The following is a 55726-nucleotide window of genomic DNA, read 5'->3' on the forward strand; positions in this document are numbered from 1 at the left end:
GCCCCGCGCGGGGGGCCCCCCCCCCCCCCCCCCCCCCCCCCCCCCCCCCCCCCCCCCCCCCGGGGGGGGGGGCCCCCCGCCCCCGCTTCCGGGGGAGACGAGGGCCGCGTCAGCACGCCCGGGAGCGGTGGCAGATGTAGGCCAGCGTCCCGAGGAGCAGCCGGGCCTCCGGAGGGGCGGTCGCGGTGTCGGGCTCCGGGGCGCGCAGCCAGCTGACCGGACCGCGCCCGCCCCGGTCCGAGGGCGGCGCGGTGATGTGGTCGCCCGGCCCCAGGCAGTGCAGGTCCAGGTCGGCGTCGTCCCAGCCCATCCGGTACAGCAGTCCGGGCAGCGAGACCGCGGCGCCCGGCGCCACGAGGAACTGGCAGCGCCCCTCCGGGGTCAGGGCCACGGGGCCGAGGGGCAGCCCCATCCGCTCCATCCGCACCAGGGCCCGCCGGCCGACCGCCGCCGCCACCTCCAGGACGTCGAAGGCGCGGCCCACCGGCAGCATCAGCGCGGCGCCGGGCACCTGTGCCCACGCCCCGCCCGCCTCGGCCAGGGTCGCCCCGGGGGGCACCTCCCGGGCGAAGTCCAGCGGATGCGCGCCCGGCCGCTCGCAGCCGGGGGAGCCGCAGGAGCAGCGCCCGGCCACCGCCCGTGCCCCGGGGACCACGGCCCAGCCCCACAGTCCCGTGTACTCGGCCACCGCGGTGGCCTCCGTCGTGCGCCCGCGGCGTCTGGTGCCGGGCCGGATCAGTCCGATCCCCCGGGTGCCGCCGATCGTGAAGCCCATGCCCCCTCCAACGGGTCGAGCGCGCCGGTGGTTACGACCTGGAGCGCCATGGTGACGCTGTGTGTCCGATCGACCCGTACGGGTGGCGCGCGATGGTGTCCGGGGGAGTGCGTCGGGCGACACGCGCCCGCGGCTGCAACCGTGCAACAACCCTGGATCGTGCTGTGTCAAGTCAATCGCGCCTGGCTCGGGATGGGTTCACTCGGAGGGGTGGCGAATGGTGGCGTTTCTGCAATCCCACTCGCTGCGCACGTGATCGTAGGATTACTTTCGGTATGCGAGCCTGCAATTGCAGTTCGGTTCCGGGTATGCCGCAGGCAACCCGGCGGGCTGTTCCGCACGGTGCAAGCGGGAGACCGGGTGCCGCAGCGCGCGGCATTCTGGTAGGGGTTCGGGTGGCGAAGTCGGACGGATGGGGGCATTCCTGTGAGCGGCAGCGGGGCAGACGGTACGAGCGGCACCGGCAAGCGCCCCAACGAGAAGCTGAACTCGTGGTTCCTGCGCAGCGGCTGGTCGAAGGGCGAGCTGGCGCGCCAGGTGAACCGCAGGGCGCGCCAGTTGGGCGCGCACCACATCAGCACGGACACCTCCCGGGTCCGGCGCTGGCTCGACGGCGAGCAGCCCCGCGAGCCGATCCCCCGCATCCTCTCGGAGCTGTTCTCCGAGCGCTTCGGCAGTGTCGTCGCCATCGAGGACCTCGGCCTGCGCGCCGCGCACCAGGCGCCGTCCGTCTCCGGCGTCGACCTGCCGTGGGCCGGACCCCAGACGGTCACCCTGCTCAGCGAGTTCTCCCGCAGCGACCTGATGCTCGCCCGCCGCGGCTTCCTCGGCACCTCCCTCACCCTCGCCGCCGGCCCCGCGCTGGTCGAGCCGATGCAGCGCTGGCTGGTACCCACCCCCGGCGGTGACCAGCCGCGCACCCCGGAGAGCGCCTCCGCGCGGCGCCCCCGGCTGTCCGGCCCCGAGCTGGACCTGCTGGAGTCCACCACCGCCATGTTCCGCCAGTGGGACGCCCAGTGCGGAGGGGGCCTGCGCCGCAAGGCCGTCGTCGGCCAGCTCCACGAGGTCACCGACCTGCTCCAGGAGCCGCAGCCCGCCGCGACCGAGCGCCGCCTGTTCCGCTGCGCCGCCGAACTGGCCGAGCTCGCCGGGTGGATGAGCTACGACGTCGGGCTCCAGCCCACCGCGCAGAAGTACTTCGTGCTCGCCCTGCACGCGGCCAAGGAGGCCGGGGACAAGCCGCTCGGCTCCTACATCCTGTCCTCGATGAGCCGCCAGATGATCCACCTCGGCAGGCCCGACGACGCCCTGGAGCTCATCCACCTCGCCCAGTACGGCAGCCGCGACTGTGCCACCTCCCGCACCCAGGCCATGCTGTATGCGATGGAGGCCCGGGCCTACGCCAACATGGGCCAGCCCAGCAAGTGCAAGCGGGCCGTCCGCATGGCCGAGGACACCTTCGCGGACGCAGGGCTCGACGGCGAGCCCGAGCCGGACTGGATCCGCTTCTTCTCCGAGGCCGAGCTCAACGGCGAGAACGCCCACTCCTACCGCGACCTCGCCTATGTCGCCGGTCGCAGCCCCACCTACGCCTCCCTCGCGGAGCCGATCATGGAGCGCGCGGTGGAGCTTTTCAGCCGCGACGCCGAGCACCAGCGGTCGTACGCACTCAACCTCGTCGGCATGGCCACCGTGCACCTGCTCAAGCGGGAGCCGGAGCAGGCCACCTCGCTGGCCGACCGGGCCCTCGGCGTCGCCCGGAAGGTCCGCTCCGAGCGGGTGAACACCCGGCTGCGCAAGACCGTGGACACCGCGGCCCGGGACTACGCCGACGTGGCCGACGTCGTCCGGTTCACCGAGCGGCTGACCGCCCAGCTCCCCGAGACGGCGGAGGCCGTCTGACACCCCCCCGACAGCCCCGCACCGGCCCACCGGCGGCCGGGACCGCGGGGCAGCACACCCCGGCCGCGGTATCCGCCCCGAACCATCCGACTCGGCTCCCCCCGTGCCAAGTCATCCGGGCGGGTGCCGCGGCCGGACCGTGACGTGGGCAGATGGTACGTCCGCCGCCCCCGGACGATCAGCCTGTTCATGGCGGTGTAACACGCCGGACCTCTTCGTCACTGCGGTGAAACATCGGGTGGCCCTTGCGGAAACCGCGCTGCGCCAACCTCATGGCGCAAAGGGGGCAGCCGGCCCGCCCCCGCAAGGCACCGCCCGCAGTCCGCCGAGGCTCCGCCCCGCACGCGGCCGCACGACGACGAGGAGACGCCGATGCCCCCAGGCATCTCGACCCTTGCCGCAGACGCCCCCGAGCTGTCTGCCGCCAACACAGGGTTCATGCTCATCTGTTCCGCCCTGGTGATGCTCATGACGCCGGGTCTCGCCTTCTTCTACGGAGGCATGGTCCGCGTCAAGTCCACCCTGAACATGCTGATGATGAGCTTCATCAGCCTCGGGATCGTCACCATCCTGTGGGTGCTCTACGGCTTCAGCATGGCCTTCGGCACCGACATCGGCTCCGTCGTCGGCTGGAGCGCCGACTACGTCGGGCTGAGCGGCATCGGCGTCAACGAGCTGTGGGACCCGACCACCATCCCGGTGTTCGTCTTCGCCGTCTTCCAGCTGATGTTCGCGATCATCACCCCCGCGCTGATCAGCGGCGCCCTCGCCGACCGGGTCAAGTTCACCGCCTGGGCCCTGTTCATCGCCCTGTGGGTCACCGTCGTCTACTTCCCCGTCGCCCACTGGGTCTGGGGCTCCGGCGGCTGGCTCTTCGAGATGGGCGTCATCGACTTCGCCGGCGGTACCGCGGTGCACATCAACGCCGGTGCGGCCGCCCTGGGCGTCATCCTCGTCATCGGCAAGCGCATCGGCTTCAAGAAGGACCCGATGCGCCCCCACAGCCTGCCCCTGGTCATGCTCGGCGCGGCCCTGCTGTGGTTCGGCTGGTTCGGCTTCAACGCGGGCTCCTGGCTCGGCAACGACGACGGCGTCGGCGCCGTGATGTTCGTGAACACCCAGGTCGCCACGGGCGCCGCAGTCCTCGCCTGGCTGATCTACGAGAAGATCCGCCACGGGGCCTTCACCACCCTCGGCGCCGCCTCCGGCGCCGTCGCCGGCCTGGTCGCCATCACCCCTGCAGGCGGCTCGGTCTCCCCGCTCGGCGCCATCGCCGTCGGCGCGATCGCGGGCCTGGTCTGCGCCATGGCCGTCGGGCTGAAGTACAGGTTCGGCTACGACGACTCCCTCGACGTCGTCGGCGTCCACCTCGTCGGCGGTGTCATCGGCTCCCTGCTCGTCGGGTTCTTCGCCACCGGCGGCGTGCAGTCCGACGCCAAGGGCCTCTTCTACGGCGGCGGCATCGACCAGCTCACGAAGCAGGCCGTCGGCGTGGTCGCGGTCCTGGCCTACTCCCTGGTCGTCTCCGGCCTCCTCGCCCTCGTGATCCACAAGACGATGGGGATGCGGGTCGACGAGGACGACGAGATCTCCGGCATCGACCAGGTCGAGCACGCCGAGACGGCCTACGACTTCAGCGGTGCGGGCGGCGGCGCCTCCTCCCGCAAGGCCGTGCCCGCTCCCGCGGAGACCGCCGTCGCCGCAGCAGAATCGAAGAAGGTGGACGCATGAAGCTCATCACCGCAGTCGTCAAGCCCCACCGGCTCGACGAGATCAAGGAAGCCCTCCAGGCCTTCGGAGTCCACGGCCTGACCGTCACGGAGGCCAGCGGCTACGGCCGCCAGCGCGGCCACACCGAGGTCTACCGCGGCGCCGAGTACACCGTCGACCTCGTCCCCAAGATCCGCATCGAGGTCCTGGTCGAGGACGAGGACGCCGAGCAGCTCGTCGAGGTGATCGTCAAGGCGGCCCGGACCGGCAAGATCGGTGACGGCAAGGTCTGGAGCGTCCCCGTCGACACCGCGGTGCGCGTCCGCACCGGCGAGCGGGGCCCGGACGCCCTGTAGGACGGCCCGCACGGGGCGGCGCGGTCACACCGGTGACCGCGCCGCCCCGGACCCGTCCGGGGACCCGCCCCCCGGCGGGCCGCGGGGCGCCCGAGCCGCCCGCACGACACCAGACGAAGGAGCGCAGCCGTGACGAGCCCCCACCCGACCGACGCCGCCGAGGACGCACCCGGCGGCTACGCGGCGGCCCGCCTGCGCCTCCTCAACGGCACGGCGCCCTCCGGGGCCGCTCGCCGCTCCGCGCTCGCCGCCCTCACCGACGACTGGCTCGCCGCCCTCTTCACCGCCGCCGCGGCCGGGACCGGGGTCCGCGGCGCGGCCCTCGTCGCCGTCGGCGGCTACGGGCGCGCCGAACTCTCCCCCCGCAGCGACCTCGACCTGCTCCTCCTCCACGACGGCAGGGCGGACGCCGCAGCCGTCGCCGCGCTCGCCGACCGGATCTGGTACCCGGTGTGGGACCTCGGGCTCGCCCTCGACCACTCCGTGCGCACCCCGGCCGAGGCCCGCGCCACCGCCGCCGAGGACCTCAAGGTCCAGCTGGGGCTGCTCGACGCCCGGCCGGTCGCCGGAGACCCGGCCCCCGTCTCCGCGCTGCGCACCGCCGTGCTCGCCGACTGGCGCAACCAGGCCCCCCGCCGCCTGCCCGAACTGGACGCCCTGTGCCGCGAGCGCGCCGAGCGGCAGGGCGAGCTCCAGTACCTCCTCGAAGGCGACCTCAAGGAGGCCCGCGGCGGTCTGAGGGACCTCACCGCCCTCCGCGCCGTCGCCTCCTCCTGGGTGGCCGACGCCCCCCGCGAGGGGCTCGCCGAGGCACGCGGCGTCCTCCTCGACGTCCGCGACGCCCTGCACCGGACGACCGGACGCGCCACCGACCGGCTCAGCCTCCAGGACCAGGACCAGGTCGCCGAAGAACTCGGCCTCCTCGACGCCGACGCGCTGCTGCGCACCGTCTACGAGGCCGCCCGCACCGTCTCCTACGCCCAGGACGTCACCTGGCGCGAGGTCCACCGGGTCCTGCGCTCCCGAGCGGCCCGCCCCCGGCTGCGCGCCATGCTCTCCGGCGCCCGCGCCCGGCGCCCCGAGCGCACCCCGCTCGCCGAAGGCGTCGTCGAACAGGACGGCGAGGTCGTGCTCGCCCTGGCCGCGCGCCCCGACCGCGACGCCGTGCTGCCGCTGCGCGCCGCCGCGGCGGCCGCCCAGTCCGGGCTCCCGCTGTCCCGGCACGCCGTCCGCCGCCTCGCCGCCTCCGCCGCCCGCCTGCCCACCCCCTGGCCCGCCGAGGCCCGCGAGGAACTGGTCACCCTGCTCGGCGCGGGCGAGAGCACCGTGCCGGTGTGGGAGGCGCTGGAGGCCGAGGACCTGATCACCCGCTTCGTGCCCGACTGGGAGCGGGTGCGCTGCCGCCCCCAGCGCAACGCGGTGCACACCTGGACCGTGGACCGCCACCTGGTGGAGACGGCCGTCAGGGCCGCCGCGCTCACCCGCCACGTCGGCCGCCCCGACCTGCTCCTGGTCGCGGCGCTGCTCCACGACATCGGCAAGGGCTGGCCCGGGGACCACTCCCGGGTCGGGGAGACGATCGCCCGGGACATCGCCGCGCGGATCGGCTTCGACCGCGAGGACGCCGAGGTCCTCGCCGTACTCGTCCGCCACCACCTGCTGCTGGTGGAGACCGCGACCCGCCGGGACCTGGACGACCCGGCCACCGTGGAGGCCGTCGCCAAGGCCGTCGGCTCCGTGGGCACCCTGGAACTGCTGCACGCCCTCACCGAGGCGGACGCCCTGGCCACCGGACCCGCCGCCTGGTCCTCCTGGCGCGGCTCCCTCGTCGCCGACCTGGCCCGGCGCGCCGCCGCCGTGCTCGCCGGGGCCTCGGCCGGGGAACCCGAGGAGGCCGAGCCCAGCGCCGAGCAGGAGCGGCTGGCCGTCGAGGCGCTGCGCACCGGCGAGCCCGTACTGGCCCTGCGCACCCAGCCCGCGGAGGCGCCGGAGGGGGCCGAGCCCGAGCCGGTCGGCGTGGAACTGCTCATCGCCCTGCCCGACCGGCCCGGGGTCCTCCCCGCCGTGGCGGGCGTGCTCGCCCTCCACCGGCTGACCGTGCGCGCCGCCGAACTCCGCTCCGTCCGCCTGCCGGGCGTCACCGGCGGCGAGGGTGCGGCCCTGGTGCTCGACTGGCGCGTGGCCGCCGAGTACGGCTCCCTGCCGCAGGCCGCCCGGCTCAGGACGGACCTCGTCCGCGTCCTCGACGGCAGCCTGGACATCCGCGCGCGGCTCGCCGAACGGGAGGCCGCCTATCCGCGGCGGCGCGGGATCACCGCCCCGCCGCCGCGGGTGAGGGTGGCCCCGGCCGGGTCGCTCCGCGCCACCGTCATCGAGGTCCGCGCCCAGGACGCCCCGGGGCTGCTCCACCGCATCGGGTGCGCGCTGGAGGGCGCGGGTGTACGGGTGCGCAGCGCCCATGTCTCGACCCTCGGCGCCAACGCCGTGGACGCCTTCTACGTCACCGGCACCGACGGCGCCCCGCTGGAGCCCGGCCGGGCCAGGGACCTGGCGGACGCACTGGGGAGCGCGCTGCGCTAGCGTCGGCGGCGCGTGCCCGGGGCACCCGGGAGGCCGGGAGCGGACGGCGGCCCTGCGGGGGCGCCGGCCCCGCTCCCGGGCGCCCCGTGCCCACCGCACCCGCGGGGCTGCTCCCCATCCGCGGTGTCCGGATACCCTGGGGGGCGATTGTCCGCCCGCCGCCTACACCCGAGGACCCGCGACCGCCGTGTTCGACACCCTCTCCGACCGCCTTGCAGCGACCTTCAAGAACCTCCGGGGCAAGGGCCGCCTCAGCGAGGCCGACATCGACGCCACGGCACGGGAGATCCGTATCGCGCTGCTGGAGGCGGACGTGGCGCTCCCGGTGGTCCGGGAGTTCATCAAGCAGGTCAAGACCCGGGCCCAGGGCGCGGAGGTCTCCAAGGCGCTGAACCCCGCCCAGCAGGTCGTCAAGATCGTCAACGAGGAGCTCGTCGGCATCCTCGGCGGCGAGACCAGGCGGCTGCGGTTCGCGAAGACCGCGCCGACCGTGATCATGCTCGCGGGCCTCCAGGGCGCGGGCAAGACGACCCTCGCGGGCAAGCTCGGCCTCTGGCTCAAGGCGCAGGGCCACTCGCCCCTGCTGGTGGCCTGCGACCTGCAGCGCCCCAACGCCGTCAACCAGCTCTCGGTGGTCGCCGAGCGGGCGGGCGTCGGGGTCTACGCCCCCCAGCCGGGCAACGGCGTCGGCGACCCGGTCCAGGTGGCCAAGGACTCCGTCGAGTACGCGCGGACCAAGCAGTACGACGTGGTCGTCGTCGACACGGCCGGCCGCCTCGGCATCGACCAGGAGCTGATGGAGCAGGCCGCGGACATCCGCGACGCGGTCAACCCCGACGAGGTCCTCTTCGTCGTCGACGCGATGATCGGCCAGGACGCGGTGAACACCGCGGAGGCCTTCCGCGACGGCGTCGGCTTCGACGGCGTGGTGCTCTCCAAGCTCGACGGAGACGCCCGCGGCGGTGCCGCGCTGTCGATCGCGCACGTCACCGGCAAGCAGATCATGTTCGCCTCCAACGGCGAGAAGCTGGACGAGTTCGACGCGTTCCACCCGGACCGCATGGCCTCCCGCATCCTCGGCATGGGCGACATGCTCTCGCTGATCGAGAAGGCCGAGCAGACCTTCAGCCAGGAAGAGGCCGCCAAGATGGCCTCCAAGCTGGCGAGCAGCAAGGGCAAGGAGTTCACGCTCGACGACTTCCTGGCCCAGATGGAGCAGGTCCGCAAGATGGGCTCCATCAGCAAGCTCCTCGGCATGCTGCCCGGCATGGCGCAGATGAAGGACCAGATCAACAACATCGACGAGCGCGACGTGGACCGCACCGCCGCGATCATCAAGTCGATGACCCCGGGCGAGCGCCAGGACCCGACGGTCATCAACGGCTCGCGGCGCGCCCGCATCGCCCGCGGTTCCGGTGTCGACGTCAGCGCCGTGAAGAACCTGGTGGAGCGGTTCTTCGAGGCGCGCAAGATGATGTCCCGGATGGCGCAGGGCGGCGGCATGCCCGGCATGCCAGGGATGCCCGGCATGGGCGGTGGACCGGGGCGTCAGAAGAAGCAGCAGAAGCAGGCCAAGGGCAAGCGCAAGAGCGGCAACCCCATGAAGCGCAAGGCCGACGAGGCGGCCGCCGCGGCCCGCCGCGAGCAGGCGCAGCAGGGGGGCGCCTTCGGGCTGCCCGCCGGTGAGCCGGGCAAGGACTTCGAACTGCCGGACGAGTTCAAGAAGTTCATGGGCTGAAAGGCCGCCGCCCGGGGCGGGCGCGCGGTGGTCCGGGGAGGGTGCACCCCCGCACCGCGCGCCCCGGCCTCGCCCCGCCCGGGCGGGGCGGTCCGCTCAGGGCGTCCTGGCGATCAGGTACCGGAACACGTTCGGCATCCAGACCGTGCCGTCGGGCCGCCGGTAGGGGTGGAGCGCCTCCGCGAGCTCCTTCGCCACCCGGTCCCGGTCGCTCGCGCGCAGCGCCGCGTCGCACGCCCCCGTCGACAGCAGGCCGCGCACCGCACTGTCGGTGTCCGCGTAGCCGAAGGGGCAGGCCACCCGGCCCGACCCGTCCGGCCGCAGCCCTGCCCGGGCCGCCACGTCCTCCAGGGAGTCCCGCGCGGGCCCGGGCCCCGGGAGGGCCGCCCCCTGCGGCCGCACCGCGGCCCCCGCGGTGCGCAGCACCCCGGAGGTGGCGCACCGCTCCGGCGGCCCCCACCCGGTGAGCACCACCGAGGCGCCGCGCTCGCAGAGCGGCACGGCACCGTGCACCGCGGCGGCCAGCGCGTCGGCGTCCCCGGGTGCACCGCCCATCGGCTGGAAGGCCGTGACCAGGGTGTACGGGGCCTGCCAGCCCTCGCGGGCCTCCTGCGGGCCGCCCGTGACCAGCCGGGCGCCGCCGGGCCCCGGGCCCCCGGCCTCCAGCCGTTCGCGCGCCAGCGCCAGCCGCGCCCCGTCGGTGTCGGCGCCGGTGACGCGGGCGCCCCGCCCGGCGGCGATCAACAGGGCCAGACCGGAGCCGCAGCCGAGCCCCAGCAGCCGGGTGCCCGCTCCGACGTCGAGCCGGTCGTACACCGCCTCGTACAGCGGCACCAGCATCCGTTCCTGGATCTCGGCCCAGTCCCGGGCCCGTTCGCACGCCGGTGCCGCGGCAGCAGCCTGTGATGAGGACGCCGACGCCGTGCGGGGCCGGTGCCGGACGAGCGTGGATGCCATCGATACGCCCCAATCCGCCGAGAGATTCGCGTGTGTTCCGAAGGGCCGCCCCCGTGTGCGTCCGCGCCCGGTCCCCTCACGCCAGGGAACTGCGCGTGCGCCCCGGCGTCCAGAGGTCGTACGGCACTGCTTGTGCGCCCGGGGTGTGCGCCCCGGGTGGATGGCCGGATCCCATAGGGCCCCGCACCACCCGCGACCGGGCCTCCGGCGCCGGGGCGGCTGCGGTGACGCCCCCGCGGAAGGACCACGGCCTCCGTCGCGGTGCTTGGCCGGCAACGGCCGGGCCGGTCGGTGCCCGACCGGCCCGCGGTGCGGCGCTCCGCCCGGAGAGCCGCACCGCGGGCGGTGACCGGAGTGCCCCGCACGGGTCGGCGCGCCGGAACGGACGGGGGCGCACCTGTGGGGCACCGCCCTTCCGCTCCTCGCCCAGTCTGACCCGGCCCGCGGCTCCGGGCACCTCGGGCGCGCGCTGCGGGGGCCCGCGGATGCCGGGGCGGGCCCCTCCGGTCTCCGCCCCGGGCCCTTCCGGTCTCCGCCCTGGGCCCGTCGCCCCGGGCCCGCCGTCCCGCCGGCGGCCCGCCCCGAGCGGGCTCGCACGGTGTGCCGGGAGGCGGTGCGCGCCCCGCCGCGCACGCCGGTGCTTACGCACCGCCTTGCTGCGAGCTGTGAGGCTTCCGTGCAGTTCGGCGCCGCCCGCCCCGGTCGGGCCGCATCGAGTGCGACTGACGGGTACGTGCAAATTATTTGGGATGCCCCGGAATGGAACCCGAGTGGCCCCCGGCTCGTTGTCACGACGTGAGCACGACACCACCTGTCCTCGCCGCAGAGCTGGCACAGGCGTGGGCCGACATTCAGCGGCACCACCCCGAACTGCCCGATCTTGCCGCGCCCGAGTCCCTGATCGGGGAGTCGTCGTCCGCCTGCGGCGCCGAACTCTCCTTCGAACGGCTGCTCCACGAGGCAGTCCACGGCATCGCCGCCGCGAGAGGGGTCCGCGACACCTCCCGCGCCGGCCGCTACCACAACCGCCGCTTCCTCGCGATCGCCGAGGAGATGGGCCTCGACCACGCCGACGAGCCGCACCCGAGCAGCGGCTTCTCCCTGGTCACGCTCAACCCCGAGGCGAAACGCCGGTACCGTGCGACCATCGAGCGCCTCCAGCGCGCACTGAAGGCGCACACGGCCGCCACCGCCTCCGACACCAAGCGCACGTTCCGGGGCCCCGCGGCACGCCACGGCTCCTCCGGTGGCGGCGTCCGGGTGAAGGCCGTGTGCGACTGCGGACGCAACGTCCGGGTCGTCCCGTCCGTCCTCGCCCAGGCGCCGATCGTGTGCGGCGGGTGCGGCAAACCCTTCCGCATCCCCGAGGCGCTCGGCGCCACCGGCTGACCGGCTCCGCGGGCATCCCGCCGCCGGGGCCGTCCACCGCGCGGCCCCGGGGCCGCCCCCGCCGGTGACCGGGCCCGCGGGCCTGCGCCGGGCGGGCCGTCGGGCTGCCGCGGCACCGCCGGTGCGGCGGAGCGAACCGGCTCCCGCGCGGCATCTGCGGCGGCCCGCCGCGGGCCGGTCCGCGATGCCCCGGGGAGGGTGAGGGGCGGTGCCGTGCGTGTGGCACAATGGCTAGCTGTACTCGACAGCCGCACAGGAACCCTCTCGCCTCCGGCTGACGCGTCCATCGGGCACCCGAGTACCGCAACCCCACGTGGCATCCCGTTGTGCCCAACCACGTCAACACCAGGAGACACCACTCCCGTGGCAGTCAAGATCAAGCTGAAGCGTCTCGGCAAGATTCGCCAGCCCCACTACCGCATCGTCGTCGCCGACTCCCGTACCCGCCGTGACGGCCGGGCCATCGAGGAGATCGGTCTGTACCACCCGACGTACAACCCCTCGCGCATCGAGGTCGACTCGGAGCGTGCGCAGTACTGGCTGTCCGTCGGCGCCCAGCCGACCGAGCCGGTCCTCGCCATCCTGAAGCTCACCGGCGACTGGCAGAAGGCCAAGGGCCTCCCCGCCCCGGAGAAGCCGCTGCTGGCCCCGGCCGCCAAGGAGGACAAGCGCGCCTCCTTCGAGGCCTTCGCCAAGACCCTCGAGGGTGACGACGCCAAGGGCGAGGCCATCACGCCGAAGGCCAAGAAGGCCGAGAAGAAGGCGGACGAGGCCGAGGCCGCCGAGTCCACCGAGGCCTGAGCATGCTCGAGGAGGCTCTCGAGCACCTCGTGAAGGGCATCGTCGACAACCCGGACGACGTCCAGGTGGCCGGGCGCAACCTGCGCCGCGGCCGCGTGCTGGAGGTCCGGGTGCACCCCGACGACCTCGGTAAGGTGATCGGCCGCAACGGCCGCACCGCCCGCGCCCTGCGCACCGTCGTGGGCGCCATCGGCGGACGGGGCGTCCGCGTCGACCTCGTCGACGTGGACCAGGTCCGCTGATCCGCAGTTGAACACCGGCTCGGGCCGGGGGAGGGCCTTCCGCCCTGCCCCGGCCCTTGCCGTTCCAGGGGCCGGGGCAGGGCTTTCGACCCCGCCCGCGGCCACCCGCAACCGGGCAGACCGCCGCGAAGACGAAGAGGGGCAAGCGTGCAGCTGGTAGTGGCGCGGATCGGCCGCGCCCATGGCATCAAGGGCGAGGTCACCGTCGAGGTGCGTACCGACGAGCCGGAGCTCAGGCTCGGCCCCGGCGCCGTCCTGGCCACCGACCCGCCGGCGGCCGGGCCGCTGACGATCGCGACGGGCCGCGTCCACAGCGGGCGCCTGCTGCTGCGCTTCGAGGGCGTCGGCGACCGCACCGCCGCCGAGGCGCTGCGCAACACGCTGCTCATCGCCGAGGTGGACCCGGAGGAGCTCCCCGAGGATCCCGACGAGTACTACGACCACCAGCTGATGGACCTCGACGTCGTCCTCACCGACGGGACACCCGTCGGGCGTGTCACGGAGATCAGCCATCTTCCCTCGCAGGACCTCTTCATCGTCGAGCGCCCGGACGGCAGCGAGGTGATGATCCCCTTCGTCGAGGAGATCGTCACCGAGATCGACCTGGAGGAGCAGCGGGCCGTCGTGGACCCGCCGCCGGGCCTCCTCGACGAGCGTGACGCCCTCGTCGCCTCGGCCCGCGAGGCCGCCGCCGGAGAGGGCGCCCGGGCGGACGGCGACGCGGAGGGCGCCCGGGAGGGCGGCGACGCGGACGGTGCCCAGGCGGGCGGCGACGCGGACGGTGCCGCCCGATGAGGCTCGACGTCGTCACGATCTTCCCCGAGTACCTCGACCCGCTGAACGTCTCGCTCGTCGGCAAGGCCCGCGCCCGCGGGCAGCTCGACGTGCGGGTGCACGACCTGCGCCGCTGGGCCTACGACCGGCACAGCACCGTGGACGACACGCCCTACGGCGGCGGCCCCGGCATGGTCATGAAGACCGGGCCCTGGGGCGACGCCCTGGACACGGTCCTCGCCGAGGGCTACGAGGAGGGCGCCCGCACCCCCGCACTGGTCGTCCCCACCCCCAGCGGCCGGCCCTTCACGCAGAAGCTCGCCGTCGAGCTCGCGCAGCGCCCCTGGCTGCTCTTCACGCCCGCGCGCTACGAGGGCATCGACCGGCGCGTCGTGGAGGAGTACGCCACCCGGATGCCGGTGTACGAGGTGTCCATCGGGGACTACGTGCTGGCCGGGGGGGAGGCCGCGGTGCTCGTGGTCACGGAGGCGGTGGCCCGGCTGCTCCCGGGCGTGCTCGGCAACGCCGAGTCCCACCGCGACGACTCCTTCGCCCCCGGCGCCATGGCCGACCTGCTGGAGGGCCCCGTCTACACCAAGCCGCCCGTCTGGCGCGGCCGCGGGATCCCCGAGGTGCTGGTCAGCGGCCACCACGGGAGGATCGCGCGGTGGCGGCGGGACGAGGCGCTGCGCCGCACCGCCGCCAACAGGCCCGACCTGATCGAGCGTTGCGACGCCGCGGCCTTCGACCGCAAGGACCGGGAGGTCCTCTCCATCCTGGGCTGGGCGCCCGCCCCCGGAGGCCGATTTTGGCGCAGGCCCGAGGCCGTGGAAGAATGAGCCGCTGCTGTGCGCCCGGCCGGCGCCCCTGCCACAGGGGGAACGACGCCCGCCCGGCCACCGGCACCCCTGATCTCCTCACGACATTCCGTCGATGACCTGTGGCATCGGCGAGGAAGCAGACCACCATGGCTCACCTGCTCGACAGCGTCAACGCGGCTTCGCTCCGCTCCGACATCCCGGCCTTCCGCCCCGGCGACACCGTCAACGTGCACGTCCGTGTCATCGAGGGCAACCGCTCCCGTATCCAGCAGTTCAAGGGCGTCGTCATCCGCCGCCAGGGCGCGGGCGTGAGCGAGACCTTCACGGTCCGCAAGGTCTCCTTCTCCGTCGGCGTCGAGCGCACCTTCCCGGTGCACAGCCCGATCTTCGAGAAGATCGAGCTCGTCACCCGCGGTGACGTCCGCCGTGCGAAGCTCTACTACCTCCGCGAGCTGCGCGGCAAGGCCGCCAAGATCAAGGAGAAGCGCGACAACTGAGCCCCGGGCTCCCGTTCGCGCGTGAGCCCCGGCTCACACAGGCGCTCGGTGCGGGAGGCGGCCGGATAGGCTCCTCCCCGATGGACACCGAAGCACAGCACACGGAGCGCGACCGCTCCCCCGGCCCGGCAACGGGCCCGACGGGGGAGGGGTCGCGCTCCGTGCGTCGTTCCCCCTCCGGCCGCTCCGCCCGGATGTCGCTGCGCACCGCTGCGCTCGCCGGGGCCGCCTGCACGGCCGTCGTCCTGCTGTTCAGCCGGTTCGTGCTCCAGCCCTTCCTGATTCCCAGCGGCTCGATGGAGCCCGCACTGCGCGAGGGCGACCGGATCCTGGTCAACAAGCTGGCCTACGACGAGGACTCCGGCCCCGCCCGCGGCGACGTCGTGGTCTTCGACGGCGCGGGTTCCTTCGCCCCTCCGGAACCGACGGACAACCCCGTGAGTTCTGTAGTACGAGAGGGGCTGGCGACACTCGGGCTCGCCGAACCCGCCGACACCGACTTCGTCAAACGGGTCGTCGGCACCGGCGGCGACCGTGTGGTCTGCTGCGACAGGCAGGGCAGGATCGAGGTGAACGGTGCAGCGGTCGACGAGAGCTACCTGTACCCCGGCGACACCGCGTCCGAGGCCGACTTCGACATCGTCGTGCCCGAGGGGCGCCTGTGGGTCATGGGGGACCACCGCAGCAGCTCCCGGGACTCCCGCGACCACCTCGGTTCACCGGGCGGCGGCATGGTGCCCGTCGACCGGGTGATCGGGAGGGCCGAGTGGATCGGCTGGCCCGCCGGGCGCTGGACCTCCCTCGGCGGAACGGACGCCTTCCGGCACGTCCCCGAACCCGACCGGTCCGGCGGTGGCCATGGGTAACCGGGGGCGGCGCGCCGGCCACGGTGCGGACACCCGCCTGCCCACCGGGACGCGCCCCACGGACGGGAGGCGGCAGCTGCCGGGGCGCGCCGAGCGGCGCAGGCTGGCGCAGCGGGTCAAGCGGCGGCGCCGACGGTCCGCGATCAAGGAGGTGCCCGTCCTGATCACCGTGGCGCTGCTGATAGCGCTGGGCCTCAAGACCTTCCTCGTCCAGGCGTTCGTCATCCCCTCCGGTTCCATGGAGCAGACCATCCGGATCAGCGACCGGGTGCTGGTCGACAAGCTGACCCCCTGGTTCGGGTCCCGTCCGGAGCGGGGCGACGTGGTGGTCTTCAAGGACCCCGGGGGCTGGCTCCCGCAGGAGGAGAAGCCCGCGGAGGAGGACCCGATCGGGGTCAAGCAGGTCAAGCAGTTCCTCACCTTCATCGGCCTGCTGCCCTCGGACGACGAGCGCGACCTGATCAAGCGGGTCGTCGCCGTGGGCGGCGACACCGTGACCTGCTGCGGGGCGGACGGACGGGTCGCCGTCAACGGCGTCCCGCTGGACGAGCCGTATCTGCATCCCGGGAACACCCCGTCGGAGATCTCCTTCGAGGTCCAGGTGCCCGAAGGGCGGATCTTCGTCCTCGGGGACCACCGCTCGGACTCGGCGGACTCCCGCTTCCACCTGGAGGAGGAGGGCCAGGGCACGGTCGCCGAGGACCAGGTCGTGGGCCGCGCCGTGTACATCGTGTGGCCGCTGCCGCACTGGCGGGGGCTGGAGGAGCGGGACACCTTCCGTGCCGTGCCCGACCAGCCCGCCGCGGCAGTGGCTGCGGGCACCCCGTCGCATACCCTGTCCTCCCGGGATCTGAACGGAATGGTCCTGCTCCCGACCCCTGCGGAACTCCCGCTCGTTATGGGAGTGGTGGGCCTGTTCCTTGTACGGGGCAGGCGGTTCGCACGGAGTGAGGAGTGGATGTGGGGGACGTGGCGGTCGGCGCACGGTCCGGGCACGATGATCCCGAGGAGCAGCCCGAGCGGCATCCCGGCGCGCACGGGGACGCGGAGGGCGCGCCCGCGGCGGGCGGCGACGAGACGCCGGAGGACGACGGTACGGATCAGAAGAAGCAGCGATCCTTCTGGAAGGAACTGCCGCTCCTGATCGGTATCGCGCTGGTGCTGGCGCTCCTGATCAAGACCTTCCTGGTGCAGGCGTTCTCCATCCCGTCGGATTCGATGATGAACACGCTCCAGCGCGGGGACCGCGTCCTCGTGGACAAGCTGACGCCGTGGTTCGGCTCCGAGCCCGAGCGCGGCGAGGTCGTCGTGTTCCACGACCCGGGCGGCTGGCTCGACGGGGAGCCGGTCCCCGAGCAGAACGTGGTCCAGAAGTTCCTGAGCTTCATCGGGCTGATGCCCTCGGCGGAGGAGAAGGACCTCATCAAGCGCACCATCGCGGTGGCCGGTGACACCGTGGAGTGCAAGAAGGGCGGCCCGGTCAGGGTCAACGGCAAGGCGCTGGACGAGCCCTACCTCTACCCGGGCAGCTCTGCCTGCGACGACCAGCCCTTCGGGCCGTTCAAGGTGCCCGAGGACCGCATCTGGGTGATGGGCGACAACCGCCAGAACTCGCAGGACTCGCGCTACCACATGGAGGACGTCAACCGCGGCTTCGTGCCGGTCGACGAGGTCGTCGGCCGTGCGGTCGTCGTGGCCTGGCCCCTGAACCGGCTGTCGACCCTGCCGGTTCCGGACACCTACGACCAGCCCGGGATCGACTCCACCGCGTCCGCCGCCGCGGTGGTGGCGCCGTCCGCCCTGGGCCTCGCGGGCGCGGTGCCCCTGGTGCTCTGGCGCCGCCGCAGGGCGGCCGGCCGCGCTGAGGGGAGCCTCCCCGCCGTCCGCTGACGGATGCCCTCCCGCCGCCCGGAGCAGAGGCGGCGGGAAGGCCCGGAAGGGGGCTGACCTCGCACGTACCGCCGGGTAAGGTGCCGCCGGGGGCGAGGAGTCCCCGGGGCGCCCGCCCCGGGGCGGGGAGCCGACCCGGGGAGTGGTGCTGGTGGGCGGGACACGAGGTGACGGAAGCAGCCGCCTGGGCGGCGTCCTGTCCGGGCTCGCGGTGGCTGCGGGGTGCCTGCTCTTCCTCGGCGGATTCGTCTGGGGCGCCCTGGTCTACCGGCCCTACACCGTCCCGACGGACTCCATGGTCCCGACGGTGAACGTCGGCGACCGGGTCCTCGCCGAGCGGATCGACGGCGGCGACGTCCGCCGCGGTGACGTCGTGGTCTTCCGGGACGGCCTGTGGGGAGACCTCCCGATGATCAAGCGGGTGGTCGGCGTGGGCGGCGACGAGATCGCCTGCTGCGGCGAGAGCGGGCGCCTGACGGTGAACGGGCAGGAGATCGACGAGCCCTATCTGCGGGCCTCGGGCCCGGCGGCCCAGGACTTCACCGCCCGTGTCCCCGAGGGGAACCTCTTCCTGCTCGGCGACGACCGCCGCACCTCGCTCGACTCCCGCTCGCACCTGGAGCAGGAGGGCAACGGCTCGGTTCCCCGCTCGGCGGTGGACGCCCGGGTCGACGCCGTCGCCTGGCCGCTGGGCGGCGGGAGCGTCGAGCGCCCCGCGGCCTTCGCGGCCCTGCCGGGCGGGGTCTCCCAGGCCGGACCGATCCGGTGGATGCTCGCCGCCGTGGTCACGGGCACGCTGCTGATCGCGGGCGGTGCGGCCTACGGGCCGGTGGCGGAGCGGATCGCCGCGGGGCGCCGCCGGAGGGGGGAGGCCGCCGGTGCCGCCTGAGACACCGCCCCCGCCGGGCAGCGGCCGCACCCCGCGCAAGGTCGCCCGTGTCGTCCTGCTGGACCCGCGGGACCGCATCCTGCTCGTCCACGGCTTCGAGCCCTCCGACCCCGGCACCGACTGGTGGTTCACCCCCGGTGGGGGAGTGGAGGGCGAGGAGAGCCGGGCGGAGGCCGCACTGCGCGAGCTCGCCGAGGAGACCGGCATCACGGACGTCCGCCTGGGCCCGGTGCTCTGGCGGCGGCACTGCTCCTTCCCGTTCGACGGACGCCGCTGGGACCAGGACGAGTGGTACTACCTGGCACGGACCTCCCGGACCGCCACCGCGCCCGCCGGGCTGACCGAACTGGAGCGGCGGAGCGTCGCCGGACTGAGGTGGTGGACCTCCGCGGAACTTTCCGCGACGCGTGAGACGGTGTACCCGACCAGGCTCGCCGAGCTGCTGCGTACGCTGCTCGACGAGGGGCCTCCGAGTGCCCCGGTGCTCCTCGCGCCCGAAACCGCCTAGCGGCGCGGTGGGCTGGAGCACAATAGGGAGACGCAAGGCTGAAGGGGAACATGCCATGAGCGCCGAGGACCTCGAGAAGTACGAGACCGAGATGGAGCTGAAGCTCTACCGGGAGTACCGCGACGTCGTCGGGCTGTTCAAATACGTGATCGAGACCGAGCGCCGCTTCTACCTCACCAACGACTACGAGATGCAGGTCCACTCCGTGCAGGGCGAGGTGTTCTTCGAGGTCTCCATGGCCGACGCGTGGGTCTGGGACATGTACCGGCCCGCCCGCTTCGTCAAGCAGGTGCGCGTCCTCACGTTCAAGGACGTGAACATCGAGGAGCTCAACAAGAGCGATCTGGAGCTCCCGAGCAGCTGATCCGCCCGCACGGGCACTCCGGAGCGGGCCTGCGCACCGGATTCCCGCGCCCCCGGCCTCCGCGCCGCCTCCGGCTCCTGCGCCGGGCAGTTCACCCGCGAGAGTGACCGAGCTGTCCACACGGGCACGAGCGTCCACAGGAATCCACCAAGATCCACTCCGGTGGGTGCGGTGCGCGCACAGTCGCTTCCGGAGGTGGAACGCGATGGACGCGACACGTGCACTCGGACGGTACGGCGAGGAGCTGGCGGCACGCCTGCTGGTCCGCTCGGGGATGAGGCTCCTGGCCAGGAACTGGCGGTGCGGCCGCACCGGTGAGATCGACATCGTGGCCGGCGACGGCGGGGCGCTCGTCGTATGCGAGGTCAAGACCCGCAGATCGGCGGCGTTCGAGCACCCGATGGCCGCGCTGACCCCGCGCAAGGCCGCCCGGCTCCGGCTGCTCGCCGAGTGCTGGCTGGCCAGCCACGGGGGCGCACCGCCCGACGGGGTGCGCATCGACCTGGTGGGGGTGGTGCTGCCCCGCCGCGGAGCGGCCGTCCTGGAGCACGCCAAGGGGGTGGCGTGATGGGGTTCGCCCGTGCCTGCTCGGTGGCCCTGGTCGGCGTCGAGGGAGTGGTGGTCGAGGTCCAGGCCGACCTGGAACCGGGCGTCGCCGCCTTCGCCCTGGTCGGCCTGCCGGACAAGAGCCTGGTGGAGAGCCGCGACCGGGTGCGTGCGGCCGTGGTGAACTCCGGTGCGGAGTGGCCGCAGCGCAAGCTCACCGTGGGCCTCAGCCCCGCCTCGGTGCCCAAGGCGGGCAGTGGCTTCGACCTCGCCGTCGCCAGCGCCGTCCTCGGGGCCGCGGAGCGCGTCGACCCCAGCCGCATCGCCGATCTGGTGCTCATCGGCGAACTCGGTCTGGACGGCACGGTCCGCCCGGTGCGCGGTGTCCTGCCCGCGGTCCTCGCGGCGGCCGAGGCGGGCTACCGCCAGGTGGTCGTCCCGGAGCGCACGGCGGGCGAGGCGTCCCTGGTGCCCGGGGTCTCCGTGCTGGGCGTCCGCAGCCTCCGGCAGCTGATCGCGATCCTCTCCGACGAGCCCGTACCCGACGAGGCGCCCCGGCCGGCGGGCCGCCCGGACCCGGCACTGGCCGGACTGCTGGTGCCCGGGACGGGCGCCGGAGCGGGCCTTCCGGCCGAACGGCCGGGCCCCGGCCGCGATCTCGCCGACGTCGCCGGACAGCTCCTCGCCCGCACCGGGCTGGAGGTGGCCGCCGCGGGCGGGCACCACCTGCTGCTGTCGGGCCCGCCGGGGGCGGGCAAGACCATGCTGGCCGAGCGGCTGCCGGGCATCCTGCCCCCGCTGGCCCGCCACGAGTCCCTGGAGGTCACGGCCGTCCACTCGGTCGCCGGGCTCCTGCCTCCCGGTGAGCCCCTGGTCCGCACCGCCCCGTACTGCGCTCCCCACCACTCGGCGACCATGCAGTCCCTCGTGGGCGGCGGCAACGGACTGCCGAGGCCCGGAGCCGTGTCGCTGGCCCACCGGGGGGTGCTCTTCCTGGACGAGGCACCCGAGTTCTCGGGCAAGGTCCTGGACGCGCTGCGCCAGCCCCTGGAGTCGGGCCATGTCGTGGTCGCCCGCAGCGCGGGCGTGGTCCGCCTGCCGGCCCGTTTCCTGATGGTCCTCGCCGCCAACCCGTGCCCCTGCGGCAGACACGGGTCCCACGGCGGCGGCTGCGAATGCCCTCCCGCGGTCGTGCGCCGCTACCGGGCGCGGCTCTCCGGACCACTGCTGGACCGGGTCGATCTGCGGATCACGGTCGAGCCGGTGCACCGCGCGGAGCTGACCGGTGGGGGAGGGGGCGAGCCCTCCGCGGCGGTGGCGGCCCGTGTGGCGGCCGCGCGGGCCCGTGCCGCCGCCCGCTACGAGGGCACGGGCTGGACGGTCAACGCCGAGGTGCCGGGACATGCGCTGCGCACCCGCTGGCCCCTGGCACCGGGGTCCCTCGGGGCCGCCGAACGGGATGTGGACCGCGGCACGCTCACGGCCCGCGGCCTCGACCGCGTGCTGCGGGTCGCCTGGACCCTGGCGGACCTGGCCGGGCAGGAGCGACCCGGGGCCGAGGAGGTGGCCCTCGCGCTGGAGCTGCGCACCGGGGTCCCCCGCGGAGCGGGGATCCGGGCCGCGGTCGCGCGGGCGACGGCGGGGGCGGCACCGTGACGTACGAGGAGCGCGCCGCCCGCGGCCGTCCGCCGGAGACCGCGACCGGCATCCGCCCGCTTGGGGAACCCGCCCGCGGCCGTCCGCCGGGGGAGTCCGCGGCGGTCCGTCCGCGGGAGCCGGGAGCGCCGTCCCGGGCCCCCGAGGCGGAGGAGGAGCGTGCCGCGCGGTCGGCGCTGACGGAGATCCTGGAGCCGGGCGACCCCCTGGCGGGCCGCTGGCTGCGCGAGCTGGGAGCGGTGCCGCTGCTGGAGCGGCTGCTCGGGGGCTGCACGGGACCGCCGCGGAGCACGGTCCCGGCGTCCTCTCGCGGCCGCCGGGCGGGTGCCCCGGCTCCCTCCCCGCCGCTGCGGGAGGGGGACCTGCCCGGGCTGACCGCCGCCCGCGCGGCCGGCCTCCGGACCCGTGCCGCCGGTGTCGTGCCGGGGCGCCGGCTCGCACGGATCCGTGAACTCGGCGGGCGGTTCCTCGTCCCCGGGGACCACGAGTGGCCCTCCCAGCTCGACGACCTGGGAGACGCCCGGCCGGTCGGGCTGTGGGTGCGCGGCCTGCCGGATCTGCGTCGCTGGGCCCTGCGCTCGGTCGCCGTCGTCGGCGCCCGCGGCTGCACTCCCTACGGCGCGCACACCGCCGGCTCACTGGCCGCCGGGCTGGCCGAGCGCGGCTGGGTGGTGGTCTCCGGGGCGGCCTTCGGGGTCGACGGCGCCGCGCACCGCGGCGCGCTCGCGGCCGGGGGAGCCACGGTCGCGGTACTGGCCTGCGGCGTCGACGCCGCCTACCCGCGCGGCCACACCGAGCTGATCGGCAGGATCGTCCGGCAGGGGGTCGTGGTCGGCGAGCTGCCACCCGGGGAGCACCCGACCCCGAGCCGGTTCCTCCTGCGCAACCGGGTGATCGCCGCGCTGACCCGGGGCACCGTGGTGGTGGAGGCCGCCCGGCGCAGCGGTGCGCTGGTCACCGCGCGGGCGGCACAGCGGCTCGGGCGCTTCACCATGGGGGTTCCCGGCCCGGTGACCAGCGGCCTGTCCGCCGGTGTCCACGAACTCCTGCGCGGCGAAGCCGTGCTCGTCAGCGACGCGGCGGAGGTCATCGAGCTTGTGGGTGACATGGGAGAGCTGGCACCGGAGCACTACGGCCCCGTACTCCCCCGCGACCTGCTGGATCCCGCGACCAGACGGGTGCTGGAGGCTCTGCCGGGGAAGGGCGCGGCCTCCCTGCGGGCTGTTGCCCGGGCCGCCGCCGTCCCGGAGGACGAGGCGCTCGGCAGGCTGTACGAGCTGCACGCTCTGGGCTTCGCGGAGCGTTCCGCGGGCGCCTGGCGGCTGGCCCACGACGCGTCGGGAGCCGGGAACCTCCGGCGAGGCGGTGCTTGACCTGGAGCATTCGGGTGAAAAGGTGAGAGCGATGGCCTTCCCAGTCCCGTGTGAGACGCCGGAGGGGCCGGTGCGCGGCGCATCGGCCCCGATTCGAAGGTGTGGACGAGGCCTGATACCTCCCACCGGGCCGATAGCCCGCCCTCGCCCACCGCGACGGCGCAGTCACGCTACGCTCGCCGGGTTCCGGCCCCGTCCGCCCCTCCCCGCCCCCCACAGCAGAACGGCTCAAGGCAACGCATGCCACAGCACACCTCCGGGTCCGACCGCGCGGCAGCGCCACCCGCTGCCCGTGGCGGCGTGCGGCCGCCCGCTCCCTCGTCACTCGAGGAGCTGTGGCGCTCGTACAAGGCCACGGGCGACGAGCGGTTGCGGGAGCAGTTGATCCTGCACTACTCCCCGCTGGTCAAGTACGTGGCGGGCCGGGTGAGTGTGGGCCTGCCGTCCAACGTCGAGCAGGCGGACTTCGTCTCCTCCGGGGTCTTCGGGCTGATCGACGCCATCGAGAAGTTCGACGTCGAACGGTCGATCAAGTTCGAGACCTACGCCATCACCCGCATCCGCGGGGCGATGATCGACGAACTCCGTGCGCTGGACTGGATTCCCCGCTCGGTGCGCCAGAAGGCACGGGCCGTGGAGCGGGCCTACGCCACCCTGGAGGCCCGGTTGCGGCGTACGCCCACCGAGGTGGAGGTCGCGGCCGAGATGGGTGTCGGGGTCGAGGAACTGCACGCGGTCTTCAGTCAGTTGTCGCTGGCCAACGTGGTCGCCCTCGAAGAGATGCTGCACGTCGGCGGCGAGGGCGGCGACGGGCTCAGCCTGATGGACACCCTGGAGGACACCGCCGCCGACAACCCGGTGGAGGTGGCCGAGGACCGCGAGCTCCGCCGGCTCCTGGCCCGGGCGATCAACACCCTGCCGGACAGGGAGAAGACCGTGGTCACGCTCTACTACTACGAGGGCCTGACACTCGCGGAGATCGGTCATGTGCTGGGCGTGACCGAGAGCAGGGTGAGTCAGATCCACACCAAGTCGGTGCTCCAACTCCGGGCCAAACTGGCCGACGTGGGGCGCTGAGCCCCGCCACCCGTCGCTCGTCCGTACAGTGGAGGGGTGCCCAGGATTCGAGCGGCCTCGGTGGCCGAGCACCGGACGATGCAGCGTGCCGCCCTGCTGGAGGCCGCCCGTTCCCTGCTGTCCGAAGGCGGTACCGGGGCGTTGACCTTCCCGGCGCTCGCCGAGCGCACCGGCCTCGCGCGTTCCTCCGTCTACGAGTACTTCCGTTCGAGGGCCGCGGTCGTGGAGGAACTCTGCGCGGTGGACCTGCCGGTATGGGCGGCCGAGGTGGAGGCCGCCATGGACCGGGCCCTCACGCCGGAGGGCAAGGTCGAGGCCTATGTGCGGCGCCAGTTGGAGCTGGTCGGCGACCGGCGGCACCGGGCCGTCGTGGCGATCTCCATGAGGGAGCTGGACGCCGGGGCGCGCGAGAGGATCCGCGCCGCGCACGGCGGGCTCGTCGCGATGATCGTCGAGGCCCTCGGCGCCCTCGGCCGCCCCGAGCCGCGGCTGACGGCCATGCTCCTGCAGGGCGTGGTGGACGCCGCCGTCCGGCGCGTGGAGCTCGGCGCCGCGGAGGATCCGGCCGCCATCGCCGAGGCGGCGGTGGCCATGGCCCTGCACGGCGTGCGCGGCTGAAGCCCCGCTCACCCGGCCGTGGCGCCCGCACGCCACCTCCCGGCCGTGGCGCCCGCACCCTCCTCCCCGCGGCCGTGGCGCCCGCACCCCGCCTTCCGGCCCCCCAGCCGTCGCCGCGGCGGCGGGCGGGCCCCGTACCCCGCTCCTCCCCTGCGCCCCGGGGAGCGTGCGGCGCCGGACACCGCAGCGCCCCGGGACCGGCCGCCCGTCCGTGCGGCTCGGCTCACCGCCGCCCCGGGCCGGTGGCCGCGGGGCCGGAGCGCCCCGCGCCGGGAAGCGGGACACCCGACACCGGCAGCAGCCGCGACGGCCCGCGGCGCAGCAGCCCCGGCGGCAGCAGGGAGAGCGGATCGAGGTACTCCTCCCCTCTGAGCAGCCCCCAGTGCAGGCAGTTCCGCGAGCAGTGCCCCCGCCCCTCCTCCAGGACCCCGACCGTCTGCCCGGCCGCCACCTCGTCCCCCCTCGCCACCAGTGCGCGCACCGGTTCATGGGTGAGACGCAAGGGCGGCTCACCCGTACCGGTGACTTCGATCGAGAGCACCCCCCGCCCCGCCACCCGGCCCGCGAAGGAGACCCGGCCGGCCGCCGCCGCGCGCACCGGGCTCCCGGCCGGTGCGGCCAGGTCGACGCCCCGGTGGCCCGCCGCGTAGGGCGTCGGCGGCGGGTCCCAGACCCTCAGGACCACCGGCCGGGGACGGCCCACGGGCCAGCCCCGGCCCTGCCCCGGCCCGTCCGCTGCCCGGTGCGTGCCGCGGCGGAGGCCCGCCCCGCCCGCCTCGAACCCCGCCGCGGTCCCGTCCGCACCGTCGTGTGCCGCGTCCCGCCCGGCGCCTGCGCCCCGCGCCCCGCCGGACGGCGGCGAGGAGGGAGCGCCCCGCGCGTCCGGGCTTGAGGCCCCGCCCGCGTACGCGGGGCGGGACGCGACGGCGGCCGCTCCGCCCGGGGCGGAGAGCGGCGCGGTGGCGGCGAGCAGCGCGGCGAGCACCGCCAGGGCCCGCCCGAGCAGGGGGAACGCGCAGTTCATGGGACCACCGTGCCGTGCCGGGCGGTCCGGTGCCGGCCACGTCCCGTATCTGTGGACAACCATCCCGATGTGGACAGCTGCGTCACCCGGCGCTCCGCGGGTCCCGTACACTTCATCTGGCGATCCGGGTCACCGGGTCGACTTCGCACGCCCCGCCACAGGACCGTCGACGGTCCGTGGCCGCGCTCCTCGGTCCCTCAGTGGCACGGCGCGATCGGGGCGTCAGGACACAACCGAGAATCCAAGGAGATACGGCCATGGCCGTCGTCACGATGCGGGAGCTGCTGGAGAGCGGCGTCCACTTCGGTCACCAGACCCGTCGCTGGAACCCGAAGATGAAGCGCTTCATCTTCACCGAGCGCAACGGCATCTACATCATCGACCTGCTCCAGTCGCTGTCGTACATCGACCGCGCCTACGAGTTCGTCAAGGAGACCGTCGCCCACGGCGGTTCCATCATGTTCGTCGGCACGAAGAAGCAGGCGCAGGAGGCCATCGCCGAGCAGGCCACCCGCGTCGGCATGCCCTACGTCAACCAGCGCTGGCTGGGCGGCATGCTCACCAACTTCTCCACCGTCTACAAGCGCCTCCAGCGCCTGAAGGAGCTGGAGCAGATCGACTTCGAGGACGTGGCCGCCTCCGGCCTCACCAAGAAGGAGCTCCTGGTCCTCTCCCGCGAGAAGGCGAAGCTGGAGAAGACCCTCGGCGGCATCCGCGAGATGCAGAAGGTGCCCAGCGCCGTCTGGATCGTCGACACCAAGAAGGAGCACATCGCCGTCGGTGAGGCGCGCAAGCTCCACATCCCGGTCGTCGCGATCCTCGACACCAACTGCGACCCGGACGAGGTCGACTACAAGATCCCGGGCAACGACGACGCGATCCGCTCCGTCACCCTGCTCACCCGTGTGATCGCCGACGCCGTCGCCGAGGGCCTCATCGCCCGTTCCGGCGCCGCCACCGGTGACTCCAAGCCGGGCGAGAAGGCCGCGGGCGAGCCGCTGGCCGAGTGGGAGCGCGACCTGCTCGAGGGCGAGAAGAAGGCCGACGACGCCGAGGCCAAGCCGGCCGAGGCCGCCGCCGAGGCCCCGGCCGCCGAGGCTCCGGCTGCCGAGGCTCCGGCTGCCGAGACCCCGGCTGCCGAGGCTCCGGCCGCTGAGGCCGAGCAGGCCTGAACCACGGCCTGACCTTCACGGGTCCGGTTGACGACGGCGGGGGCGCCACGCCCCCGCCGTCCACCCGTAGACCTTCCCGGTCTGCCCGAACTTCCCGATCTTCGTAGACCTTTCAGACCTCGAGAGAGAAAGCCAGACTCATGGCGAACTACACCGCCGCTGACGTCAAGAAGCTCCGCGAGCTCACCGGCGCCGGCATGATGGACTGCAAGAAGGCCCTGGACGAGGCCGAGGGCAACGTCGACAAGGCCGTCGAGGCGCTGCGCATCAAGGGCCAGAAGGGCGTCGCCAAGCGCGAGGGCCGTTCCGCCGAGAACGGTGCCGTGGTCTCCCTCATCGCCGACGACAACGCCTCCGGTGTCATCGTCGAGCTGAAGTGCGAGACGGACTTCGTCGCCAAGGGCGAGAAGTTCCAGGCCGTGGCCGCCGCCCTCGCCGCCCACGTCGCCAAGACCGGCCCCGCCGACATCGAGGCGCTGCTCGCCTCCGAGATCGAGGCCGGCAAGACCGTCCAGGCGTACGTCGACGAGGCCAACGCCAACCTCGGCGAGAAGATCGTCCTGGACCGCTTCGCGCAGTTCTCCGGCGGCTACGTCACCGCGTACATGCACCGCACCATGCCCGACCTGCCCCCGCAGATCGGTGTCCTCGTCGAGCTCGACAAGGAGAACGCGGAGATCGCCAAGGGCGTCGCGCAGCACATCGCCGCCTTCGCGCCGAAGTACCTCTCCCGCGAGGACGTCCCGGCCGAGGTCGTCGAGTCCGAGCGCCGCGTCGCCGAGGAGACCACCCGCGCCGAGGGCAAGCCCGAGGCCGCCCTCCCGAAGATCGTCGAGGGCCGGGTCAACGGCTTCTTCAAGGAGGCCACCCTCCTGGGCCAGCCCTACGCGCTGGACAACAAGAAGACCGTCCAGCAGATCCTGGACGAGGTCGGCGTCAGCCTGAAGCGCTTCTCGCGCATCAAGGTCGGCATCTGAGTCCGTACGCGACGGACACCGGACCCCGGTAGGGTCTGAGGCAGTCGTCCGCGTCCGCGCCGGGCGACCGCAGATCTGACGAGGAGGCCATTGCCGTACGGGAAACCGCAAGGACCCCAGGGCAATGGCCTTCTTCGTATGTGCACAAGGAGATCCCCATGAATCAGGGCGCCGGTAAAGGCGACGACAACCACGGCAAGAAGGCCGGCCGCTTCATGCTGAAGCTGTCCGGCGAGGCGTTCTCCGGGGGCACCGGGCTCGGCGTCGATCCCGACGTCGTGCACGCCATCGCCCGCGAGATCGCCGCGGTCGTCCGCGACGGCGCCGAGATCGCGGTCGTGATCGGCGGCGGCAACTTCTTCCGCGGCGCCGAGCTCCAGCAGCGCGGCATGGACCGGGCTCGCTCCGACTACATGGGCATGCTCGGCACCGTGATGAACTGCCTCGCCCTCCAGGACTTCCTGGAGAAGGAGGGCATCGACTCGCGGGTCCAGACCGCCATCACCATGGGGCAGGTGGCCGAGCCCTACATCCCGCTGCGTGCGGTGCGCCACCTGGAGAAGGGCCGGGTCGTCATCTTCGGTGCGGGCATGGGCATGCCCTACTTCTCCACCGACACCACCGCGGCCCAGCGCGCCCTGGAGATCGACGCCGAGGCCCTGCTCATGGGCAAGAACGGTGTGGACGGCGTCTACGACTCCGACCCCAAGGCCAACCCGGACGCGGTCAAGTTCGACGCGCTCGCGTACGGCGAGGTGATCGCCCGCAACCTCAAGGTCGCCGACGCCACGGCCGTCACGCTCTGCCGTGACAACGCCCTGCCGATCCTCGTCTTCGAGCTCCTCGCCGAGGGCAATATCGCGCGGGCCGTGAAGGGTGAGAAGATCGGCACGCTCGTGAGCGACCGGGACACCCGGGCCTGAAGCACCCGCACCGGGGTCCCGGGCGCCCGCGAGGGCACCGGGTCCCCGGACCGGGGGAGGACCCCGGACGACCGGGGGACAGCCGGGGACCCGCGCGGACCCCGGGGGATGGACAAAGACCTGCCCGGTCGGACACCGTGCAGGGAACACGCGACGCACCGTTCCGCCGGCCAGCCCGACAACCGGGCCCAACTCAAGACACGCAGGAGCAAGTGGTGATCGAAGAGACCCTCCTCGAGGCCGAGGAGAAGATGGAGAAGGCCGTCCTGGTCGCCAAGGAGGACTTCGCCGCGATCCGCACCGGACGTGCGCACCCGGCGATGTTCAACAAGATCGTGGCGGACTACTACGGTGCCCTCACCCCGATCAACCAGCTGGCCTCGTTCTCGGTGCCGGAGCCGCGGATGGCGGTCGTCACGCCGTTCGACAAGTCCGCGCTGCGCAACATCGAGCAGGCCATCCGCGACTCCGACCTCGGTGTGAACCCGAGCAACGACGGCAACATCATCCGCGTGGTCTTCCCCGAGCTCACGCAGGACCGCCGCAAGGAGTACATCAAGGTCGCCAAGACCAAGAGCGAGGACGCCAAGATCTCGATCCGCGCCGTGCGCCGCAAGGCCAAGGAGGCGATCGACAAGCTGGTCAAGGACGGCGAGGTCGGCGAGGACGAGGGCCGCCGCGCCGAGAAGGAGCTCGACGACACCACCGCGAAGTACGTCGCGCAGGTGGACGAGCTGCTCAAGCACAAGGAAGCCGAGCTGCTCGAGGTCTGATGAACGACTCCTCCTGGGGGGCCTCCGCCGGCGCGGGATACGCCGGCGCCTGGCCGCCGCCCGACCAGGGGCCCCTCCCGGCGGGTCCCGCACACGATGGGCGCGACGCACAGCAGACTCGGCCCATGCCCATCGTGCCGGACTTTCCCGACCCGGGCGGAGACGCCCGGTCAGCAGACCACCATCCCGGCCCCGGCGGCTCCGGGGCCGCTGACGGGGCGACCGCCCGGCTCGGCGGCCCCCTGTTCCGCGACGACGATCCGCAGGAGCCCATGCCCACCCCGCCTCCGGCGTCTCCCCGGGCCGCGTCGCAGCCGCCGCAGAAGAAGAAGGCCGGCCGCGACCTGCGGGCGGCGATAGGGGTCGGCGTCGGCCTCGGCGCGGTGATCGTCGCCTCGCTGTTCGTGGTGAAGGCCCTGTTCGTCGGGGTGATCGCGGTCGCGGTCGTGGTGGGGCTGTGGGAACTCACCACCCGGCTCCAGGAGCGCAAGCAGATCAAGGCCCCGCTGGTCCCGCTGGCGGTGGGCGGCGCCGCCATGGTCGTGGCGGGCTACCTGAGGGGGGCCGAGGGCGCCTGGGTGGCCATGGCGCTCACCGCGCTCGCGGTGCTCGTCTGGCGGATGGCGGACACGCCCGAGGGCTACCTCAAGGACGTGACCGCCGGTGTGTTCGCCGCGTTCTACGTCCCCTTCCTCGCCACCTTCGTCGCCCTGATGCTCGCCGCCGACGACGGCCCCCAGCGGGTGCTCACCTTCCTGGTGCTCACCATCGTCAGCGACACCGGGGCCTACGCGGTGGGCTGGCGGTTCGGCCGCCACAAGCTGGCCCCCCGCATCAGTCCCGGCAAGACGCGCGAGGGCCTGCTCGGCGCGGTGTCCTTCGCGATGGTCGCCGGAGCCCTGTGCATGCAGTTCCTGGTGGACGGCGGCAGCTGGTGGCAGGGGCTGCTGCTGGGCCTCGCGGTGGCGGTCAGCGCCACCCTGGGCGACCTCGGGGAGTCCATGATCAAGCGCGACCTCGGCATCAAGGACATGGGCACGCTCCTCCCCGGCCACGGCGGCATCATGGACCGCCTGGACTCGCTGCTGCCCACCGCCCCGGTGGTCTGGCTGCTCCTCGTCCTCTTCGTCGGCTCCGGCTGACCCGCACCGCCGCCCGGCCGGGCCCGCCTCCCCCGCGGTGGCGGGCCCCGCCCGTATCTCTGCGACACTGGACGCACCATGCCCAAGCCAGGAGAACTGACCGGGCTTGCCGCCTTCCGGGCCCCTGACCTGCACGTTCCATGCAGAACAGGGGCCCGATCCGGTTCACGGGGCCGTGCTGGGGCCGTCAGAGTCGCGAGGAGCGGGCAGCAGCAGCCGGTCGACGGCCTTCCGCGTGCGCTCCTGGCTCGCTGCCATGAGGTGCGCGTACACCCGTAGCGTCAGGGCGGGATCTGCGTGCCCCAGGTACTGCGAGACGGCCTTGATGCTCTCCCCCGCGTCCAAGAGCACCGAGGCGTAGAAGTGCCGCAAGGCGTGCATCCCGTGCTCGCGCGCGGAGGCGTACCGCTCGCCCTCTTCCGGCTGCGGGATGATGCCGGCCGCCGAGAGTGCGGGCTTCCACTCCTGCAGGTTGAAGTTGCTCCGCCAGACGATCCAGCCGGAGGAGTTCGTGAAGAGCAGCCGGGCCGTCACGGAAGGCCCGTCCGGCTTCCTCCACGGCAGGGCCACCTCGACCGGCTTCACGGCGTCCATGTGCGCCCGCAGCGCGTTCGCCACGGACACGGGCAGCGGTACGTCCCGTTCCTTGTCGCACTTGGGCGGTGCGAACACCGCCTTGCCCCGGATCAGCTTGATCTGCCGCACCACGCGGAGCGAGCCCCCTTCGAAGTCGAGTGCGTCCACGGCCAAACCGATGATCTCCCCCTGCCGAAGGCCGCACCCCGCGCCGACATCGGCCATGGCGCGGTACCGCTCCGGCAGCGCGGCCCGGACGGCGCGCACCTGCTCGGGCTGCCAGGGGACTACACGGCGCGGCTCGCTGGTGGGCGGGCGGACGGACTTCGCGCGGCACGGGTTGTGGGGGAGTAGCCCGTCATCGACGGCCGCGGCCAGGACGGCTCGCACGTCGCTGTAGATGTTCCGGGCGTACGAGCTGCCGATGGTGCTGGCTTCCAGCGCGCTCAGGAGCTCCCTGATGTGCTGAGGGCGGAACGAGTCGAGCGGACGTGAGCCGATCCGGGGAAAGGCGTGGAGTCGTAGGCGGCGCTCGATCTCGATCTGACTGGAGAGTTCGGTCGTCTGCCCCTTGAGCCACTTGTCCGCATAGCTCTTGAAGGTGATCCGTGCCGCCTTGGGGTCGACGTACTGCCCCCGCGCCATGTCGGCGGCCGTCTCAGCGAGCCACCGCTCCGCGAGGCGCTTCTGCTTGTCGGGGAAGCTCTTGGACTTCTCGGTGCCGTCGGGACCGATGTAGCGGGCGCGGTAGCGGAGCCCGAGGCCATGGCGGTCGGTCCTGACGCGGAGGGGCGTGCCATCAGGCCCGGTCTCCGTCTTGAACCAGCGATCTTGAATGTGGCCGGCCATGCGCTTGATGAGTCCTTTCGTAGATCGAGAAGGGGCCCGGACACCTCCGTCGGTGTCCGGGCCCCTGAGGCGGTCAGGCGACGTCGCGCTCGCCTTGCCGGGCTACCCACGCGCGTACGGCGGCGGGGTCATAGCGGACGTGGCGGCCGACTCGGAAGCCGGGCGGGCCGGTGCGCTGCTTGCGCCAGTGGTAGACGGTTTCGATCGGCACGGAGAACATCGCGGCGATGTCCTCAGGGGTGAGGTAGCGGTCCGGGAGTCCGGCCCGGAGCGCGGTGCGCGGGTCAGGGGTCAATGGTTGCCCTCCGGAGGAGCGTCGCGGCGATGGAGTTGCGTAGCTGCGAGTGCCCGTATGTGTCCGAGGTTGGGATTTCTGCGTCACCGCGTCACGTGCGTCGTGTAGGGGCTCTGAGCTGGGGTTTTGTGGTGACGCGGGGGTGTGGGGGTGCGTCATCGGTGACGCAGGCGTGTGTCGGGGGGTGACGCGGGTGACGCGGGATGACGCAGCAGAAGCTGTCCTGCGTCACCGCTTTCGCGGCAGGTCAGGGGCCGTTCCGGGGTGTGTGGTGACGTGGGTGACGCAGCTTTCCCCTTCTTAGGAAAAGAGAGGGGGGTGGTTGTTGTGGTGTGGTGCGGCTCAGAGCGTGATGAGGGGCCGCTTCGCGGCGCGACTCTTGGGCGGCGTTCCGCCGAACTGCAAGAGGAGCACCCCGGCCCCGTGTGCCCCGGGGTGCTCTTCTTGCTTGTCCGCACCGCGGCGGGTCAGTGGAGCGGGGGCTGCTCGTGGTCGGTGCGGGTGGGGCGGCGGGTGAGTTCGATGTAGCGGCCCGCTTTGGTGCGGCCCCAATCCACGAGGAGACCGCGGGCGGCGAGGGTGGGCTGGAGCCGCTTGAGCCGGTCGGAGAGGACCTTGCCGGTGGTGGGCCAGCCCTTAGGGAGGGGGCGGCAGTCGTCGCCGCTGTAGAGGCCGGTGAGCCGGTGCAGCCACTCGGAGGACGTCATCCGCTCCTCCGCCCCCGGGTCGAGGGTGGCGGCGTGCTTGAGCACGGTCTGGGCGAGGAGGTCGCCCTCGATGACGTCGTCGTTGAGGTCGTCCAGGCTCGCCCGGTAGGCGTGCAGGGTGCGGAACCCGGTCGCGGTGTCGAGCTGCGCGCACAGGTGGGCGAAGTCGGCCATCCGCAGATCGGTCGGGATGTCCGCCCGCGCGGCCCGCACCGTGACCGTGAGGTCGAGCAGCGAGCCGAGGATGACCGGGAGGGCGTCGGCGAACTCGGCCCACAGCTCCGCCTCGGTCCGCCGGATCTTGGGGCGTTCCAGGCGGAGGGTCAGCAGCCGTTCGGCCAGGTCGGGACGGATGACACCGACGTCGATCCCGGTCAGGAGCAGGGGGCGGCGGTAGCGGGAGCGCACGACGTCGCCGTCGCTGAACAGGGCCCGCTTGATGCTCTCGGCGCCGGTGACGATGCAGCACATCAGGTCGGACAGGTCCGGGGCCAGGTGGGAGAGGTTGTCCAGGGCCGTGACCCACCCGGCCGCCACGGCGGTGATCAGGTTCTCCTCGTCCTTCGGGGCACGGCGCAGGTCGCCGCTCATGCCCTCGATGATCCGCACCAGCATCCGCCCCGCCGTGGACTTCCCCGCGCCCTGGGGGCCGGTGAGGAACGGTGCGGGGACGGGGACGGAGGGTTCCAGGCAGCCGATGAGCCACGCGAGGGCCAGGCTCTCGGTCTCGGCGGTGGCGAAGTTCGTCAGCCGCAACAGGCGGTCGATGCCCTTGCCGTCGGTGTCCTTGACCGGCAGGGGTAGTTCGCCGGTGAGCTGGGTGCGCCGCCAGCACACCTCCCGGGGGTCGGGGACCGCGACCTCCCAGCCGGTGGGGTGGATGCGGACGGACTTGCCGTCGTCGCGGCCGAGGTCGAGCCAGGTCGCCCCGTCGAAGCCGGGGGCGACGCGGATGTGGGTGGGCTGCACGTCCTGGGACAGGGCGAGTGCCTCGATCAAGTCGAGTGCCTCCTTCATGGATGTTCCGTTGAATACGCCGATGCCGTCGTTGAACAGGTCGACCATGAGTTCCTGCCGGTGACTGCCCGTGGTGCCCTGCGACCGGATCGGCCGCGCCACCGGATGGCCCTTCCGCTGGGCGTAGACGGTGCCCTCCACCGTGCGGAAGTACCGGAAATGGGCCTGCGCGTAGTCGGTGATGACCTCACGCGCCGGGGTCTTCTCGTCCTCGGACACGGCTCACATCCCCAAGGCCGTGCGGGCGTTGGACCACGCGTCCGTGCAGTGCCGCGGACTCTCGCCCTTCGCCTGCGCGGCCGTGAACAGCCGGGAGACGTGCGCGTCGGTGAGGCACCCGCACCGGCCGTGGGTGGACAGCACGGCGAGGAAAGTGCGGTACACCGTCGCGTGAATCGCGGTCCGAGCGTCGGTGATCCTCTGCTCCGCCATCGCGATACCGCGCTCCAGGTAGACCGGTGTCCGGTGCCGGCACTCTGCGGCGCCGGTGGGGCCCGGCGTGATGCCGACGGCCGGGGCAGGCCGGGCCGCGGCGGGCGCCTTCGCGACCAGGGCGCGCACCGTGTCCGGCAGGCCGGCCATGGTGCCCGTCCCGAAGCCGAGCCAGCGGGCGTAGGACATGGCCGACTTGATGTCCACACCGGGCCGCACGCCGTTGGCGGACTGCATCCGCCCGAGGTAGATCCAGTGCTCACCCCGTGTCGTGGCGACGGTTCGGGTAGTGGGCAGGTGCTCGCGGGCCCAGGCGACCGCGTCCGCGTCGTCCAGGTCCACCACCGTGAGCCCGGCCCCGCCGGGGTGGTAGGCGACCGTGCTCGCTCGCCACCATGCGCGGCGCCAGGGGCCGGAGCCGACGACGGCCGGGTCGGTGGTGGCGGCGGCCCAGCCGTGGCACGGCCCGGGGCAGGCGCACGGGCCAGCGGTCTTCATGTTCGGCCGCCCACCACAGGCGTTGTCCTTGCAGTCGGGGCAGTTGCCGAACGGCACCTTCCCGACCCGCAGCGGCAGTACGGGCAGCTTCGATTCTGCGAGGGCGAGAGCCGTTCGGAGGTAGTCGTTCGCGGCCGGTTGAGTCATGCTGGATGTCTCCAGTCTCATGGATGCTGGTAGACGAGAGCGGCCCCGTGTCTTGGCGGATCGGGGGCCGCTCTCGGCCTATGTGGAATCCCTGCCGGGTGGCGGTCAGGGAGGATGAGGCATCCCCTCGCACGTGGCACATGGAGGGGGTTTCGGGGGTATGGTCTGCGGTGCCTCCCTGCCTCCCTGCGGGATCATTTGAGCAGGTCAGGGTCAGGGAGGCAGGTTGGGGAGGGGTTCAGGGAGTTCTCCCTGCCTCCCTGCCGTTTCCGGGGTGCGCTCCCTGTCATCCTTCGGCGGAAGCGGAACCGTCCTCGGTGCGGTTGGTGAGGGCGCGGTGGACGCGTTCGCGGCCGACGACCATGCGGCCGTCGGACTTGTACGGCTCCGCTCCGGCGTCCTCCAGGACGCGCTTCAGGTCCCCGTTCGTCCAACCGCCGTAAGCATCGGCGTCCAGCGCGGTGAGGCGCTTGAGGACGTCGGCGGTCAGGACCCGCGGGGTGTCGCCGAGGACGGTGGCGATGTCCGCCAGGGGGTCACGGGTCTGACCGTGGTCGATGACGGTGAGGGTGGTGACTCCGTCGCGCAGTGCCTTGGCCCGGTCCGTGATCGAGGTTGCGGCGTCGTCATCGACGTAGTGCGTGCGGACGGTGATCGAGGACTGTCCGGCGGGGATGGGGATGCCGTCGGAGGCGACGACGAGGGTTCCGCGGTCCAGTCCGGGACGGAGGAGGTTGGGGGCGGCGCCGCCGTCGACGGCCTTGTCCCCGAGCGCCATCCGCGCCTGCGACTCGGTGCCGAGGGCGAGGCTCGCGCGGGTGTGGGCGCCTTCGCGGACCAGCTTGGGAAGGTTTTCGTTGGTGGGGTCCTGGGTGCCCTGCCACATCAGGACGTTCACGGCACGGCCCTGGTTGTGGATCTTGCGGACGGCCATGAAGTACCGGGAGGTGGCCTTCGCCCCGCCGTAGGGGCGGCCCTCCTCGTCCTTGACCGGGCACATGAACGCCACCTGCGCCTCATCGACCAGCACGATCAGCGGGGGGAAGGTGGTGCCGGGCGGGGCCTGGATGCGGCGGTTCATCTCCTCCACCGCGCCCTCGACCATCTCGACCACCTGCACCACGTGGTCATCCGTGGGTCCCTGGATGAGGATGTGGGCGAGGCCGTCGAACATGGCCCAGTCCCCGACGCCCTTCAGGTCGCCCATGAGGAACTGGACCGACTTGTCGAGTGCCAGCCACAGGGCTAGCGAGCGGAGCGCGACGGTCTTGCCCTGGTTCGACAACCCCGTGACCAGCAGATGCCGCTGATACAGGGACAGGGCGGCGGCGTCGCCGCGCAGGTCCTGCCCCCACGGCGCCCGACCGGTCTTGTAGTCGGCGGTCATGGTGTCGTCCGTGACGAGCGGGGACGGGCCGATCGGCTCGTCCAAAGCGCCGGAGTCCGCGACCCACAGCCGCACCGTCCGCGCCGCCGTCGGGATGGTGATGAACACCTCGTGCTCGTGCCGGGACAGGTTCTCGGCAAGCTTGCGGCGCTTGCCCTGCACCTCGTTGGTGGAGACACCCGAGGGCAGGGTGACGTCGACTTCGATGCCGCATCCGGCGATCGTGATCGGCCCGAGCATGGACGCTCCGGCGTCGCCCATGTCCTTGATGGCTCGCGCCAGGGCGGGGACGCCGAGGTCGCGCAGGGCTTTGACCACGATGGACGGGGTGATCGGCTCCCCCTCCGTCGAACGTGCCTGCGCGGGGAGGGCCCAGTTGGGTGCGGCCTGGCGGTGCCGGCCGACGGCCCACACTCCGGCGAGCGCGGCCCAGGGGCCGACGGCGACCATTGGTCCCCACAGCACCGTGACCAGGGTGACGAGGAAGTGCACCAGGTCGACCAGGGCCATGAGCGGGGTGACGACGTCGGCGGGGTCCTTGGTCGCTATGGCGAGCGCGACACCGACGACCAGGAGGCCGCCGATGGTGCCGCCTGCCCCGTAGGCGGCGTTCTTCGCGATCCGCTCCGGAGAGCTGATCAGGTCCATGCGCCGCTTGTGCCGCGCGGCCCGGAACGCGGCCCCACGCTGCTCCCACTCGGCCGCCGCTTCGTAGTTCCCGGCCGCCTCCGCCGCCCGGATCATCCGCTCATACCGGGCGGCGGTGCGCCCGTCCCACGCACGGCGCGCCACGATCCGGGTGCCGCCGAGGACGTAGGAGCCGTGCCGGACCACACCCCGGCCCGCGGCCCGGGTCCGCTCATGCGTCACCGCGCCGCGCACGGTGCGTCCGGTGCGGAGCCACAGCGGCAGCGGACGAGCCGGGGCCTTTTCGACCACGGCCAGCGCCGGGGCCACCGGTTCGGTGTCGGGCTGGTCGTCGGGGGTTTTGAACAGGGGGACGACGTTCTGCGTCATGCTGGGTCTCTCCTGCTGCTCAGTTGGGTGGTCAGGGGGCCCGGGACGGCCCGGAGGCTTGCCGGCACTGGGGCCGTCCCGGGGCATAGCTACTTGCGCTTGCCGTTGTTGCTCGCGTCGCGTTCTTCGCGGCGGCGGGCCTGGTCGATGACGCGGTCGAGCTTGCGTTCCAGGTCGCCCTGGTACACGCGTCCGCCGCACTGGCGGTCGTCGGCGAGGCCGCGCTTGGCCATCCGCGCGATGTACCAGGCGGCCTTCGCCTTCTCGGCCGCCGTCAGGCGCGGTTCCTGCTGCTCGCTGCTCACAGGCGTTGTCTCCGTCCTGGGCCGGACTGTCCGGCACCCCACCCCCACCCGGCCCCCGCAGGGACGGGTGGGGACGGGCGGCCGTCAGGCGGGCCGCAGTTCACGGGTGTGGCACAGCACGGGGCCGATCAGCAGACCGACCCCGTGCACGGTCCACCGCCCGCCGGTCAGCAGGCCGGGCGGCACCTCGTCCACGATCCGGCCGGTGCGGCCGACGGCGCGCGGGTCGTCCTCGCACGCGACGATCCGCACCCGCTGGCCTGCCGCGAATCCCGCGGCCCGGTCAGCCACGGCGACCGCGAACGCGGCGGATGTTCTTCGCCGCGGCCTTGCCGTCCGGCCCGCCGACCGAGCGGACGACGGTGACGACACCCCACGCGCAGACGCAGGCGATCAGCGCGAGGAGGGCGAGGTTCGCGGCCATCGCGGTCAGCACCCCCACGAGCAGGGGGCCGAAGTAGACGCCGGCCGCGACGGTTCCGGCGCCGATGCCGGTACCGAGGGCGAGGCGCTGAACGGTGCGGTCCGGCGGCGTCTGGTGCACGTGCTGGTGGACGACCTGCGGACCGCCGTGAGGCTGCGGGACTGTCGGCAGGTGGGCGCCCTGCGCGGTGTGGTGGGGGTGGAGGTAGGTGTGGGTGCCGTCGGGGAGCTGCACCACACGGGGGAGGTCAGGCAGCGACTCCATCGGAGCTGTCTCCTTCGGGGTAGGCGCAGGGCACGCAGGTGCCCAGAGACGAGGGGATGACGTAGCCCGCATCCGCCCCGCAGCCGGGGCACAGGCGCCGGGCGCGGTTCGCGCGTTCCAGGGCGGCCCAGCGGGCGGGGGTCATCGGGCGTACGGGCTTGGCGTGGTCGATGCGGTAGAGGTAGGCGATCAGCGGCCCCCGCCGCTTGCGGGGGCGCTCCAGCTGCGCCGCGACGTCTTGGCCTCCGGGGCGGAGTCCGAGGGCGCGGAGTTGGCGGCGGGTCGCAAGACCGTCGGGGGCGAGCCGCCACCGGAACACCGGCAGGGTCCCGGCGCTCATGGGGTCGCGCTGCCGAGGGGGAGGGGCTGCACCCGCCAGGCGACATCCGCGGCCGGGGGGAGTGCGGCGCCGGGGGTGTGGCTGGTCCAGCCGGAGCGGGGCGCGCCCTCGGCCTCCGCGGCGGCTTCGGCCGCGTCTGCGGTGGGGTGGACGCTGTGCAGGCGTCCGCGGTGGAGCAGCACCCACACCCGGTTGGTGCTGGTGGAGTGCTTGCGGGTGATCCGCAGCAGTGTTCGCAGCGCCTGGCGGTCCTCGGTGTCGAGCCGTGACTGGGCGCGCAGGGCGGTCAGTTCGCCTTCCAGCCGCGCGGCCTCCGCGGTGGTGTGGGTGAGGGTGGTGCGCAGCTGCTCGGCGGTGGTCTCGGCGCGGATCGCGGCATCGGTAGCAAGGCAGGCTTCCTGCCGGTGCTGCTCTGCCTCGGCCCGGGCCGCAGCGGCTTCCGTCTCGGCCTGGGTGGTGCGGGTGCGTAAGGCGTGCAGGGTGCGGGTGCGCAGGAGGGCGATCATGCGGAGGCTCCTTCCAGCGGGGTGGTGTGGGTGTCGCGCTGTTCCTGGTAGCGGGCGGTGACCCAGCCGATCGACCAGCCACACAGCTCGACGGCCGTCCGGATGGGCAGGCCCTCGGCGAACGCAGCGGCGACCACCATGCGGGCACGGTCCTCGGGCAGCTTCGTGTTCACCGGCCCCGCGGCGAGAAGCGCGGCGCGTTCACGGGCCTCCCGCTCGGCGGCCTCCTCGCGCTGCCGACGGGCCGTCTCCTCGGCCGCCAGACGCTCGACTTCGCGGCGCTGTTCAGCCTCCCGTTCACGGCGTTCACGCTCACGCTGCTGCTGTTCACGCTCCCGTTCACGGCGTTCACGCGCCTCCCGCTCCGCCCGCTCCCGCGCCTCGTGCTGCTCGCGCTCCTCACGTCGGGCGGCTTCCTCGCGTTCGGTCTGCTCCCGGGCGAGGCGGGCCTCGTGTTCACGCTGTTCACGCGCCAGCATCGCCGCGTGCTCCCGCTCCTCCCGAGCCCGGACCTCGGCCGCCCGGTGCCGCTCGGCCGCCGCCTGCTCCCGGGCCTGGCGCTCGGCGCGCTCCTCGGCTTCCAGGCGGGCGACGGCGGCGGCGATCGCGCGCCGGTAGGCCAGACCGGTCTCCGCGGTGACGATCAGCAGCAGCGGCGCAACCGCATGCACCGCCACCCCGACCAGGTCCTTCTTCAGTGCGGAGTCCGCGGTGTTCAGGGCCAGGGTCATCAGGCCGGTCATCCACCGCAGCACCACCGGCCAGCGCCCGCCCTCCCCGCCGAGACGGGCCAGCACATCATCGAGCTTCACCACGATCACCACCGCCGCATCCACCACCAGCGGCAGGATCGGCGCGGTCCAGTCCCACGCATCAGCCGTGTGCGCGGCCATCAACGGGGTGACCGTGAGGATGGAGAACAGCATCGCCCCACCCACGATCAACCACGTCCCCACCGACAAAGCCCGGTCCGCTGAACGGACATGCGCCGCGTTCACAGGGCCGCCTCCGCCCGTGAACACACCCGCACCGAGGCGATCAGCAGCACCGGCGAGCCCGGGTCATCCGGGATCTCGCTGTCCTCCGACCACTCCCACCGCGCCCCGTCGGCGAGCACGTAACCCAACCGGTCGAGCGCCCGTGAACGCTCCTGAACACTCGGCACCACCCGGCCCCGGCCGAACGAGAACTCCGGCCACCGCTCCGCCGAACCGAGCACGACGACATACAACCGCCAGCGGCCCTCCCACACCGACATCTGCGCCGTGAACTCCCGCGGCCCCTCCAACCTGCTCATGCCGCACCCCCGACCGTGCCAGTGGTGCGGTCGGCCAGCGCCCGCCTAGCGGCCAGCACCCGGCGCCGCGCCCGCCGCAACCGCCGCGCATCCAGCATGGTCGGGATGCGGTCGAGGGTCGTGATCTGCGCGTCCAGCAACTCCAGCTCCGCCAGGATCAGCGGCAGCTCGCTCTCGATCGCATCCAGCTCGGCGGCCGACGGCTCACGCTCGTCCGCCTGAAGTGCAACGATGTTCCTCATGGGTCGTGGTCTCCCTAGCAGGTGAACGACCCGCACAGCACCCCCGGAGCGGCTACTCCGGGGGTGCGCGGGTCTGGGGTATTGGTGCAGGTCAGACGTGCTTGGCCGCATGGGCGACGAAGCGGTCGCACGCATCGATCGCGGCCGTCCGCGCAGCGGCCAGAGCGCCGACGTCCCTCGCGCCGCGCAGGGCGTAGACGGTGGAGGCCGCCGCCCTTGCGGAGTCGACCAGGTCAGGCGCGAGAACGGCCAGCGTGGTCATCGGTGCGGTGACCGCGCTCCGGGTCGCGTGGCTCTCCGCCCGTGCCGCGTCATAGGCCGCAGCATCCGCACCCGCCAGGCGCAGGTCCTCCCGCACCCACATCGCACGCCGGTGATCGGCCAGCGCGGCCGTCAACGCGGTCACGGCCGCAAGCCGTTCACGCCGCAACGCGACCCGCTCACTCCCTCGCTGCTGAAGCACATAAGCGGTGACCGACCCGAGCAGGGTCCCCACCACCGCGATCACACTCGCCCACATAGACAACTCCCTCACTCGAACCGCTCCGGACCATCCGGCTCCCCTCCAACCCGCCCGTACAGCCCACGAAGGAACCTGGACGGGCGGGGGAGGCAACCGGCCGCAGCCATCACGCTGCGGCGATCGTTCGTACATGTCTCGCCTTCGGGAGCGTGCTCCCGTTGCAGGCTGCGAGACGGTGACCTTTCGGTCTCGCCCTCCGGTTGACCAGGGATCCGGGACCCTCGGCCCGCTCTGTCCCGGGCCCCTGGAGATGAGCGCACGCCGGATGGACCCCTTCCGGGGCCCGGGAACGGCGAACATCCCTAGGGATATTTAAAGCATGCTTCCCTAGGGAGGTCAACAGGGCGCGAAAAAGGGCCCGCGTGAGCGGGCCCTTCTCGGTGGCGAACGTGGGTCAGCCGGTGATGTGGTACTCCATGACGTACACGCCTGCGTTGAGGAGCATCCGGTTCACCTCCACCGGCGTGCCGTCCTCCGTCAGGGCCGTCCGGTAGATCTCCACCACCGGAGTCCCCTCGGTCAGGCGGAGGCGCTCCGTTTCCTCCTGGCTCGGCATGCGCGAGCGCAGTTCCTCGACGAACCGAACAGGCTTGGCGCCGAGTTCGGCCAGTCGTGCGTACGTGCCGCCGGGGCCGGTGTCCTCGTGGGCGATCGCCGACTCCCTGACAAGGGCCGCCGGCAGGTACGAGACCGCTGCCTGGACAGGCTCGCCTTCGACCGAGAAGACGCGGTCTCGGACGATGACCGCGGTCCCCTCGTCGAGTCCGAGCATGCGCGCCACGTCATCGGGGGCCGGAGCCTCGTAGACCCGCAGCCCCGTGACGCTCATAGGCCGGTCGCCGACGTCGGTGCTCCAGATGGAGCGTCCGGTACCCCATCCGTCCTGAGCGAGGCGCCGATTCGCGACCCGTCGGATCGGCTGGAACTCGCGGACGTACGTCCCGCTGCCTTTCCGCCGGACGGCCAGCCCTTCGGACACCAGCAACGTGAGTGCGCGTCGTGCTGTCTCCTTGGCCACCCCGTGCTGCTTAACGAGGGCAGGCTCGCCGGGAAGCCGGGCGCCGGGCGCAAGGTCACCGGACCGAATGCGCTCCCGCAATCCGTCGGCAATCTCCCGGGCAGTCTCCGCCATCAAGCTCCTCACTTCCCTAGGGTGGTATCTACAGCTTGGCACACAGGTGACCGGATACCCCATCGGAGGGGCGCCATGATCCGACTCCACCGCTATGAGTGTCGACACACAGTAGGAAGTCGTGCGCGTGGCCGGTGACAGCGGGCCCTTCTCCGGCCTTGAAGGAGCCTGCCCGCTGCACGCACCCGGGCTTGCGCCGGGTGGGCGCCGAACAGTGGCCGGGAGTGCTCCCGCCCTGCCGTTCCCGGGGGCTCGTGGGTTGGTCGCGCGCAGGTGGAAGCCGACTTCGGGAGCCGGTAGGGGATGGAGCCCGGGCCGTCCCTGGGCCGTCTGAGGGCCGCCATGGGTCACCGATGGCCACCGTCAACCACCGCTCCCCAGACGGAGGCGCCAAGGTCAGCCGACTCCGTCTGCGACACTGGACGCACCATGCCCAAGCCAGGAGAACTGACCTTCGTCGCCCCCCGCGGAGCCAAGCAGCCGCCGCGGCACCTCGCCGACCTCACGCCCGCCGAGCGCAAGGAGGCCGTGGCCGCGGTCGGCGAGAAGCCGTTCCGCGCCAAGCAGCTGTCCCAGCACTACTTCGCGCGCTACGCCCACGACCCCGCGCAGTGGACGGACATCCCCGCCGCCGCCCGCGAGAAGCTCGCCGGTGAGCTGCTGCCCGAGCTGATGTCGGTCGTGCGCCACATCTCCTGCGACAGCGACACCACCCGCAAGACCCTGTGGCGGCTCCACGACGGCACTCTGGTGGAGTCGGTGCTGATGCGCTACCCGGACCGGGTCACCATGTGCATCTCCTCGCAGGCGGGCTGCGGGATGAACTGCCCCTTCTGCGCCACCGGGCAGGCGGGTCTGGACCGCAACCTGTCGACCGCGGAGATCGTGCACCAGATCGTCGACGGGATGCGCGCCCTGCGCGACGGCGAGGTCCCCGGCGGCCCGGCCCGGCTGTCCAACATCGTCTTCATGGGCATGGGCGAGCCGCTCGCCAACTACAAGCGGGTCGTCGGCGCCATCCGGCGCCTGACCGACGCGGAGCCGGACGGCCTCGGCCTGTCGCAGCGCGGCATCACGGTCTCCACCGTCGGCCTGGTCCCGGCCATGCTGCGCTTCGCCGACGAGGGCTTCAAGTGCCGTCTCGCGGTCTCCCTCCACGCGCCCGACGACGAACTGCGCGACACGCTCGTCCCGGTCAACACCCGCTGGAAGGTCCGCGAGGTGCTCGACGCCGCCTGGGAGTACGCGGAGAAGTCGGGCCGCCGCATCTCAATCGAGTACGCCCTCATCCGGGACATCAACGACCAGGCCTGGCGCGGCGACCTGCTCGGCCGCCTCCTCAAGGGACGGCGCGTCCATGTGAACCTGATCCCGCTCAACCCGACCCCCGGCTCCAAGTGGACGGCCTCGCGGCCCGAGGACGAGCGGGCGTTCGTGGCGGCGATCGCCGCCCACGGCGTGCCGGTCACCGTCCGGGACACCCGGGGCCAGGAGATCGACGGGGCCTGCGGCCAGCTGGCGGCGCAGGAGCGCTGACCGCCCCGGGCCGCGGCCTTTGCCGCCGCGGCCCGGACGGCCGGAATGCTCCGGGGCCATGGCTGGTACTGTGCCCCGTGCGATCGCACAAATGAACAGCACATCCTTCCGACAGGGGAGCGCACCACAGCGCTGAGAGTGCGGCACGGCCGCAGACCCTCGGACCTGATCCGGGTCATACCGGCGTAGGGAGTCAACCGTCATGAACAGCCAGCTTCGCCGTGCCGTCGGCACGGCCCTCGCCACCGCCCTCGGCGCCACCGCCCTCGCGGCCTGCGGCGGGGAGTCCGGCGGCTCCGGCGGCCAGGACGGCGGCGGGTCCACCGTCACCCTGGTCACCCACGATTCCTTCGCCGCCTCCGAAGAGGTGCTGAAGGAGTTCACCGAGCAGACCGGCTACACGGTCAAGGTCCTCAAGAGCGGCGACGCGGGCACCGCGCTCAACAAGGAGATCCTGACCAAGGGATCCCCCCAGGGCGACGTCTTCTTCGGCGTCGACAACACCCTCCTCTCCCGCGCGCTCGACAACGACCTCTTCACGCCCTACGAGGCGAAGGGGCTCGACCGGGTCGCCGCCGAGTTCCGGCTGGACGGCGAGAAGAAGCGCGTCACCCCGGTCGACACCGGCGACATCTGCGTGAACTACGACAGGGAGTTCTTCGCGGAGCGGAAGCTGGAGCCGCCCCGCACCTTCGCCGACCTCGCCGAGCCCGCCTACAAGGACATGCTGGTCGTGGAGAACGCGGCCACCTCCTCGCCCGGCCTGGGCTTCCTGCTCGGCACCGTCGGCGCCTTCGGCGAGGACGGCTGGCAGGACTACTGGAAGAAGCTGCGGGCCAACGGCGTCAAGGTGGTCGACGGCTGGGAGCAGGCGTACAACGAGGAGTTCTCCGGCTCGGCGGGCGGCAGGCAGTCCGGGGCCGAGCGGCCGCTCGTCGTCTCCTACGCCTCCAGCCCGCCCGTCGAGGTCCTGTACGCGGAGCCCCAGCCGGAGGAGGCGCCCACCGGCGTCGCGACCGGGACCTGCTTCCGCCAGATCGAGTTCGCGGGCCTCCTCGACGGCGCGAAGAACGAGAAGGGCGGCAAGGCCCTGATCGACTTCCTGGTCTCCACCGCCTTCCAGGAGGACATGCCGCTGAACATGTTCGTCCACCCGGTCGTGGCGGACGCGAAGCTGCCGGAGCTCTTCACCGAGCACGGTGTCGTGGTGGAGGAGCCCGCGACCGTCGCGCCCGCCACCATCGCCGACAAGCGGGAGCAGTGGGTCCGCGCGTGGTCCTCGCTCGTCCTGAAGTAGACGACTCCGCCCGCGCGGCGCCCCCCGGGGGGACGGCGCCGCGCGGGACGGCGGTCCGGTTCGCCCTGATGGCGGTGCCGGTCGCGTTCTTCGCCGTCTTCTTCGCCTACCCGGTCTCCGCCATCGTCGCCCGCGGCCTGCACCACGGCGGCGGCTGGGACCTGGGCCGCATCGTCGGGACCGCCACCCGCCCGGACATCCTGGGCGTGCTGTGGTTCACCACCTGGCAGGCGCTCGCCTCCACGGCCCTCACCCTGCTCCTCGCCCTCCCCGGCGCCTACGTCCTCGCCCGGCTGGACTTCCCCGGCAGGCGCCTGCTGCGGGCCGTCGTCACGGTGCCCTTCGTCCTGCCGACGGTCGTCGTGGGCGCGGCCTTCCTCGCCCTGGTGGGCCGCGGCGGCCTGCTGGACGACCTGTGGGGGGTGCGCCTGGACACGACCGTCTGGGCCATCCTGCTCGCGCACGTCTTCTTCAACTACGCGGTGGTCGTCCGCACGGTCGGCGGCCTGTGGGCGCAACTGGACCCGCGCCAGGAGGAGGCCGCGCGGATGCTCGGCGCGGGCCGCCTCGCCGCCTGGCGCAGCGTCACCCTGCCCGCCCTGGCGCCCTCCCTGGCGGCGGCCGCGCTGATGGTCTTCCTGTTCACCTTCACCTCCTTCGGCGTGGTCCAGATCCTCGGCGGGCCGACCTTCACCACCCTGGAGGTCGAGATCTACCGGCAGACCGCCGACCTCCTCGACCTGCCCACCGCCGCCGTCCTGACCCTCCTGCAGTTCGCCGCCGTGGGCACGGTCCTCGCGGTCCACGCCCGGATCGTCCGGCGCCGGGAGGCCGCGCTGCGCCTGGTGGACCCCGCGCACACCGCCCACCGCCCGCGGGGCGCCGCGCAGTGGCTGCTGCTGGGCGGCGTCGGAGCCACGGTGGCCGCGCTGCTGCTCGCCCCGCCGGCCGTCCTGGTGGAGCGGTCGCTGGACACCCCGCGCGGCTACGGCCTCGACTACTACCGGGCCCTGTTCGAAGTGGACTCCCGGGGCGGGTCCTTCCTCGTCCCGCCGATCGAGGCCGTGGGCAACTCCCTGGGGTACGCGCTCGCGGCGACGGCCGTCTCGGTCACCGTCGGCGGTCTCGCGGCGGCCGCCCTCACCCGCCGGGCGGGCCGGCTGGTCCGCGGCTTCGACGCGCTGCTGATGCTCCCGCTCGGGGTCTCGGCGGTCACCGTCGGCTTCGGCTTCCTGATCACGCTCGACGAGCCGCCGCTCGACCTGCGCACGTCCTGGATCCTGGTGCCGCTCGCGCAGGCGCTGGTGGGCATCCCCTTCGTGGTGCGCATCATGCTGCCGGTGCTCCGCGCCGTCGACGAACGGCTCCGGGAGGCCGCCGCCGTGCTGGGGGCCTCGCCGCTGCGTGCCTGGCGGGAGGTCGACCTCCCGCTGGTGCGCCGTGCCCTGCTGGTGGCGGCCGGATTCGCCTTCGCCGTCTCGCTCGGCGAGTTCGGGGCCACGGTGTTCATCGCCCGCCCGGACAACCCGACGCTGCCGGTGGCCGTCGCGCGGCTGCTGGGCCGGCCCGGGGAGCTCAACTACGGCCAGGCGATGGCCCTGGCCACCCTGCTGATGGCGGTCTGCGCGGCGGCGCTGCTGCTGCTCGAACGCTTCCGTCCCGACAAGACCTCCGGGGAGTTCTGATGGCGCTGCTGCGGCTGGAGGGCGTGGGCGTCCGCTTCGAGGGGAGGACGGCGCTGGACGGGGTGGACCTGGAGGTCCCGGAGCACCGCACGGTGTGCGTGCTGGGCCCCAGCGGGAGCGGGAAGTCGACGCTGCTGCGCGTGGTGGCGGGGCTGCAGCGCGCCGACCGCGGCCGGGTGCTGCTGGCCGGGGCCGACCAGGCGGGGGTGCCCCCGCACCGGCGCGGCGTGGGGCTGATGTTCCAGGACCACCAGCTCTTCCCACAGCGGGACGTCGCGGGCAACGTGGCCTTCGGGCTGCGGATGCGCGGGGCGGGGCGGGAGGAGCGGGACCGCCGGGTGGGGGAGTTGCTGGAGCTGGTCGGGCTGCCCGGGGCGCAGCGCCGCGCGGTGCCCACCCTCTCCGGCGGCGAGCAGCAGCGGGTGGCGCTGGCCAGGGCGCTCGCCCCGCAGCCGAAGCTGCTGATGCTGGACGAGCCCCTCGGGCAGCTGGACCGCGGCCTGCGCGAGCGGCTCGTCACCGAGCTGCGCGGACTCTTCGGCCGCCTGGGTACGACGGTGCTGGCCGTCACCCACGACCAGGGCGAGGCCTTCGCCCTCGCCGACCGGGTCGTGGTGATGCGGGACGGGCGGGTCGCCCAGAGCGGTACCCCGCTGGAGGTCTGGGGGCGTCCCGCGTCGCAGTTCGTGGCCCGCTTCCTCGGCTTCGACAACCTCGTGGACTGCACCGTCACGGGCACCCGGGCCGACACGCCCTGGGGCGCCGTGGAGGTCCCCGCCGGGGAGCCCCAGGGGGAGGGGACCCTGCTCGTGCGGCCCTCCGGTGTGCGCGTCGGCCCCGAGGGCGAGGGACTGGCGGCCACCGTCGAGGCGCGGACCTTCCGCGCGGGCCGGGTGGCCGTCCGCCTGCGGCCCGATACGGGCCCCGGACTGGAGGCCGACTGCGCCCTGGGCGAGGTGCCGCCGGAGGGCGCGCGGGTCGGGCTGCGGTTCGGTGCCGGGGAGACGGTGGTCCTGGACCGGGTCTAGAGGCGCTGCCCGGGGCGGCCGCCCGGCTCCGTGCCGCCCGTGCCCGCGGCCCTCAGAGGGCCAGCGGTGCCGCGGCCAGCACGGCGATCAGCCAGGTGACCGCACCGAAGACCAGCAGCAGGGCGCCCGCCCGCAGCGCGGCCGCCCGCCGCAGCGCCGCCACGGGGGTCCCCGCCCGCAGCAGCGCCGCGCGCAGGGTGCTCCGGGAGCGGCGGGCGTCGAGCAGCGCGGTGAGCAGGGCCGCACCGGTGCACGCGACGACCAGGGCGGCGCCGAGGACGCTGAGCGGCCCCCACTGCCGGGGCACGTCGCCGTAGACCGTCGCGGCGGCCAGCGCCCCGGAGGCCACCGCGCTCACCACGCCCAGCGGCCTGCCGATGCGCCGGGACTGCGTCATGAGGACCCGCCCGGCCAGCATCCGGGTGGCGCCCGGGCGGACCGCCTGAAGCAGCCGGCCGCAGAGGTGGGCGAGCGCCGGCCCGGCGAGCCACAGCCCCAGCGCCGTGAGCGCCCAGCCGGCGAGCACCCCGGAGGGATGCCCCTCGACGCGGCCGGGCAGCGGCAGTACCCGGCCGGAGGCGCCCCCGCTCGCATAGGTCTCCACCGCCAGTCCTGCGGCGACCAGGGCGATTCCCCAGGGCAGCCCGCCCGGGGCGTCCACCGGGGCCCCGTCCTCCTCGCTCCCCGCCACCGCCTCGGGCGCGCGGCCGGGCCGCAGCGCCAGGGCGGCGGCCGTGGACGCGGCAAGCGGGACGAGGGCGAGCAGCAGCAGGGCCGCGCCCAGCGGAAGCGATTCCCCCGCGGCGAGCAGTTCCGCGGCGGCCCCGTCGAAGGGCAGTCCGGTGAGGTCCCCGCGCAGATGGAGGAAGAAGAGCAGGGCCACCGAGCTGCCGAGCGTCGCCGAGACGGCCGTGGTCGTCGCGGCGGCCGCGGCCAGCCGGGCGGGGCCGAGGCCCACCGAGGACAGCCCCGGCCGCGGCCGGCTGCCGGGGTCGCTGCGGGCGGTCGCCACCGCGAAGTACACGGTGGCGGCCAGGGGCACCAGGCACCACAGCAGCCGCAGCACCGCGGCCCCCGACTCGGCGGGGTGGGACAGGGCGTAGGCCAGTGCGCACAGCAGCAGGAAGCCGACCCCGGCCGACGCGGCGGCCACCAGCAGGCGGCGCAGTTGGACGGCCGCGTGCCCGCCGCGGGCTAGACGGAGAGCGAGCACGCGGCGCGGCCCTCCGCTGCGGGGGTGGCGGTGCTGCCGGTGCGCCGGCCGTCGAGGATCGTCAGGACCCGGTCGGCCACGGCGGCGGTCTCCGGGTCGTGGGTGGCGAGCACCATGGTCATCCGGTGCGAGCGGGCGGCGGCCGTCACCGTGCGCAGCACGTGCGCGGCGTCGGCGCTGTGCAGCGCCGCGGTCGGCTCGTCGGCGAAGAGCACCGCGGGCTCGCCGACCAGGGCCCGGGCCACGGCGACGCGCTGCTGTTCCGACCGGACCAGGGCATGGGGCCGCTTGCGGGCCGCGTCCCCGATGTCGAGGCGCTCCATCCACTCCAGGGCCCCGGCCTTCGCGGTCCTGCGTGAGACGCCCCGGAGCAGCAGGGGGAGTGCGGCGTTCTCCCAGGCCGTGAGTTCGGGCACCAGGGCGGGCACCGGGTCGATCCAGCCGAACCGCTCATGGCGCAGGCGCTCGCGCCGGAGCGGGGGCAGGCTGTGCACGGGGGAGCTGTTGAACCACACCTCGCCCTGCTGGGGGACGAGCTGTCCGGAGAGGCACTGGAGGAGGGTGGTCTTCCCGCTGCCGCGGGGGCCGCACACGGCGAGGATCTCGCCCTCCCGGACGCCGAGCGACACGCCGGCCAGGGCCGGGGAGCCGCGGTGGGCGTGGTGCAGGGAGCGAGCCCAGATCACATCGTTGTCCGGCGGGGCCACCATCGTGTACTCCTCGCTGCTGATCGGATTTCCGGCCCCCCGTACGGGGGAACGAAGACCGGTCCGAAGGGTCACTGGGCACGGTAAGGACTCGTCGCCGGGGTGCAGGGAAGCACGCGGCCCGGGCGCCGCCCATCTCACTCGGATGGGGGCACCCGGGCCGTGTGCCGGGGAGCGCGGTGGGGTGGGGCCGGGCCGGGGAGGGGCCTTCCGGCCCCAGGAGGTGTCCGGCGAGGCGGCGGGGGCCGCGCCTCCGCCCGCGCGCCCGCCCGGGGGGTCACAGCTTGGTCCATGCCTCCGTGAGCACGCCGCGCAGGATCTGCTCGATCTCGTCGAAGGTCGACTGGTCGGAGATCAGCGGCGGCGCGAGCTGGACGACCGGGTCGCCGCGGTCGTCGGCGCGGCAGTAGAGCCCGGCGTCGAAGAGCGCCTTGGACAGGAAGCCGTACAGGACGCGCTCGGTCTCCTCCTCGTTGAAGGACTCCTTGGTGTTCTTGTCCTTGACCAGCTCGATGCCGTAGAAGTAGCCGTTGCCCCGGACGTCGCCGACGATCGGCAGGTCGTGGAGCTTCTCCAGGGTGGCGCGGAACGCGCCCTCGTTGTCGAGGACGTGCTGGTTCAGACCCTCCTTCTCGAACAGGTCGAGGTTGGCGAGGCCCACCGCGGCGGAGACGGGGTGGCCGCCGAAGGTGTAGCCGTGCAGGAAGGTGTTGTCGCCCTTGTAGAAGGGCTCGGCGAGGCGGTCCGAGACGATGCAGGCGCCGATGGGGGAGTAGCCCGAGGTCATGCCCTTGGCGCAGGTGATCATGTCGGGTACGTAGCCGAACTTGTCGCACGCGAAGGTGGTGCCGAGCCGGCCGAAGGCGCAGATGACCTCGTCGGAGACGAGCAGCACGTCGTACTGGTCGCAGATCTCGCGGACCCGCTGGAAGTACCCGGGCGGGGGCGGGAAGCAGCCGCCCGCGTTCTGCACCGGCTCCAGGAAGACCGCGGCCACGGTGTCGGGGCCCTCGAAGAGGATCTGCTGCTCGATCTGGTCGGCGGCCCAGCGGCCGAAGGCCTCCGGGTCCTCGCCGTGGAGCGGGGCGCGGTAGATGTTGGTGTTCGGCACCTTGTGGGCGCCGGGGACCAGCGGCTCGAAGGGGGCCTTGAGCCCGGGCAGGCCGGTGATCGACAGGGCGCCCTGCGGGGTGCCGTGGTACGCCACCGCACGGGAGATGACCTTGTACTTGGTCGGCTTGCCGATGAGCTTGAAGTACTGCTTGGCGAGCTTCCAGGCGGTCTCGACCGCCTCTCCGCCGCCGGTGGTGAAGAAGACCTTGTTCAGGTCGCCCGGGGCGGCGAGGGCCAGGCGCTCGGCGAGTTCGACGGCCTTGGGGTGGGCGTAGGACCAGACGGGGAAGAAGGCCAGCTCCTTCGCCTGCCGGGAGGCCGTCTCGGCGAGCTCGTGCCTGCCGTGACCGGCCTGGACCACGAACAGGCCGGCGAGGCCGTCGAGGTAGCGCTTGCCCTTGTCGTCGTAGATGTAGGTGCCCTCGCCGCGCACGATGGTGGGAACGGGGGCGTTCTCGTACGACGACATGCGGGTGAAGTGCATCCACAGGTGGTCGTAGGCGGACTTGGAGAGGTCGCTGCGGTCCTGGCTCACGGCTATCGGGTTCCCCACATGTAGGTCTGCTTCTTGAGCTTGAGGTAGACGAAGCTCTCGGTGGAGCGCACGCCGGGGAGCGCGCGGATCCGCTTGTTGATCACTTCGAGCAGGTGGTCGTCGTCCTCGCAGACGATCTCGACCATCAGATCGAACGAGCCCGCGGTCATGACCACGTACTCGCACTCGGCCATCGCCGTCAGCGCGTCGGCGACGTGGTCGAGGTCCCCCTCGACCTTGATGCCGACCATCGCCTGCCGGCGCAGGCCCACGGTGAGCGGGTCGGTGACGGCGACGATCTGCATCACGCCCTGTTCGAGCAGCTTCTGGACGCGCTGCCGTACGGCCGCCTCGGACAGGCCGACGGCCTTGCCTATCGCGGCGTACGGACGGCGACCGTCCTCCTGGAGCTGTTCGATGATCGCGAGGGACACGGAGTCGATCGTCGGCGACGACGCGCTGCCGGTCCCGTTCCTGGAATCTGCGCTACGGCTGGCCACGGACTCACTTTGCACCGGGACTCGTTGGTCTGGCAAGCCCCGACCGATGAAATTCGTTGTGAACGGCTTTCAATCTCACCGAATCCGAAGTTGTGGGGGGTCGGGCCTGTTGAAAACGTCGACCCTCCGATTAGGGTGGTGGTGTCTCACCCATCGGACATCTGACAGGAGGGGTGGCAACAGTGACCACCGAGCTGCGTCGTCTGCGCAACTACATCAACGGGGAGTTCAAGGACGCCGCCGACGGCCGCACCATCGACGTCGTCAACCCGGTCACCGGAGAGGCCTACGCGACCTCCCCGCTGTCCGGCCAGGCCGACGTCGACGCGGCCATGGACGCTGCGGCAGCCGCCTTCCCCGCCTGGCGCGACACCACGCCCGCGGAGCGCCAGAAGGTGCTCCTGAAGATCGCGGACGCCTTCGAGGAGCGGGCCGAGGAGCTGATCGAGGCCGAGTCGGAGAACACCGGCAAGCCGCTCGGGCTCACCCGCACCGAGGAGATCCCGCCGATGGTGGACCAGATCCGCTTCTTCGCGGGCGCCGCACGGCTGCTGGAAGGCCGCTCCGCGGGCGAGTACATGGAGGGGCTGACCTCCATCGTCCGCCGCGAGCCGGTGGGCGTGTGCGCGCAGGTCGCCCCGTGGAACTACCCGATGATGATGGCGGTGTGGAAGTTCGCCCCGGCCATGGCCGCCGGCAACACCGTGGTGCTCAAGCCCTCCGACACCACCCCGGCCTCGACGGTCCTCATGGCCGAGATCATCGGGGCCATCGCCCCCAAGGGCGTCTTCAACGTGGTGTGCGGCGACCGCGACACCGGCCGCATGATGGTCGAGCACCCGACGCCCGCGATGGCCTCCATCACCGGCTCGGTCCGCGCGGGCATGCAGGTCGCCGCCTCGGCCGCCAAGGACGTCAAGCGCGTGCACCTGGAGCTCGGCGGCAAGGCGCCGGTCGTGGTGTTCGAGGACACCGACATCGCCAAGGCCGTCGAGGACATCTCGGTGGCCGGGTTCTTCAACGCCGGGCAGGACTGCACGGCCGCCACCCGCGTCCTGGTCCACGAGTCGATCCACGACGAGTTCGTCTCGGCGCTCGCCAAGGCCGCGTCCGAGACGAAGACCGGCGCCCCCGACGACGAGGACGTGCTGTACGGCCCGCTGAACAACGCCAACCAGCTCGCCCAGGTGTCCGGCTTCATCGACCGCCTCCCGGCGCACGCCAAGGTGGAGGCCGGCGGCCGGCGGGTCGGCGACAAGGGCTACTTCTACGCCCCGACGGTGGTCTCCGGCCTCAAGCAGGACGACGAGATCATCCAGAACGAGGTCTTCGGCCCCGTGATCACCGTGCAGTCCTTCACCGACGAGGCGCAGGCCGTCACCTGGGCGAACGACGTGGACTACGCGCTGGCCTCCTCGGTCTGGACCAAGGACCACGCGCGGGCGATGCGCCTGTCCAAGGCGCTGGACTTCGGGTGCGTGTGGATCAACACCCACATCCCGCTGGTGGCGGAGATGCCGCACGGAGGCTTCAAGAAGTCCGGCTACGGCAAGGACCTCTCGGGCTACGGCTTCGAGGACTACACCCGCATCAAGCACGTGATGACCTCGCTCGACGCCTGAGGCGCGACCGCCGCGAAGGGGCGGGTCCGGGGTCGGCGCACCCCGGGCCCGCCCCTTCGCGTCACCGGCCCTCCCGGCGCGTTCCGCCCGCGGTCGGGGCGGGCGCGTCAGGGCAGGGGCGTGCGGTGCAGGGAGATCAGCAGGCGCCAGGTGAGCCGGGCCATCTCCTCGGGACCCCGGTCCGGGTCCCCGTGGAGCCAGTCCGCCAGCAGCCCGGTGAAGGCCGCCGCCACCGCCGAGGCCACCACCTCGGGGGCAGGTGCGCCCGCCAGCTCCCGCTCGCGCCGGCTGCGGGCCCGCAGCTCCCGGTGGAGCAGCTCGCCGAGGGGCCCTCCGCCGCCCTCCCGGAGCAGCGCCCGGTGCAGCGGGGCCTGCAGGTGCAGCTCGCGGAAGAACTCCATGAGAGGCCCGGGCGGCGCCCCGGGGTCGGGCGTCCCGCGCCATGCGTGCAGCGCGTCGACCGCCTCCCGCACGACCTGTGCGCAGGCGTCGACGGCGAGGGCCTCCAGATCCGGGTAGTGGAGGTAGAACGTGGCGCGGCCGACCCCCGCGCGGCGCACGACCGCGGCGACGCTGACCTCCGCCAGCGGCTGCTCGGCGCACTCCCCGAGCAGTGCCGCCCGCAGCCGGGTGCGGGTGCGCTCGGCCCGTGCGTCGCTCACCGGGCCGCCAGCACCGCGGCGAGGGCGACCGCGCCGGGCAGCGCCTGCGCGACGAGGATGCGCCGGTTGGCGGTCAGGCCCCCGTAGACACCGGCCACCACCACGCAGGTCAGGAAGAACACCTGTACCCGGTGGCCGGTGGGGTCGGCCGCGACGAGGCCCCACACCAGCCCGGCGGCCAGGAATCCGTTGTACAGGCCCTGGTTGGCGGCCAGCGGCGCCGTGGCGCGGGCCATGGCCGGGTCGAACCCGGAGAGCGAGCGGCCGGGGCCGCGCTCCCACAGGAACATCTCCAGCACCAGGATCCAGGCGTGCAGTGCGGCGACCAGGCCGACGAGCACCTGCGCGATGACGGTCACGGGACTCCCTTTCATGGACAGGTGTCCAACAATACTGGACACCTGTCCAAGTCGGCAGGGGGAGATCGACACCTCGACCGCCGTGCGCGGGCAGGGGTCGACGCAGCGTCCATTGCCCGCCGCGCCCGCCGGGCGCCATCCTGCGGGCGTGACGGCGACCCGGAAGCACCTCCTGTCCCGCCGGTCCCTCCTCGGCGCCCTCGGCGCGGGAGGCACCGGCCTCGCACTGTCCGCCTGCGGGGTGCCGCCGGCCCGGGTGGCTCCCGGGGACCGCGCCCGCACCGACCTCTCCGAGGCCGAGCCCCGCGTGGACTTCGCCAACTGGCCGCTCTACGTCGACGTCGACGAGGACACCTCCCGGCGCCCCACCCTCGACGCCTTCACCCGCCGCACCGGGATCTCCGTCCGCTACCGCGAGGAGATCAACGACAACGACGAGTTCTTCGGCAAGATCGGCCCGTCGCTGATCAACCGCCAGGAGACCGGCCGGGACCTCGTCGTGGTCAGCGACTGGATGGCCGCCCGCTTCGTCCGGCTCGGCTGGGTGCAGGAGATGGACCGCGCCCGGCAGCCCAACGTGGCGCGCCACCTCGACCCGCAGCTGCTGGACCCGGCCTTCGACGAGGGCCGGCGCAGCAGCGTCCCCTGGCAGAGCGGCATCACGGGCATCGCCTACGACCGCCGCCGGCTCGGCCGGGAGATCCGCGCCACCGCCGACCTCTGGGCGGACGACCTGCGCGGCAGGGTCACGCTGCTGTCCGGTCTCGACGAGGCGTTCGGGATGCTGATGCAGGGCGACGGCGTGGACATCACCCGCTGGCGCGCCGACGACTTCCACCGGATGTGCGAGCACGTCGAGGAGCTGGTGGACCGCCGTCACATCCGGCGCTTCACCGGCAACGACTACATCAAGGACCTCGCCTCGGGCGACGTCCTCGCCTGTCAGGCGTACTCCGGCGACGTCATCCAACTCCAGGCGGACAACCCGGACATCGCCTTCGTCGTGCCCGAGGAGGGCGGCGAGCTGTGGTCCGAGAGCCTGCTGATCCCCAACCGGGCCCGCCACAAGGCCAACGCCGAGCGCCTGGTCGACCACTACTACGACCCGGAGACCGCCGCCGCACTGGCCGCCTGGGTCAACTACGTCTGCCCGGTGCCCGCCGCGCGCGAG

At 73.2% G+C, this 55726-nt stretch carries 56 protein-coding genes, 1 pseudogene and 1 riboswitch (1 of these 58 cut by a window edge); of the genes and pseudogenes, 33 read left to right on the plus strand and 24 right to left on the minus strand.

The window, feature by feature from the left end:
- Positions 1–109 precede the first annotated feature (109 nt).
- Positions 110–775 carry a bifunctional DNA primase/polymerase gene (locus tag ACGF15_RS05970; protein ID WP_392796995.1) on the minus strand — a complete coding sequence of 222 codons (666 nt, stop codon included), beginning with the start codon at positions 773–775 and terminating at the stop codon, positions 110–112.
- Between the two features lie 426 nt (positions 776–1201).
- Between ACGF15_RS05970 and ACGF15_RS05975 the strand changes: the two genes are divergently transcribed.
- The 5 genes from ACGF15_RS05975 (at position 1202) to ffh (ending at position 9061) form a co-directional block, all read left to right on the plus strand.
- Positions 1202–2677, plus strand: coding sequence for a hypothetical protein (locus tag ACGF15_RS05975; protein WP_345614110.1), 1476 nt, complete (start codon positions 1202–1204; stop codon positions 2675–2677).
- Between the two features lie 372 nt (positions 2678–3049).
- A complete protein-coding gene (locus tag ACGF15_RS05980) occupies positions 3050–4408 on the plus strand; it encodes an ammonium transporter (RefSeq protein WP_345614109.1) in 1359 nt (452 codons plus the stop codon).
- Complete coding sequence (locus ACGF15_RS05985) at positions 4405–4743, plus strand: P-II family nitrogen regulator (RefSeq protein WP_256522798.1); 339 nt, start codon at positions 4405–4407, stop codon at positions 4741–4743. Before ACGF15_RS05980 ends, ACGF15_RS05985 begins: the two co-directional genes overlap by 4 nt.
- Before the next feature lie 129 nt (positions 4744–4872).
- Entirely contained in the window at positions 4873–7323 is a 2451-nt protein-coding gene (locus tag ACGF15_RS05990; RefSeq protein ID WP_392796996.1) for a [protein-PII] uridylyltransferase, read from the plus strand.
- Positions 7324–7510: 187 nt separating this feature from the next.
- On the plus strand, positions 7511–9061 hold the full coding sequence (gene ffh / locus ACGF15_RS05995; protein ID WP_345614107.1) for a signal recognition particle protein: 1551 nt from the start codon (positions 7511–7513) through the stop codon (positions 9059–9061).
- A 96-nt stretch (positions 9062–9157) separates the two neighbouring features.
- Here ffh and ACGF15_RS06000 read toward each other — a convergent pair whose 3' ends face one another.
- Positions 9158–10018, minus strand: a complete 861-nt coding sequence (locus ACGF15_RS06000) for an SAM-dependent methyltransferase (protein WP_345614106.1) — start codon at positions 10016–10018, stop codon at positions 9158–9160.
- A 795-nt stretch (positions 10019–10813) separates the two neighbouring features.
- Between ACGF15_RS06000 and ACGF15_RS06005 the strand changes: the two genes are divergently transcribed.
- The 17 genes and pseudogenes from ACGF15_RS06005 to ACGF15_RS06085 all read left to right on the plus strand — a co-directional run bounded on the left by ACGF15_RS06005 (position 10814) and on the right by ACGF15_RS06085 (position 24329).
- Entirely contained in the window at positions 10814–11407 is a 594-nt protein-coding gene (locus tag ACGF15_RS06005; RefSeq protein WP_256522794.1) for a hypothetical protein, read from the plus strand.
- A gap of 363 nt (positions 11408–11770) precedes the next feature.
- The gene (gene rpsP, locus ACGF15_RS06010) at positions 11771–12208 is read left to right on the plus strand and encodes a 30S ribosomal protein S16 (RefSeq protein ID WP_362607112.1); all 438 of its coding nucleotides are present in this window, start codon (positions 11771–11773) and stop codon (positions 12206–12208) included.
- Between the two features lie 2 nt (positions 12209–12210).
- Positions 12211–12450 carry an RNA-binding protein gene (locus ACGF15_RS06015; protein WP_071282990.1) on the plus strand — a complete coding sequence of 80 codons (240 nt, stop codon included), beginning with the start codon at positions 12211–12213 and terminating at the stop codon, positions 12448–12450.
- Between the two features lie 147 nt (positions 12451–12597).
- Complete coding sequence (gene rimM / locus ACGF15_RS06020) at positions 12598–13245, plus strand: ribosome maturation factor RimM (protein WP_345614104.1); 648 nt, start codon at positions 12598–12600, stop codon at positions 13243–13245.
- On the plus strand, positions 13242–14063 hold the full coding sequence (gene trmD, locus ACGF15_RS06025; RefSeq protein WP_345614103.1) for a tRNA (guanosine(37)-N1)-methyltransferase TrmD: 822 nt from the start codon (positions 13242–13244) through the stop codon (positions 14061–14063). Before rimM ends, trmD begins: the two co-directional genes overlap by 4 nt.
- A gap of 128 nt (positions 14064–14191) precedes the next feature.
- Positions 14192–14542: a 50S ribosomal protein L19 gene (rplS, locus tag ACGF15_RS06030; RefSeq protein ID WP_256522790.1), complete on the plus strand. Its 351-nt coding sequence runs from the start codon at positions 14192–14194 to the stop codon at positions 14540–14542.
- A gap of 80 nt (positions 14543–14622) precedes the next feature.
- Positions 14623–15408, plus strand: a complete 786-nt coding sequence (gene lepB / locus ACGF15_RS06035) for a signal peptidase I (RefSeq protein ID WP_362607116.1) — start codon at positions 14623–14625, stop codon at positions 15406–15408.
- Positions 15401–16090, plus strand: a pseudogene (gene lepB / locus ACGF15_RS06040) (signal peptidase I); the annotation flags it as partial. The gene lepB (ACGF15_RS06035) and the pseudogene lepB (ACGF15_RS06040), both read left to right, overlap by 8 nt.
- Before the next feature lie 287 nt (positions 16091–16377).
- Positions 16378–17298, plus strand: a complete 921-nt coding sequence (lepB, locus tag ACGF15_RS06045; protein WP_392796997.1) for a signal peptidase I — start codon at positions 16378–16380, stop codon at positions 17296–17298.
- Positions 17299–17446: 148 nt separating this feature from the next.
- A complete protein-coding gene (gene lepB / locus ACGF15_RS06050) occupies positions 17447–18187 on the plus strand; it encodes a signal peptidase I (protein WP_392797061.1) in 741 nt (246 codons plus the stop codon).
- Positions 18177–18695, plus strand: coding sequence for an NUDIX hydrolase (locus ACGF15_RS06055; RefSeq protein WP_345614101.1), 519 nt, complete (start codon positions 18177–18179; stop codon positions 18693–18695). Before lepB (ACGF15_RS06050) ends, ACGF15_RS06055 begins: the two co-directional genes overlap by 11 nt.
- Positions 18696–18750: 55 nt before the next feature.
- On the plus strand, positions 18751–19059 hold the full coding sequence (locus ACGF15_RS06060; protein WP_055510545.1) for a DUF2469 domain-containing protein: 309 nt from the start codon (positions 18751–18753) through the stop codon (positions 19057–19059).
- A 205-nt stretch (positions 19060–19264) separates the two neighbouring features.
- Positions 19265–19627, plus strand: coding sequence for a YraN family protein (locus tag ACGF15_RS06065; protein WP_345614100.1), 363 nt, complete (start codon positions 19265–19267; stop codon positions 19625–19627).
- Complete coding sequence (locus tag ACGF15_RS06070) at positions 19627–21261, plus strand: YifB family Mg chelatase-like AAA ATPase (RefSeq protein ID WP_345614099.1); 1635 nt, start codon at positions 19627–19629, stop codon at positions 21259–21261. The genes ACGF15_RS06065 and ACGF15_RS06070 overlap by 1 nt, the downstream gene beginning before the upstream one ends.
- Positions 21258–22634 carry a DNA-processing protein DprA gene (dprA, locus tag ACGF15_RS06075; protein ID WP_392796998.1) on the plus strand — a complete coding sequence of 459 codons (1377 nt, stop codon included), beginning with the start codon at positions 21258–21260 and terminating at the stop codon, positions 22632–22634. Before ACGF15_RS06070 ends, dprA begins: the two co-directional genes overlap by 4 nt.
- 240 nt (positions 22635–22874) lie before the next feature.
- Positions 22875–23711: an RNA polymerase sigma factor WhiG gene (gene whiG / locus ACGF15_RS06080; protein ID WP_256522785.1), complete on the plus strand. Its 837-nt coding sequence runs from the start codon at positions 22875–22877 to the stop codon at positions 23709–23711.
- A 60-nt stretch (positions 23712–23771) separates the two neighbouring features.
- Positions 23772–24329, plus strand: a complete 558-nt coding sequence (locus ACGF15_RS06085) for a helix-turn-helix domain-containing protein (protein ID WP_345614227.1) — start codon at positions 23772–23774, stop codon at positions 24327–24329.
- A 223-nt stretch (positions 24330–24552) separates the two neighbouring features.
- Here the strand turns inward: ACGF15_RS06085 and ACGF15_RS06090 are convergent, their stop codons facing one another.
- Complete coding sequence (locus ACGF15_RS06090) at positions 24553–25353, minus strand: peptidoglycan DD-metalloendopeptidase family protein (RefSeq protein ID WP_392796999.1); 801 nt, start codon at positions 25351–25353, stop codon at positions 24553–24555.
- A 257-nt stretch (positions 25354–25610) separates the two neighbouring features.
- Between ACGF15_RS06090 and rpsB the strand changes: the two genes are divergently transcribed.
- From rpsB to ACGF15_RS06115, 5 genes are all read left to right on the plus strand, one after another.
- On the plus strand, positions 25611–26525 hold the full coding sequence (gene rpsB / locus ACGF15_RS06095; RefSeq protein ID WP_392797000.1) for a 30S ribosomal protein S2: 915 nt from the start codon (positions 25611–25613) through the stop codon (positions 26523–26525).
- Between the two features lie 140 nt (positions 26526–26665).
- Positions 26666–27502, plus strand: a complete 837-nt coding sequence (tsf, locus tag ACGF15_RS06100; protein WP_392797001.1) for a translation elongation factor Ts — start codon at positions 26666–26668, stop codon at positions 27500–27502.
- 158 nt (positions 27503–27660) lie between these two features.
- Positions 27661–28425 carry a UMP kinase gene (gene pyrH / locus ACGF15_RS06105; RefSeq protein ID WP_256522781.1) on the plus strand — a complete coding sequence of 255 codons (765 nt, stop codon included), beginning with the start codon at positions 27661–27663 and terminating at the stop codon, positions 28423–28425.
- A gap of 215 nt (positions 28426–28640) precedes the next feature.
- Positions 28641–29198, plus strand: coding sequence for a ribosome recycling factor (frr, locus tag ACGF15_RS06110; protein WP_256522780.1), 558 nt, complete (start codon positions 28641–28643; stop codon positions 29196–29198).
- Positions 29198–30340: a phosphatidate cytidylyltransferase gene (locus ACGF15_RS06115; RefSeq protein ID WP_392797002.1), complete on the plus strand. Its 1143-nt coding sequence runs from the start codon at positions 29198–29200 to the stop codon at positions 30338–30340. Before frr ends, ACGF15_RS06115 begins: the two co-directional genes overlap by 1 nt.
- Before the next feature lie 165 nt (positions 30341–30505).
- Here the strand turns inward: ACGF15_RS06115 and ACGF15_RS06120 are convergent, their stop codons facing one another.
- The 15 genes from ACGF15_RS06120 to ACGF15_RS06190 form a co-directional block, all read right to left on the minus strand.
- On the minus strand, positions 30506–31765 hold the full coding sequence (locus ACGF15_RS06120) for a tyrosine-type recombinase/integrase (protein WP_392797003.1): 1260 nt from the start codon (positions 31763–31765) through the stop codon (positions 30506–30508).
- Between the two features lie 73 nt (positions 31766–31838).
- Positions 31839–32060 (minus strand): helix-turn-helix transcriptional regulator, encoded by a 222-nt coding sequence (locus tag ACGF15_RS06125; RefSeq protein WP_392797004.1) that lies wholly within the window; start codon positions 32058–32060, stop codon positions 31839–31841.
- Positions 32061–32527: 467 nt separating this feature from the next.
- On the minus strand, positions 32528–34003 hold the full coding sequence (locus tag ACGF15_RS06130; RefSeq protein ID WP_392797005.1) for an ATP-binding protein: 1476 nt from the start codon (positions 34001–34003) through the stop codon (positions 32528–32530).
- 3 nt (positions 34004–34006) lie between these two features.
- The gene (locus ACGF15_RS06135) at positions 34007–34861 is read right to left on the minus strand and encodes a bifunctional DNA primase/polymerase (RefSeq protein ID WP_392797006.1); all 855 of its coding nucleotides are present in this window, start codon (positions 34859–34861) and stop codon (positions 34007–34009) included.
- A 286-nt stretch (positions 34862–35147) separates the two neighbouring features.
- Positions 35148–37265: an FtsK/SpoIIIE domain-containing protein gene (locus ACGF15_RS06140; protein ID WP_392797007.1), complete on the minus strand. Its 2118-nt coding sequence runs from the start codon at positions 37263–37265 to the stop codon at positions 35148–35150.
- A gap of 89 nt (positions 37266–37354) precedes the next feature.
- Positions 37355–37570, minus strand: a complete 216-nt coding sequence (locus tag ACGF15_RS06145) for a DUF6257 family protein (RefSeq protein WP_392797008.1) — start codon at positions 37568–37570, stop codon at positions 37355–37357.
- A gap of 84 nt (positions 37571–37654) precedes the next feature.
- Positions 37655–37942 (minus strand): hypothetical protein, encoded by a 288-nt coding sequence (locus ACGF15_RS06150; RefSeq protein ID WP_392797009.1) that lies wholly within the window; start codon positions 37940–37942, stop codon positions 37655–37657.
- A complete protein-coding gene (locus tag ACGF15_RS06155) occupies positions 37854–38258 on the minus strand; it encodes a DUF6251 family protein (RefSeq protein WP_392797010.1) in 405 nt (134 codons plus the stop codon). The genes ACGF15_RS06150 and ACGF15_RS06155 overlap by 89 nt, the downstream gene beginning before the upstream one ends.
- Positions 38242–38598: an RRQRL motif-containing zinc-binding protein gene (locus ACGF15_RS06160; RefSeq protein WP_392797011.1), complete on the minus strand. Its 357-nt coding sequence runs from the start codon at positions 38596–38598 to the stop codon at positions 38242–38244. Before ACGF15_RS06160 ends, ACGF15_RS06155 begins: the two co-directional genes overlap by 17 nt.
- On the minus strand, positions 38595–39104 hold the full coding sequence (locus tag ACGF15_RS06165) for a hypothetical protein (RefSeq protein ID WP_392797012.1): 510 nt from the start codon (positions 39102–39104) through the stop codon (positions 38595–38597). The genes ACGF15_RS06160 and ACGF15_RS06165 overlap by 4 nt, the downstream gene beginning before the upstream one ends.
- Positions 39101–40102 (minus strand): DUF2637 domain-containing protein, encoded by a 1002-nt coding sequence (locus ACGF15_RS06170; protein WP_392797013.1) that lies wholly within the window; start codon positions 40100–40102, stop codon positions 39101–39103. Before ACGF15_RS06170 ends, ACGF15_RS06165 begins: the two co-directional genes overlap by 4 nt.
- Positions 40099–40401, minus strand: coding sequence for a DUF6303 family protein (locus ACGF15_RS06175; RefSeq protein ID WP_392797014.1), 303 nt, complete (start codon positions 40399–40401; stop codon positions 40099–40101). The genes ACGF15_RS06170 and ACGF15_RS06175 overlap by 4 nt, the downstream gene beginning before the upstream one ends.
- On the minus strand, positions 40398–40643 hold the full coding sequence (locus tag ACGF15_RS06180) for a DUF6284 family protein (RefSeq protein ID WP_392797015.1): 246 nt from the start codon (positions 40641–40643) through the stop codon (positions 40398–40400). Before ACGF15_RS06180 ends, ACGF15_RS06175 begins: the two co-directional genes overlap by 4 nt.
- A 91-nt stretch (positions 40644–40734) precedes the next feature.
- Entirely contained in the window at positions 40735–41163 is a 429-nt protein-coding gene (locus tag ACGF15_RS06185; RefSeq protein WP_392797016.1) for a protein kilB, read from the minus strand.
- Positions 41164–41560: 397 nt separating this feature from the next.
- Positions 41561–42298 carry a GntR family transcriptional regulator gene (locus ACGF15_RS06190; protein ID WP_392797017.1) on the minus strand — a complete coding sequence of 246 codons (738 nt, stop codon included), beginning with the start codon at positions 42296–42298 and terminating at the stop codon, positions 41561–41563.
- A gap of 429 nt (positions 42299–42727) precedes the next feature.
- On the opposite strand from ACGF15_RS06190, the gene rlmN reads away from it, so the two are divergent.
- The 4 genes from rlmN (at position 42728) to ACGF15_RS06210 (ending at position 47844) form a co-directional block, all read left to right on the plus strand.
- Positions 42728–43834, plus strand: coding sequence for a 23S rRNA (adenine(2503)-C(2))-methyltransferase RlmN (gene rlmN, locus ACGF15_RS06195; protein WP_392797018.1), 1107 nt, complete (start codon positions 42728–42730; stop codon positions 43832–43834).
- Between the two features lie 103 nt (positions 43835–43937).
- Positions 43938–44043: riboswitch (TPP riboswitch) on the plus strand.
- Positions 44037–45131, plus strand: coding sequence for a thiamine ABC transporter substrate binding subunit (locus ACGF15_RS06200; RefSeq protein WP_392797019.1), 1095 nt, complete (start codon positions 44037–44039; stop codon positions 45129–45131). It overlaps the preceding riboswitch by 7 nt.
- Positions 45107–46816: an ABC transporter permease gene (locus tag ACGF15_RS06205; protein WP_392797020.1), complete on the plus strand. Its 1710-nt coding sequence runs from the start codon at positions 45107–45109 to the stop codon at positions 46814–46816. Before ACGF15_RS06200 ends, ACGF15_RS06205 begins: the two co-directional genes overlap by 25 nt.
- Positions 46816–47844, plus strand: coding sequence for an ABC transporter ATP-binding protein (locus ACGF15_RS06210; protein WP_392797021.1), 1029 nt, complete (start codon positions 46816–46818; stop codon positions 47842–47844). The genes ACGF15_RS06205 and ACGF15_RS06210 overlap by 1 nt, the downstream gene beginning before the upstream one ends.
- A 52-nt stretch (positions 47845–47896) precedes the next feature.
- On the opposite strand, the gene ACGF15_RS06215 is transcribed toward ACGF15_RS06210, so the two are convergent.
- The 4 genes from ACGF15_RS06215 to ACGF15_RS06230 form a co-directional block, all read right to left on the minus strand.
- Complete coding sequence (locus tag ACGF15_RS06215) at positions 47897–49057, minus strand: hypothetical protein (RefSeq protein ID WP_392797022.1); 1161 nt, start codon at positions 49055–49057, stop codon at positions 47897–47899.
- On the minus strand, positions 49039–49767 hold the full coding sequence (locus tag ACGF15_RS06220; protein WP_392797023.1) for an ABC transporter ATP-binding protein: 729 nt from the start codon (positions 49765–49767) through the stop codon (positions 49039–49041). Before ACGF15_RS06220 ends, ACGF15_RS06215 begins: the two co-directional genes overlap by 19 nt.
- Positions 49768–50041: 274 nt before the next feature.
- A complete protein-coding gene (locus tag ACGF15_RS06225; RefSeq protein WP_345614089.1) occupies positions 50042–51430 on the minus strand; it encodes an aspartate aminotransferase family protein in 1389 nt (462 codons plus the stop codon).
- Positions 51415–51927: an Lrp/AsnC family transcriptional regulator gene (locus ACGF15_RS06230; protein WP_256522771.1), complete on the minus strand. Its 513-nt coding sequence runs from the start codon at positions 51925–51927 to the stop codon at positions 51415–51417. The genes ACGF15_RS06225 and ACGF15_RS06230 overlap by 16 nt, the downstream gene beginning before the upstream one ends.
- Positions 51928–52094: 167 nt before the next feature.
- Between ACGF15_RS06230 and ACGF15_RS06235 the strand changes: the two genes are divergently transcribed.
- Positions 52095–53534 carry a gamma-aminobutyraldehyde dehydrogenase gene (locus ACGF15_RS06235; protein ID WP_345614088.1) on the plus strand — a complete coding sequence of 480 codons (1440 nt, stop codon included), beginning with the start codon at positions 52095–52097 and terminating at the stop codon, positions 53532–53534.
- A 107-nt stretch (positions 53535–53641) separates the two neighbouring features.
- Here ACGF15_RS06235 and ACGF15_RS06240 read toward each other — a convergent pair whose 3' ends face one another.
- Both ACGF15_RS06240 and ACGF15_RS06245 read right to left on the minus strand, forming a co-directional pair.
- A complete protein-coding gene (locus tag ACGF15_RS06240; RefSeq protein WP_345614087.1) occupies positions 53642–54196 on the minus strand; it encodes a TetR/AcrR family transcriptional regulator in 555 nt (184 codons plus the stop codon).
- Entirely contained in the window at positions 54193–54555 is a 363-nt protein-coding gene (locus ACGF15_RS06245) for a DUF1304 domain-containing protein (protein ID WP_345614085.1), read from the minus strand. Before ACGF15_RS06245 ends, ACGF15_RS06240 begins: the two co-directional genes overlap by 4 nt.
- Before the next feature lie 172 nt (positions 54556–54727).
- On the opposite strand from ACGF15_RS06245, the gene ACGF15_RS06250 reads away from it, so the two are divergent.
- Positions 54728–55726 carry the 5' portion of a spermidine/putrescine ABC transporter substrate-binding protein gene (locus ACGF15_RS06250; RefSeq protein ID WP_345614224.1) on the plus strand. Its footprint extends 162 nt past the window's final position, so the window shows 999 of its 1161 coding nt (coding positions 1–999); it begins with the start codon at positions 54728–54730; its stop codon lies beyond the right edge, outside the window.

Source organism: Streptomyces sp. NPDC048001 (assembly GCF_043203115.1).
GTDB classification, from domain to species: Bacteria; Actinomycetota; Actinomycetes; order Streptomycetales; family Streptomycetaceae; genus Streptomyces; species Streptomyces sanyensis.

Excerpts from the sequence above, each read along its gene's own strand:
- ACGF15_RS06120 (WP_392797003.1), bottom strand. The coding sequence starts at position 31,765 with ATGGCCGGCCACATTCAAGATCGCTGGTTCAAGACGGAGACCGGGCCT.
- ACGF15_RS06060 (WP_055510545.1), top strand. The coding sequence starts at position 18,751 with ATGAGCGCCGAGGACCTCGAGAAGTACGAGACCGAGATGGAGCTGAAG.
- tsf (WP_392797001.1), top strand. The coding sequence starts at position 26,666 with ATGGCGAACTACACCGCCGCTGACGTCAAGAAGCTCCGCGAGCTCACC.
- ACGF15_RS06000 (WP_345614106.1), bottom strand. The coding sequence starts at position 10,018 with ATGGCATCCACGCTCGTCCGGCACCGGCCCCGCACGGCGTCGGCGTCC.
- trmD (WP_345614103.1), top strand. The coding sequence starts at position 13,242 with ATGAGGCTCGACGTCGTCACGATCTTCCCCGAGTACCTCGACCCGCTG.
- ACGF15_RS05985 (WP_256522798.1), top strand. The coding sequence starts at position 4,405 with ATGAAGCTCATCACCGCAGTCGTCAAGCCCCACCGGCTCGACGAGATC.
- ACGF15_RS06210 (WP_392797021.1), top strand. The coding sequence starts at position 46,816 with ATGGCGCTGCTGCGGCTGGAGGGCGTGGGCGTCCGCTTCGAGGGGAGG.
- ACGF15_RS06165 (WP_392797012.1), bottom strand. The coding sequence starts at position 39,104 with ATGATCGCCCTCCTGCGCACCCGCACCCTGCACGCCTTACGCACCCGC.
- ACGF15_RS05970 (WP_392796995.1), bottom strand. The coding sequence starts at position 775 with ATGGGCTTCACGATCGGCGGCACCCGGGGGATCGGACTGATCCGGCCC.
- ACGF15_RS06200 (WP_392797019.1), top strand. The coding sequence starts at position 44,037 with ATGAACAGCCAGCTTCGCCGTGCCGTCGGCACGGCCCTCGCCACCGCC.
- ACGF15_RS06190 (WP_392797017.1), bottom strand. The coding sequence starts at position 42,298 with ATGGCGGAGACTGCCCGGGAGATTGCCGACGGATTGCGGGAGCGCATT.
- lepB (WP_362607116.1), top strand. The coding sequence starts at position 14,623 with ATGGACACCGAAGCACAGCACACGGAGCGCGACCGCTCCCCCGGCCCG.
- ACGF15_RS06160 (WP_392797011.1), bottom strand. The coding sequence starts at position 38,598 with ATGAGCGCCGGGACCCTGCCGGTGTTCCGGTGGCGGCTCGCCCCCGAC.
- rlmN (WP_392797018.1), top strand. The coding sequence starts at position 42,728 with ATGCCCAAGCCAGGAGAACTGACCTTCGTCGCCCCCCGCGGAGCCAAG.
- ACGF15_RS06140 (WP_392797007.1), bottom strand. The coding sequence starts at position 37,265 with ATGACGCAGAACGTCGTCCCCCTGTTCAAAACCCCCGACGACCAGCCC.
- ACGF15_RS06180 (WP_392797015.1), bottom strand. The coding sequence starts at position 40,643 with ATGAGGAACATCGTTGCACTTCAGGCGGACGAGCGTGAGCCGTCGGCC.
- ACGF15_RS06155 (WP_392797010.1), bottom strand. The coding sequence starts at position 38,258 with ATGGAGTCGCTGCCTGACCTCCCCCGTGTGGTGCAGCTCCCCGACGGC.
- ACGF15_RS06115 (WP_392797002.1), top strand. The coding sequence starts at position 29,198 with ATGAACGACTCCTCCTGGGGGGCCTCCGCCGGCGCGGGATACGCCGGC.
- ACGF15_RS06090 (WP_392796999.1), bottom strand. The coding sequence starts at position 25,353 with ATGAACTGCGCGTTCCCCCTGCTCGGGCGGGCCCTGGCGGTGCTCGCC.
- whiG (WP_256522785.1), top strand. The coding sequence starts at position 22,875 with ATGCCACAGCACACCTCCGGGTCCGACCGCGCGGCAGCGCCACCCGCT.
- ACGF15_RS05980 (WP_345614109.1), top strand. The coding sequence starts at position 3,050 with ATGCCCCCAGGCATCTCGACCCTTGCCGCAGACGCCCCCGAGCTGTCT.
- ACGF15_RS06185 (WP_392797016.1), bottom strand. The coding sequence starts at position 41,163 with ATGTGGGCGAGTGTGATCGCGGTGGTGGGGACCCTGCTCGGGTCGGTC.
- ACGF15_RS06175 (WP_392797014.1), bottom strand. The coding sequence starts at position 40,401 with ATGAGCAGGTTGGAGGGGCCGCGGGAGTTCACGGCGCAGATGTCGGTG.
- rplS (WP_256522790.1), top strand. The coding sequence starts at position 14,192 with ATGGCTCACCTGCTCGACAGCGTCAACGCGGCTTCGCTCCGCTCCGAC.
- ACGF15_RS06070 (WP_345614099.1), top strand. The coding sequence starts at position 19,627 with ATGGGGTTCGCCCGTGCCTGCTCGGTGGCCCTGGTCGGCGTCGAGGGA.
- rpsB (WP_392797000.1), top strand. The coding sequence starts at position 25,611 with ATGGCCGTCGTCACGATGCGGGAGCTGCTGGAGAGCGGCGTCCACTTC.
- pyrH (WP_256522781.1), top strand. The coding sequence starts at position 27,661 with ATGAATCAGGGCGCCGGTAAAGGCGACGACAACCACGGCAAGAAGGCC.
- ACGF15_RS06135 (WP_392797006.1), bottom strand. The coding sequence starts at position 34,861 with ATGACTCAACCGGCCGCGAACGACTACCTCCGAACGGCTCTCGCCCTC.
- ACGF15_RS06220 (WP_392797023.1), bottom strand. The coding sequence starts at position 49,767 with ATGGTGGCCCCGCCGGACAACGATGTGATCTGGGCTCGCTCCCTGCAC.
- ACGF15_RS06065 (WP_345614100.1), top strand. The coding sequence starts at position 19,265 with ATGGACGCGACACGTGCACTCGGACGGTACGGCGAGGAGCTGGCGGCA.
- ACGF15_RS06015 (WP_071282990.1), top strand. The coding sequence starts at position 12,211 with ATGCTCGAGGAGGCTCTCGAGCACCTCGTGAAGGGCATCGTCGACAAC.